Here is a 57671-nt window from a genome sequence, read left to right on the forward strand (position 1 = left end):
CGCCCGAGGCGGCGCGCGCGCTGGTGCGCACCAACAACACCGTGATCGCGGCGCTGGCCGTCGCTCGCGGCGAGGCGGATGCGATGATCTCGGGCCTCGAAGGCCGGTTCATGTCGCGGCTGCGGCACATCAAGGACATCATCGGCCTGGCGCCGGGCGTCTGCGATCTCGCGGCGATGACGCTGATCATCACCAACAAGGGCGCCTTCTTCCTGTCGGACACGCATGTGAAGTCCGATCCGACGGCGGAGGAGATCGCCGACATGACCGTGCTCGCGGCCGACCATGTCCAGCGCTTCGGCATCGATCCCAAGATCGCGTTGCTCTCACATTCCGATTTCGGCGCGGCCGATACGCCCTCCTCGCTCAAGATGCGCAAGGCGCTGAAGCTGATCCGCGAGCGGGCGCCGCATCTGGAATGCGACGGCGAGATGGAGGCCGATACCGCCCTCATCCCGCTGATCCGCGAGCGCGTCCTGCCCTCCTCGACGCTGAAGGACATGGCGAACGTCCTGATCTTCCCCAATCTCGACGCCGCCAACATCTCCTACCAGTTCGCCAAGGTGATGGCCGATGCGCTGCCGGTCGGGCCGATCCTGATCGGCACGGCCAAGCCCGCCCATATCCTGACCGGCTCGGTAACGGCGCGCGGCGTGGTCAACATGACCGCCGTTGCCGTGGTCGAGGCGCAGGAGAGCGAGGCCGCAGCCGCCGCCCGCTAGGGGATACGGGATCGGGTGGAACTGTCGGACATGGCGATGGCCAAAGTCACATCCGCGTGCCGTGCAGGCGCGCTGGGAGTCGCCATCTGGCTGGCCGCAATGATGCGGGCCAGCGCGCAGGAACCGCTTGGCGAGGAAAGCGGCTTCCTGCGGATGCGCATCGATGGCCGCGAGACCCGTCTGGAATCGCTGATCATCCGCCCTGAAGGGATCGACGGCCGACTGCCGCTCGCGCTGATCACGCATGGCAAATCGGCGACGGGCTCCCGGATGGGTGACCTGCGCGCCGTCCAATATAGGTCGATCGCGCGGGATTTAGCCCGCCGCGGCTGGATTGCCGCCATCGTTATCCGCCGCGGCTTCGGTCAGTCGGACGGCCCTTTTTCCGGAGCAGGCGCAAGCTGCGGACAGGGCGATATGACCCGGCGTTTCGAGAGCGAAGCGAAGGAGCTCGAAGCGGCGCTCAAGACATTGACGGAGCGTTCCGATGTCGATCCCGATCGGATCATCGCGCTCGGCGAATCGGCCGGCGGCGCCGCCGTCATGGCGCTGGCCCAGCGCAAACCGCCCGGTCTGAAAGCGGTGATCAACGTCGCCGGCGGGCTCAATTTCGACGAATGCGTCGAGAAGGGTCGTGACGCGCTCGTCGAAACCATTCGACGCTGGCCCTGGCAAGAAACCGTGCCCCAGCTCTGGGTCTATGCCGGCAACGATGAGCTCTTCCCGCCCCCCCTCGTCGACCGTATGCGCGCCGTCGCGCTCGACCGGGGCGGGAATGTCCGCCTGATCACGCTGCCAGAGGTCAAGCCACGCGGCCACGCCATTCTCCAGAACGGCCAGGCCCGTTTCGTCTGGCTTCGGGAGATGGACGCCTCGCTGCGCGCATGGAAGCTGCCGACCCTGCCCGAGGGCCGTCCGCAAGCGGAATTCGAGCGCCTGGGCCTGGAGAAGGGCGCTCCCGCATTCGAGAATTATTTCAGCGCGCCCGGTGACAAGGCGATGGCCTTCAGCAAGGCCAGCAAGACTTTCAACTATCGATATGGGGAGAAGGATCTGGAGCTTGCACGCCAGGCCGCGCTGGCGGCATGCGCCAAGAAGGCCGAGGATTGCGCGATCGTCTTCGAAAACAATCGGGCGGCCGGACCGCGCTGACGACGCCGGGCACGCTTTCCCGCTTGGCAGAACCGGCTTTGCCGGGTTCTACTTCCCCGAAAGTCGGGCATCGCTCGCAACGACGCCCGATTCGAGGGAGGTTGCCATGCTCGACGTCACGCGCCGCCATGCGCCCTTGGCGTTCGCCGCCATCCTCTCCGCGACCCGCGCCGCCGCCTCTCAAGGCCGTAGCGTCTTCCACCGCGGCAATGACGGCGACCCGGAAACGCTCGACCCGCACAAGACCTCGACGGTCGCCGAAGCCCATCTGCTGCGCGACCTGCGCGAAGGCCTCGTCATCCACAATATGAAGGGCGAGGTCGTACCGGGCGTCGCCGAGAGCTGGACGATGAGCCCGGACGGCAAGACGTGGCGCTTCAAGCTGCGCGGCAACGCGAAATGGTCGAATGGCGACCCGGTCAAGGCCTCGGATTTCGTCTATTCCTTCCGGCGCATCGTCAATCCCGAGACGGGCGCGAAATACGCCAACCTGCTCTTCCCGATCCGCAATGCCGAGGCGATCCACAAAGCGGCTGCCGGCTCCTCTCTCGAAGCGCTCGGTATCAGCGCTCCCGATGAAGGCACGCTGGAGATCGCGCTGGAACAGCCGACGCCCTATCTGCTGGAGCTCTTGACCCATCAGAGCACCCTGCCGGTGCACCCGGCCAGCGTGGCCAGGGCCGCGCAGGAGCCGGCAAAGCCGGAAAACTGGATCACCAACGGCCCCTATATGCTCAAGGAGCTGGCGCCGAACTCGCATATACGGCTCGACCGCAACCCGCATTTCCACGCGGCCGCCGAGGCGAAGATCGATACGGTGATCTTCTATCCGGCCTCCGACCTTGCGGCTGCCGCGCGGCGCTTCCAGGCCGGCGAACTGCACCTCACCACCGATATCCCGGCCGATCAGTTCAAGAGCCTGAAGGACAGGCTCGGCGATCAGGTCCAGATCGGCCCCTATCTCGCGACCTATTTCCTGATCATCAACAGCGCCAAGGCGCCCTTCGACGACGAGCGCGTCAGGCGGGCACTCTCGCTGCAGATCGACCGCGAGTTCATCGCCGACCGGATCTGGGGCGGTACGATGCTGCCGGCCTATGGCGTGATACCCCCGCATATCGGCAATTACGGAGAGCGCGCCGAGCTCGATTTCCGCCATGCCTCGGTGCTGGAGCGCGAGGACGAAGCGAAACGGCTGCTCGCCTCGGCCGGGTTCGGCGGCGGCGTGCCGCTCCAGATCGAGTTCCGCTTCAACACCACCGACAACAATCGCCACACCGCCGACGCGATCGCCGAGCAATGGCGCGCCATCGGCGTCGAGACCCGCTTCGTCGAGACCGATTTCCGCACCCATTTCGCCTATCTGCGCGACGGCGGCGATTTCGATGTCGCCCGCTACGGCTGGATCGGCGACTATTCCGACCCCCAGAACTTCCTGTTCCTGTTCGAGAGCGACAACGCCGGCTTCAATATCGGCAAGTACAAGAACGCCCAGTTCGACGCGCTGATGAAGCTGGCGACCGAGGAACTCGACATTGCCCGACGCGCCGCGATCCTGCGCGAGGCCGACAGCATCGTCATCCGCGAGGAGCCCTGGATTCCGGTATTGCACTATTCGACCAAGAACCTGGTCTCGCCGAAGCTTGTCGGCTTCGAGCAGAACCTGCGCGGCGCGATCCCGACGCGGTTCCTGAGCCTAAAGGCCTGAGGCCGGCCCTGCACCAGACGCCGGGCCGTTTCCCCGCCTTGAGGCTCGCAACCGGCGCCAAGCTTCGCTAGGAAGGGCCGGCGTTCCCTTCCAATCAGCGAGTCCGCATCGATGAGCCGCATCGTCTACGTCAATGGCGCCTATCTTCCCGAGGAAGAGGCCAAGATCTCCGTTTTCGACCGCGGCTTCATCTTCGGCGACGGCATCTACGAGGTCTCGGCCGTGATCGGCGGCAAGTTGGTCGATTGCGAGGCGCATCTGGCCCGGCTCGAGCGCTCCTGCGGCGAAATCCGTCTCGCCCTGCCCTGGTCGAAGGCCGAGCTGGTCGCGATCCATGAGGAGCTGATCAAGCGCAACAACCTCGACGAAGGCGGCATCTATCTGCAGGTCTCGCGCGGCGCCTCCGATCGCGATTTCCCCTTCCCCAGGGATGTCCAGCCCACGCTGGTGATGTTCACCCAGGCCCGCAACTTCGTGAACGCGCCGGGCGCCAAGACCGGCATCAAGGTCGTCTCGACGCCGGACCTGCGCTGGGCCCGCCGCGACATCAAGAGCGTCAACCTGCTCGCTCCGGTGCTCGCCAAGCAGTTCGCGCTGGAAAGCGGCGCGCAGGAAGCCTGGCTGGTCGAGGACGGCGTGGTGACGGAGGGCGCCTCCTCCACCGCCTGGATCGTCAAGGGCAAGACGCTGATCTCGCGCCCGCTCTCGCACAAGGTTCTGCCGGGCATCACCCGCAAGGCGGTGCTGGCCTATCTCGCCGAATCCGGCTTCACCTTCGAGGAACGCGAGTTCACGCTGGAAGAGGCGCTCGATGCCGAGGAAGCCTTCATCACCTCAGCGACCAGCCTCGTCATGCCGGTGACCACGATCGACGGCCACACGATCCATAACGGCGCGCCCGGCCCGACCGCCCTGCGCCTGCGCGAGATCTATATCGACTACGCCCGCAAGGGCGGCGTGCTGGGCTGATATCCAGCCGGCAGCAGCTCCACCGTCATGCTCGCCCTTGTGGCGAGCATCCACGTCTTGAACAAGCTCCTCGACCAGTGAAGACGTGGATGGTCGGGACAAGCCCGACCATGACGGATGGCGCTATGCGCCGCCCGAGAATGACGCGCCTGCAGCCAATTCCCCCATCACATAGGTCGCAGCGACGTTGCGGTCGTCGCCCAGCGTGACGAGCACAAAGAGTTCCTCCGCCAGATCGCGCACCGTTTCCAGGCGATGCGCCATCGCCCGCGCCGCGGCCGTGTCGAGCACGACGATATCCGCCTCCCGACCTGGCTCGAAACTCCCGACCAGGTGATCGAGGCCCAACGCCACGGCATTGCCGCGCGTGATCGCATGCAGCGCCGCAAAGGCGGATAACGACTGCCCTTGAAGCTGCAGCACCTTGTAGGCCTCGGCCATGGTCCTGAGCATCGAATAGGACGTGCCCCCGCCGATATCGGTGGCGACCGCGACCTTCACGCCGCGCTGCCGCGCATGGGCCCAGTCGAACAGTCCCGAGCCGAGGAAGAGATTCGAGGTCGGGCAGAAAACGGCGACCGCACCGGTCTCGGCAAAGCCTTGCCACTCGTTATGGGTCATGTGGATGCAATGGCCCATCAGGCTCTTCGGGCAGAGCAGGCCGTAGCGCCGATAGATATCGGCATAATCGGCGGCTTCCGGATAGAGTTCGCGGGCAAAGGCGATCTCGGCCCGGTTCTCGTCGATATGGGTCTGGACATGGCAGTCGGGATGCTCGGCCGCGAGCCGCCCCGCCGCCGCCAATTGATCGGGCGTCGAAGTGATCGCGAAGCGCGGGGTGATCGCATAAAGCTGCCGGCCCTTGCCGTGCCAGCGCGCGATCAATGCCTTGGAATCGCGATAGCTGCTTTCGGCGGTGTCGGTCAGCGCTTCCGGCGCATTGCGATCCATCATCACCTTGCCGGCGATCATGCGGGTGTTGCGGCGCTGCGATTCCGTGAAGAAGGCTTCGGCCGATTGCGGATGCACCGAGCAGTAGACCGCCGCCGTCGTCGTGCCGTTGGCGAGCAACTCGTCGAGGAAGAAGCGCGAGAGCTTCTCGGCATGGCCCTGCTGCACCAGCTTCTGCTCCTCGACGAAGGTGTATTTGTTCAGCCACTCCATGAGCTGCGCACCATAGGAGGCAACGACCTGGGTCTGCGGCATATGGATATGGGCATCGATGAAGCCCGGCATGATCAGATGCGGACGATGATCGACGATCTCGGCATCGGCCGGCAGCGTCCGCAGAAGATCCCGTGCCTCACCAGCCGCCTTGATCAATCCGTTCTCAATGACGAGCAGACCGTCCGCGACATAGCGATGCGCGGCCTCGCCTGCCGTTTGCGGATCGTCGACGAACCAGAGCAGGCGGCCGCGAAGGGCGCGCAGGACGGTGGATGCGGTCACGGCGGGCAGCTCCGGCACAATTCCACATCACATCTGCACCAAATCGAAGCTTCCGGCCAAGCGCGGATCATGCCTAATCTGCGGGCATGATTTGGCGTTGCGAAGGGAGAGGGCAGGATGCGTGACAGCTTGCGCTTCCTGCTCGGCGACAGGCTGATCGAGATCGACCGCTGCGATCCGACGCTCACCGTGCTCGACTGGCTGCGCCTCGACCAGCGCATGACCGGCACCAAGGAAGGCTGCGCCGAGGGCGATTGCGGCGCCTGCACCGTCGTCGTCGGGCGGCTCGATCGCGGGCGGCTGCGCTACGAGGCGATCAATGCCTGCATCCGCTTCCTGCCGACGCTGGACGGCTGCCAGCTCCTCACCGTCGAACACCTGAAACGCGCGGATGGCTCCTTACATCCGGTGCAGCAGGCGATGGTCGAGTGCCATGGCTCGCAATGCGGCTTTTGCACGCCGGGCTTCGTGATGTCGTTGCTGGCGCTGAGGCTCAACGAGGCCGAGCCGAGCGTGGGCCGGATCGAGGATGCGCTCGCCGGCAATCTCTGCCGCTGCACCGGGTACGAGCCGATCATCGCCGCCGGCCGGCGCATGGACGAGATCGCGCCGCGCGAGACCGATCGCTTCTTACAAGAGCGCGAGGCCGTTGCAGCACGGCTCACGGCCTTGAGCGATAACGAGACGCTGGCCTTGCAAGGGGACGGCGGCTGGTTCTATGCGCCAGCAACGGTCGAGGCTTTGGCCGAGCTCGTCGCTGCGCATCCGCAGGCGACGCTGGTCGCTGGTGCGACCGATGTCGGGCTCTGGGTCACCAAGGCGATGAAGCGGCTCGACCCATTGATCTACCTCGGCCGGATCGAGGCCTTGCGCGCGATCACCGACGAGGGCGATCATCTCCGCTTCGGCGCCATGGCTGGTCATATCGACGTCCGCACGGCGCTCGCCGGCCTTTCGCCGCAGCTCGACGAATTGATGCGCCGTTTCGGCGGCGAGCAGGTACGCAATGCCGGCACGATTGGCGGGAACATCGCCAATGGCTCGCCGATCGGCGACCTGCCACCGGCGCTGATCGCGCTCGACGCAACGCTGGTCTTGGCAAGGCGCTCCGCGGCCGGGATCGAGCGCCGTTCCATCCCGCTCGAAAGCTTTTTCATCGAGTACCGCAAGCAGGACCGGCGCCCTGGCGAATTCGTCGAGGCCGTGCTGGTGCCGAAGCTGGCGGATAGCGTCCTGTTCCACGCTTCCAAGGTCTCGAAGCGCTTCGACGAGGATATCTCAGCCGTCTGCGGCGCCTTCCAACTGACATTCGGCAGCGACGGGCGCATCAGCGAAGCCCGCCTCGCCTATGGCGGGATGGCCGGCATCCCGAAGCGGGCGGCGGCGGCCGAGGCGGCGCTCGTCGGTCAACGCTGGAACGAAACGGCCGTCGTTGCCGCCATCGCTGCCCTCTCACAGGATTTCACCCCGCTCGACGACATGCGCGCCTCGGCGCATTATCGCCTGACGATCGCCGGCAACCTGCTGCGCCGTTTCCTGATCGAGACGACGCAATCTGACACGCAAACCCGGGTCGCCGGCCTGCTAGCGGAGGCCTTCCATGGCTGACGCACGCCGCAAGCTCGATATCGGACTGGAGAGCGGCCCGGTCGGCAGCTCCCGCATCCATGATTCCGCGCCCAAGCATGTCGCGGGCGAGGCGCTCTATATCGATGACATCGCTGCGCCCGAAGGGTTGCTGCATGCCTATCTCGGCACGAGCAGCATCGCCCATGGCCGGTTGCTGTCGCTCGATCTCGATGCGGTGCGCACAGCACCGGGCGTCGTCACCGTGCTGACGGCGGCAGATATCCCCGGCGCCAACGACATCTCCTCGACGCATCTGCACGACGAGCCGGTCTTCGCGACGGAGGCTATCCTGTTCCACGGCCAGCCGCTCTTTGCGGTAGTGGCCGAAACCCGCGAGCAGGCACGCCATGCCGTAACACTGGCCAAGGCGGTATATGCCGAGGAGGCTCCGCTGATCGATGTCGCCGCCGCGCGGAAAGCGGGCGGCAAGCTGGTTACCGCGCCGCTCAAGCTGGAGCGCGGCGATGTGGCTGCCAGCCTCGCCGCGAGCCCGCGCCGGCTCAAAGGCACGATGGCGATCGGCGGGCAGGAGCATTTCTATCTCGAAAGCCAGATCGCGCTCGCGATCCCCGGCGAGGACGAGGACATGGCTGTGCTGGTCTCGACTCAGCATCCGAGCGAGGTCCAGCACATGGTCGCGGCCGTGCTCGGCGTCGGCTCGCATGCGGTGACCGTCGAGGTCCGGCGCATGGGCGGCGGCTTCGGCGGCAAGGAGACGCAGGCCAATCTCTTCGCCTGCGTCGCCGCCATAGCGGCCCGCAAGCTGAAGCGGCCGGTCAAGCTCAGGCCCGATCGCGACGACGACATGGCGATCACCGGCAAGCGCCACGACTTCGTCTGCGATTACGAGATCGGCTTCGACGACGAGGGCCACATCCATGCGCTCGATGCCGTCTATGCAGCGCGCTGCGGCTGGAACGCCGATCTGTCGGGGCCAGTGACCGACCGCGCCCTGTTCCACATGGACAATTGCTATTTCTATCCGGCGGTGCGCGCCCGCTCGGAGCCGCTCTTCACCAACACTTGCTCGAACACCGCCTTCCGCGGCTTCGGCGGGCCGCAAGGCATGGTCGGGGCCGAGCGCTTCATCGAGGAGGTCGCCTTCGCGACCGGGCTCGACCCGCTGGAGGTGCGCCGGCGCAATCTCTATGGCGGCGCGGGCCGCAACGTCACGCCCTATCACCAGACGGTCGAGGACAATATCGCGGCGGATGTCATCGCCGAACTGGAGCGGCGCTGCGATTATCAAGCGCGCAAGGCCGCGATCCGCGAGGCGAACAGGGCGAGCCCCATCGTCAAGCGCGGGATCGCGCTGACGCCGGTGAAGTTCGGCATCTCCTTCACCGCGACCTGGTTCAACCAGGCGGGCGCCCTGGTGCATGTCTATACGGACGGCACGGTCGCGCTGAACCATGGCGGCACCGAGATGGGCCAAGGGCTCTATATCAAGGTGGCGCAGGTGGTGGCCCATGCCTTCGGAATCGGGCTCGATCAAATCAAGATCACCGCGACCACGACCGGCAAGGTGCCGAACACATCCGCCACCGCCGCCTCGTCCGGCTCCGACCTCAACGGCATGGCGGCGCTCGACGCCTGCGAGACGATCAAGCAGCGGCTGACCGAATTCGCCGCAAAACATTGGCAGATCGAGGCGGTAGACATCGTCTTCCTGCCTGGGCGGGTCAAAGTCGGCGCCCGCGAGATCACATTCAAGGAACTGGTCGCGGCCGCCTATATGGCCCGCGTCCAGCTCTCGGCGACGGGCTTCTATGCGACGCCGAAAATCCACTGGGATCGCAAGGCCGGGCGCGGTCACCCGTTCTATTACTTCGCCTATGGCGCGGCAGCGGCCGAGGTCGCGATCGATACGCTCACCGGCGAATACAAGGTCGAGCGCGTCGATATCCTCCATGATTGCGGGCAATCGCTGAACCCGGCGATCGACAAGGGGCAGATCGAGGGCGGCTTCGTGCAGGGCATGGGCTGGCTGACGACCGAGGAACTGGTCTGGAACAAGAAGGGCCAGCTCTGGACCCACGCCCCCTCGACCTACAAGATCCCCGTCGCCTCGGATCGGCCGCGCATCTTCAATGTGGATCTGCTGGAAAACGCGCCGAACCGCGCGCCGACGATCCATCGCTCCAAGGCGGTGGGCGAGCCGCCGCTGATGCTGGCGATCTCGGTGCTGCATGCGCTGTCGGATGCGGTGGCGAGCGTCGGCGGATATCGCATCTGCCCGCGCCTCGATGCTCCCGCGACGCCGGAACGCGTGCTGGATGCGGTCGAGCGCGTCAGGGCGGAGGCCGCGTCATGACCCTCGCCACCTTCCTCACCGCCCATCAGCGCGACGGCATCGTCCTCGTCCGGATCGAGACTGCGGAAGGCTCGACGCCGCGCGAGGCTGGAGCCTGTATGGCTGTCAGCCCGAACGCCGTCGCAGGAACCATCGGCGGCGGGCAGCTCGAATTCCACTGCATCGACATCGCCCGGCACATGTTGAGCGAAGGAGCCGAGGACCAGTTGCTCGATATCCCGCTCGGCCCCCAGATGGGGCAGTGCTGCGGCGGACGCGTGCGCGTGTCGCTGCGCCATGCCGGCGCGGGCGAGATCGCCCTCTTCAGCGCCCGCGAGAAGGCGGAAGCCGCGGCGCGACCACCGGCCCTGATCTTCGGCGCTGGCCATACCGGCCGGGCGCTGGCGCAAGCACTGGCGCCCCTGCCCGTCTCCGTTTCGCTGATCGACGACCGTGACGACGTCATGAGCGGGCTGCCGGCGGCCGTCACCTGCATCCGCATGGCCGATCCCGTCGACGCGATCGCGAGCGCCCCGGCCAAGGCCGCCTTCGTCGTGCTCTCGCACAGCCACGCGCTCGACTACCGGCTGGCCGAAGCGGCGCTGGCGCGGAGCGATGCGGCTTATGTCGGCATGATCGGCTCGGCGACCAAGCGCGCGCGTTTCGAAGCGAGCTTCCTGCGCAGCGGCGGACGACGTGAGGCGCTGACGCGCCTGACCTGCCCGATCGGCGGTTCGGATGTGGACGACAAGCGCCCGGAGGTGATCGCGGCCTTGACGGCAGCCGAGCTGGTGCGTTGCTTGCTTGGCCGCCGGGAGCCGGCGAAAGGGAGACGGTCGCGACATGAAACAGCCGCGTGAGCAGGATGTACCGCCGCGGCTGGCGCTCGCCCATATCTCGAAGAGCTTTCCCGGCGTCAAAGCCAATGAAGACATCAGCCTGAGCGTCAGTCCCGGCGAAATCCACGCCCTGCTCGGTGAGAACGGCGCCGGCAAATCGACCCTGGTCAAGATCATCTACGGCGTCCAGCAGGCCGACGAAGGCACGATCTCCTGGAACGGCTCGCCCGTTTCGATCCCCTCGCCCAAGGCCGCGCGCAAGCTCGGCATCGGCATGGTCTTCCAGCATTTCTCGCTTTTCGACGCGATGACCGTGATCGAGAACATCGCGCTCGGGCTCGATGAGGCCGTCGATCGCGAGGAGCTGAAGAGCCAAGTCGCCGCGATCCTGCAATCCTATTCGCTGCCGCTCGATCCGGAGCGCGAGGTGCACACGCTCTCGGTCGGCGAGCGCCAGCGCATCGAGATCGTGCGCTGCCTGCTGCAGAAGCCGAAGCTCCTGATCATGGACGAGCCGACCTCGGTGCTGACGCCACAGGAGGTCGAGCGGCTGTTCGCCACGCTGCGCCAGATCGCGGCCGAGGGCTGCTCGATCCTCTATATCTCGCACAAGCTGCACGAGATCAAAGCGCTCTGCGACAGCGCCACCATCCTGCGCGGCGGGCGGGTCGTCGCGACCTGCGATCCCAAGATCGAGACGACCAAGCGCATGGCCGAGCTGATGATCGGCGCGGAGTTGCGCAAGATCGAGCACGGCAAGGCGACGGGGTCCGGCGCCGTCCGGCTGGAAGTCAAAGGGTTGTCGCTGCGGGGAGAGCCGCCCTTCGGCACCGATCTGGAGAGCGTTTCCTTCGAGGCGCGGGCGGGCGAAATCCTCGGCATCGCCGGTGTCGCCGGCAACGGGCAGGCGGAGCTGCTGACTGCGCTTTCGGGCGAACAGCTCGCGGACGGCGCCGAAGCGATCCGGCTCGACGGCAAGGCTGTCGGCCTGGAAGGCGCCGGCCCCCGCAGGGCGCTCGGCCTTTCCTGCGTGCCCGAGGAGCGCAACGGCCATGCCGCCGTACCGGATTTCTCGCTCGCCGATAACGGCGTGCTCACCGCGCGCCATCGCCTGCCGCTGGCGCCGCATGGCTTCATCAGCCGCGCTAGCGTCAAGCGCTTCGCCGATGGCGTGATCAAGCTCTTCGACGTCCGCACGACCGGCAACGCGGCGCTCGCCCGCTCGCTCTCGGGCGGCAACCTGCAGAAATTCATCATGGGGCGCGAGATCGGCCAGCAGCCGGCCGTGCTCGTGGTCTCGCAGCCGACCTGGGGGGTCGATGCCGGCGCCGCCGCAGCGATCCGGCAGGAATTGGTCGATCTCGCCGCCAAGGGCTCGGCCGTGGTGGTGATCTCGCAGGATCTCGATGAATTGCTCGAGCTGGCCGACCGGCTCTGCGTCATCAACGAGGGGCGCCTGTCGGCGCCGCGCCCGGTCGCGAGCCTCGGCATCGACGAGATCGGCCTGATGATGGGCGGCGTCCATGGTGCGGAGGCAGCCCATGCTTGAATGGCGCCGCCGTCGCGAACCCAGCTTGCTGATGCTGCTGGCGAGCCCGCTGATCGCGATCGCTCTCACCATGCTGATCGGCATGATCGTCTTCACCGCCATCGGCTATGACGGTTTCCACGCCGTCGAGAGCATCTTCCTGACGCCGTTCTTGGAGCCGCAGCGCTGGGGCGATATCGGCGTCAAGGGCGCGCCGCTGGTGATGATCGCGCTTGGGCTCGCCATCGGTTTCCGGGCCAATGTCTGGAATATCGGCGCCGAGGGGCAATATGTCATGGGCGCCATCGCCGGCACCGGCGTCGCGCTCCTGACCTATGACATGACGGGTTGGTGGATTCTGCCCGCCATGGTGCTGGCCGGCATTCTCGGCGGCATGGCCTGGGCCGCGATCCCCGCCTTCTTGCGCGTCAAATTGCAGGTCAGCGAGATCCTGACCAGCCTGATGCTGACCTATGTCGCGGTCCAATTCCTATATTTCCTGGTGCGCGGTCCGTGGAAGGATCCTGGGGGCTTCAATTTCCCGCAGACGCGGATGTTCACCGCCGACCAGACGCTGCCGACGGTGCTCGAAGGAACGCTCGTCCATCTCGGCATCCCCGCCGCGCTCTTGCTCGCGGTCATCGCCTGGCTGTTGATGGAGAAGACCACGGCGGGTTACGCGATCAAGGTCGTCGGGCTTGCGCCCGCCGCCGCCCGCCATGGCGGCTTCAGCGCGGCACGCACGACCTGGGCGACGATGCTGGTCAGCGGCGCGCTCGCCGGCCTCGCCGGGCTTTTCGAGGCGGCCGGCCCCTTCGGCCAGCTCACGCCGCAATTCCCAGTCGGCTATGGCTTCACGGCGATCATCGTCGCCTTCCTCGGCCGGCTGAACCCGCTCGGCATCGTCTTCGGCGGCATCGTGCTGGCGGGAACCTATGTCGGTGGCGAGATCGCGCAGTCGACGGTGAGGCTACCGCAAGCCGCGACCGGCCTGTTCCAGGCGACGCTATTGTTCATGCTGCTCGCGACCGACGTACTGGTGCGCTGGCGGATCGGCTTCAAGCGGAGGGCGGCATGACCTCCACCATGGTCGTCTCCATCCTGATGACGCTGATCGCGGCGTCGACGCCGCTGCTGCTGGCCGCGCTGGGCGAGCTTGTCGCCGAGAAGGCCGGCGTGCTCAATCTCGGCGTCGAGGGCATGATGCTCTGCGGCGCGGTTGCGGGCTTCGCCGTCGCCTTCTCGACCGGCAGCACAGGCATCGGCCTCGTCGCGGCGATGGCTGCCGGGGTCGCGGCCTCGATGATCTTCGCCGTGCTCGCGCTTTCACTGATGGCCAATCAGGTCGCAACGGGGCTGGCACTGACGATCTTCGGCATCGGCGCCTCCTCGCTGATCGGTGCCGGCTTCGTCGGGCGTACCGTGACGCGGCTCCAGCCGGTGTTTCCGGCGGCGCTTTCGGAGCATCCGATCCTGCGCGTGATCTTCGGCCACGACATCCTCGTCTATCTCTCCTTCGCGCTGGTGGCGGGCGTGAGCTGGTTCCTGCGCCGGACGCGGCCGGGGCTGATCCTGCGCGCCGTCGGCGAGAACGACGCCTCGGCCCATGCGATCGGCTATCCCGTCGTTGCCATCCGCTATGCGGCCGTCGCCTTCGGCGGGGCCTTGGCCGGTCTCGGCGGCGCCTATTTCTCGCTGGCTTTGACTCCGATGTGGGCGGACCGTTTGACCGCCGGGCGCGGCTGGATCGCGCTCGCGCTCGTCGTCTTCTCGGCCTGGAAACCCGGGCGCCTGCTGCTCGGCGCGTATCTCTTCGGCGCGGTGATGACGCTCGAATTGCAGGCCAAGGCGGCCGGCATCGGCTGGATCGCGCCCGAGATGCTGGCGATGGCCCCCTACCTTGCGACGATTGCAGTTCTGACCATGATGTCGCTAGGACGGAAGACCGGCCGGCTCGACGCGCCCGCCTGCCTCGGCAAACCCTTCTCGGCGTCCTGACGCCGCAACTCACAACGGGGAGTTCTTAGGATATGACCAGCATCATCACCCGCCGCCGGCTGACTTTCGGCGCGGCTGCCGCCTCCACCCTGCCGATCCTCGGCCGGGGTGCCTCGGCGCAGGCGCCGCTCGGCATCGGCTTCATCTATGTCGGCCCGATCGGCGACCACGGCTATAGCTGGACGCATGACCAGGGCCGGCTCGCTCTGGAGAAGGAATACGGCGCCAAGGTCAAGACCAGCTTCATCGAGAACGTCGCCGAGGGTCCGGATGCGGCGCGTGCGCTGCGCCAGCTCGCCCAGGCCGGCAACCAGCTGATCTTCGCCACCTCCTTCGGCTTCATGAACCCGACGATCCAGGTCGCCAAGCAGTTCCCGAAGATCAAGTTCGAGCATGCGACCGGCTATATGCGCGCCGAGAACGTTGCGACTTACGATGCGCGTTTCTACGAGGGCCGCGCCGTGATCGGCACCATCGCCGGCCATATGTCTAAGACCGGCCAGGCGGGCTATGTCGCCTCGTTCCCCATTCCGGAAGTCGTGATGGGCATCAACGCCTTCCATCTCGCCGCGCGCAAGGTGAACCCGAACTTCAAGACCAAGGTCGTCTGGTGCTCGACCTGGTACGACCCGGCCAAGGAGGCGGACGCCGCCAAGGCGCTGATCGACCAGGGCGCCGACATGATCACCCAGCACACCGATTCCGCCGCCCCGCTCCAGGCTGCCGAGCAACGCGGCGTCTTCGCCTTTGGCCAGGCCTCCGACATGCGCTCCTTTGCGCCCAAGGCGCATCTCTCGGCCATCGTCGACGACTGGTCGGGCTACTACATCAAGCGCGTCAAGGAGGTCATGGACGGGACCTGGAAGACCGGCGCGGTCTGGGGCGGCATCAAGGACGGCTTCGTCAAGCTCGCGCCCTATAACGATGCCGTCACCCCGGCTGCGCGCGCCGCCGCCGACGAGGTCACCAAGGCGATCGCCGCCGGCACGCTCCATCCCTTCACCGGCGAGCTCAAGGACCAGAAGGGCGAAGTGCGCGTCAAGGCGGGCGAACACGCCACCGACGAAATGCTCTCGAAGATGGATTGGTATGTCGACGGCATCCAGGCCTGATGTTCCCCTTTCGCTGCGGCGGCGCCCGAGCGCACCGCCGCAGCGATTCGCAGATCCGGGTGGATGACGTTTCGTCAAATACCCCCTACCCAGTTGTTTCTGTTCTCAACTGGCCGCGTATCGGCCCAAAACGGACGGAACGAAGCCGTTTCCTGTGCGTATCTACCGCCGCGGGCATCGTCTTTCCGCGGTAACCGTGGCAACTGCGTGAGTTGCGCGCCGCGAATGGCATCCATGTGTCGCGGTCGCTCGTGTCGGAAACGAGCATGAACGGCCGTCAATCCAGCACGCGACGCCTGAACCACCTTCTCAAGGAGGAAATTCATGACCAAGAATGAACTGATTGCCGCCATCGCCGAAGAGACCGGCAAGACCAAGGCCGATGTCTCGGCCATCCTGGCCTCGCTCGGCGCGACCGTCGCCAAGACCCTGAAGAGCGGCGACGACGTCACTCTCGGCGGCATCGGCAAGCTCTCCGCCGCCAAGCGCGAGGCCCGCGAGGCCCGCAACCCGTCGACCGGCGCGACCATCAAGGTCCCTGCCAAGACCGTCGTGAAGTTCAAGGTCACCAAGGACCTCGCCGACGCGGTGGCGTAACAGCCAACGTTCGGGTTCGAGCGGCGTTCGTGCCCGGTTGCACGGACGCTGCTTGACCCGGCGCCCCATGCCCTCACATTAGCGGCATGTTCCTTCGCCTCTTCACCGATCTGCGCGCCGCCAAGGTCCCCGTGACCTTGCGCGAATATCTGACGCTGCTCGAAGGAGTGGAGGCCGATCTCGCCGAACATCGCGTCGACGAGTTCTACTATCTCGCCCGCGCCACGCTGGTGAAGGACGAGCGCCATCTCGACAAGTTCGACCGCGTCTTCGCCCAGGTGTTCAAAGGCATGGAGACGCTGCAGGAGGCGATCCAGGAAGCCGGCATTCCCGAGGAATGGCTCCGTAAGCTCGCCGAGAAATTCCTGACCGATGAAGAGAAGGCCCAGATCGATGCGATGGGCTGGGAAAAGCTCTGGGAGACGCTGAAGCAGCGCCTCGAAGAGCAGAAGGGTCGGCACCAGGGCGGCAACAAGTGGATCGGCACCGCCGGCACCTCGCCTTTCGGCGCCTATGGCTACAATCCCGAAGGCATCCGCATCGGCCAGGACAAGAACCGCAATTTCCGGGCGGTGAAGGTCTGGGACAAGCGCGAGTTCAAGGATTTCGACGACACGCGCGAGCTCGGCGTGCGCAATATGCGGATCGCGCTGCGGCGCCTGCGCCGCTTCGCCCGCACCGGCGCGGCCGAGGAACTCGATCTCGACAACACCATTTCCGAGACCGCCCGCCACGGCTATCTCGACGTGAAGCTCCGCCCCGAGCGCCGCAATGCCGTGAAGGTGCTGCTCTTCCTCGATGTCGGCGGCTCGATGGACTGGCATATCGAGCTGGCCGAGGAGCTGTTCTCGGCGGCGCGGGCCGAGTTCAAGCATTTCGAGCATTTCTACTTCCATAACTGCCCCTATGAGCGGGTCTGGAAGGAGAACCGCCGCCGGCACGACCAGCAGATCGCGACCTGGGACGTGCTTCGGACCTATCCGTCCGACTATCGCCTCGTCTTCGTCGGCGATGCCTCGATGAGCCCCTACGAGATCGCGATGCCCGGTGGCTCGGTCGAGCATTGGAACGAGGAAGCCGGCGAGGTCTGGATGAACAGGCTGGCAACCAAATTCCCGAAATCGGTCTGGCTCAACCCGGTGCAGCAGAATCTCTGGAACTACACCCAGTCGATCCGCCAGATCGGCGGGCTGATGGGCGGGCGCATGTTCCCGCTGACGCTCGACGGGCTCGATGGCGCAATGAAGGTTCTGGCGCGGTGACGAATACGATCATGGACGAAGACGATGACGCTCCGGCCCCGAGCTGGCGCCAGCGCCCGAAGCCGGTCGGCTTCGAGACCGCCTACAAGCTCGACGGCGATACGCTGGAAGTCGACCGGACGCGCCGCGTCGACAGCATCCGGCTCAGCGCGGTCGATCAGGTGCGTTTCGTCTACGCGCCCGGCAATATCTCGTCGAAGGGCTACAAGACGCAGCTCAGACTCAGCGATGGGCGGACCGTGACCTTCGGCAACCTGTCCTGGCGCTCGCTCACCGATCTCGACCGCGACGATCCGCGCTATCACCGCTTCGTCACGGCGCTGTCGGCGGCGATCGCGCGGGCCAATCCGCGCGCCCGCTTCGTCGCCGGGCGGCCGAAGCCGATCTGGCTCGGCGTCGCCGCCGTCGGCGCGCTCTCGCTCCTGATGCTCGCGGCCTTCACGCTGCGCGCCTTTCAGCAGGGCGCGACCAATGCCGGCCTGCTCGGCGTCCTGTTGATAGCGGCCTCGTTCTGGCAGGTCTGGCCGCTGGTCAACCTCAACCGGCCGCGCGAACTTGCGACCGGCGAGGTGCCGGATAGCCTCGTCCCCGGCGGGACCGGCTATAGCATCGGACCGAAAAGTGGAATCCACTTTTCGGAAAACTCCGATGCGATAACAAAGAGATAGATCATCGTTACCGCGCCCTATCGGGCGCGCGATGATCTATGGCTCAGCGGACGACCAGCACCGAGCATTTCGCCCGGCGTACGATGGCCGAGGCGTTCGAGCCGATGACATAGGCGAGCATGCCCGGCTCATGCGAACCGATGACGATAAGGTCGATGCCGCCCGCGTCCGCCTCGGCCAGGACCTCGCCATGGACGGAGCCGATCAGCACCTTGGCCGAAACCTGTTCGGCTGGAAGATCGACCTTCGCCGCGATCTCGGCGAGCTTGGCCTCGGCATCGTCCTGCTGCTCGGAATCGAAGTCGGCGGGCACGAATTCCATATAGGTGACCGGGATCAGCGAGCGGACATAGACCAGACGCACGCGCCCGCCCGAAATCTTGGCGAAGGACACAGCTGCCGCGATCGCGGGCTTGGCGAGCTCGGCCTCGGCAAGATCTACGGGGACCATGATCGATCTGTACATCGCATCCTCCATGGCATCGGACCGAACAGCGAACGCCGCTTTCGGGCATATCCGATGATATCACACATGCTTAGATCGCTCTTGCGCCCGACAGGACGTGCGGCGATCTCCGCAGTTGTGCAACCATCATGGAGTTTGCCTGCACCCGCGCCATGATCCAGCGCAAAATGCAGGATGCGGCGCAGCGCCGCGTGCGGGATTAACCCTGACGCTGAGGCGTACGGACGACGAGCCCGTCGAGATCCTCGCGGACTCTGATCTGGCAGGAGAGGCGCGAGTTCGGACGAACGTCGAAGGCGAAGTCGAGCATGTCCTCTTCCATCGGCTCGGCATGGCCCACCGCAGCGGTCCAGGCGTCGTCGACATAGACATGGCAGGTGGCGCAGGCGCAGGCGCCGCCGCATTCCGCCTCGATCCCGGGAACCGCGTTGCGGATCGCCGCCTCCATCACGGTCGAGCCGACATCCGCCTCGACAGTGCGGCTCTCTCCATGAGCGTCGATGAAGGTGATGTTCGGCATGGGGAACTCCGGCGGCACGATCTTCGGCCCCCGCTTAGAGCATTTCAAAGCGGCACGGAACGGGATTTCGCGCCGCAGCCGCCTGCTCAGGCAGCACAATCGAAGCGGGCGATAGCCGCCCTCGCCTCGGCCGCGGCCAGGGCCAAGGCATCGAGCGCGGTCTCGCTCGCCGTCTGCTCGGGGCCGGCGAGCCCCTCCTCGATGCGGTCGGCGGCCTCGGCGACCTGCCAGGCGCCGATGGCCCGCGCCGCGCCCTTGAGGGTGTGGGCGGCATCCATCCGCGCCTGCCGGTCGGTGCCGCCATGGATCGCGCGCAGATGCACGACGCATTGCTGGGCGAAGAGCGTGAGCAATTCACGCTCCAGCTCGTGGTCGCCGGCGGTTTGGCGGGAGAGATAGGCGAAATCGATGGCCTTCTCGGTCATGTCCGGAGCTCTTCGGCAGATGTCATCAAATGGCAGCATGGGCCGGCCTCATGCCCTTCAGGAAGCGCCCTGATGGTAAACGAGGCGTTAACGACGTTTGTGAATCGCGCAGTCAAATGGGTTTCCAAGGGTCCTGGGGTCCACTACCCTTCCAATTGGTAAATGATGGGCGCAGTGTCTCCGTTCACCCGGCCAGAGGCGGCATGGGGCGGCGGAGATCACCGCACGCGCCCATGTTCAGTAGCGTGGCGAGGCGGCAACGATGAATCGACCCAAGAAGCTCCAGGACCCCACTGAAGCTGCGATGTCGGCAATCGAAGAGGCGCTTCGGCTCGACCAGCCCAAGGACGGCGCCGAGACGCCGGTCGAGACCGAGCCGCGGCTGCCCGCGACCAGCGAGAACGACCTGAAGCTCGAGCTGCCGCGCGTCGAGCCAGCCCCGGCCTCGCCCCCGCCCGCGCCTGCCGCTCCCGCCCAGCAGCAGGCCGCCGCGCCCCGCGCCGCGATCGCGCCCGATACCAGCCGCGTCGCCAATGACGACCGCCGGGATTCGAGCTCGCTGGTCCAGGCCTTCGCTGTGCGCCCGTCGCGCAAGCCCTATTGGTTCGCAGCGCTCGCCTCGCTCGCCTGGCTCGGCGGCGCCGCCTTCGTCCTGCTCGGCCGCTACGGCTCGTTCAGCAACGGCCTGCCCGAGCCCGTCGCCAGCTTCGGCATCGGCGAATGGACGCTGCTCGCGCTCTCGATCGGCGCGCCGGTCGTGTTCTTCTTCGTCCTGGCGGCGCTCTATCGCCGCACCCAGGAGATGCGCCTGATCTCGCGCGCCATGACCGAGGTCGCGCTGCGACTGGCCGAACCCGAGGTCGCCGGCGCCGATTCCGTGCTGTCGCTCAGCCAAACCATCCGACGCGAGGTCGCCGCCATGGGCGACGGCATCGAGCGCGCCGTGGCGCGCGCCGGCGAGCTGGAAACCATCGTCCGCGGCGAAATCTCGACGCTGGAACGCGCCTATGCCGATAACGAGATCCGTCTGCGCTCGCTGATCGACGAGCTCGTCACCCAGCGCGAGGCCGTGGTCGGCAATGCCGAGCGCGTCAAGCTCGCCATCAGCGGCGCCCATGACGGGCTCGCCAAGGACCTCGACAGCGCCAGCCGCACCATCGCGGAAGCGGTCTCGCAGGCCGGCGACCGCGTCACCGGCTCTCTCGGCGCCAAGGGCGACCAGATCACGCAGGCGCTCGGCCGCGCCGGCGAGAAGATGATCGAGGAGATCAGCGGCCGCAGCCACGACCTCGTGGAGCGCCTGCAGATCACCTCCGGCGAGGTGTCCGAGCGCCTGGCCGGCGCCAGCGGCAACCTGTCGGACATGCTCGACGGCCGTGCCAAGGAGATCGCGAGCTCGCTGGAGCGTACCGGCGCGGTCCTCACCGAGGGCCTAACCGCCGGCGCCCAGGACGTCACGCGCGCCATCAGCGAGACCGGCAACCAGGTCGCCGAGACGCTGACCGGCCGCGTCGAGACCGTCAACGAACTGCTCAAGAACACCGGCGAGACGCTCGCCCGCGACATCTCGGCCCGCGGCACGGAAGCGGCCGAGCGATTCGAGGTCAGCAGCCGCAACATGGTCGCGCTGATCGAGAGCCAAAGCGAGGCCCTGCAGGCACGTCTTGCCGAGTCGGGCGAAGCGCTGCGTAGCGCGCTTTCCGACGAAGGCGAGAGCGTCACCACCCGCCTCGCCGAGGTCGGACGCGGGGTCAACAGCCTGCTCGTCCGCCAGAACGAGGCTATCGCCAACCGCCTGACCGAGGTCGGCGAGAGCGTCCACGGCCTGATCGGCACGCATGGCGACACGCTGGTCAGCCGCCTCAACGAGACCGCCCGCACCGTCGACGACGTGCTGCGCGAGCGCAGCGAGGCGATCATCCTGCGCGTCAACGATGCCAGCCAATCGCTCAGCGAATCCGTCGCGCAACATGGCGACACCCTCACCGGCCGCATCACCGATGTCGCGGGCCAGGTGAACGGGCTCTTCACCGACCAGGGCAGCAAGCTCGTCGACCGTCTCAACGAAACCGGCCAGACCGTCCACACCCTGCTCGACCAGCAGGCCGAGAAGCTCGTCGGCCGCGTCTCCACCGCCGGCAACGAGCTTGCCGACCTGGTCGGCCAGCAGAGCGACGGCGTCGTCGAGCGCGTCGCCGAAGCCGGCCGCACCCTCGCCAACCTGATGGGCGAGCACAGCGACGCCACGGTCGCGCGCGTCTCCAATGCCGGCGCCGATGTCGCCAAGCTCCTGTCGGAGCGCAGCGAGGCGCTGGTCTCCAGCGTTTCGGGCGCCGTCAACACCGTCGAGACGCGCTTGCGCGACGAGAGCGAGCTGCTCGTCAGCCGCCTGACGCAGGCCGGCCAGGAGGTCGGCGTCATCGTCGGCAACGAGAGCGAGCGCCTGATCACCGGCCTCTCCGAGACCGGCATGCGCGTCAGCGCCCTGCTCGAGGAGCAGGCCGGCGCGATGACCGTGAAGGTTTCGCAGGCCGGGCTCGAGATCAAGGACCTGCTCGGCAACGAGAGCCAGGCACTGGCCAGCCGCGTCGCCGATGTCGGCCGCTCGGTGCACGGCATCCTGGCGGAGCGCTCGAACGCGCTGATCACCCGCCTCGCCGAGACCGGCGCGAACATCGACCAACAGCTCGACGAGCGCGGCACGACGCTCGCTGCCCATGTCACCGGCAGCATCGAGGCGGCGAAGAGCGCCCTCGAACAGCAGCAGACCGGCTTCCTCGCCAGCATCGGCGACACGGCCGAGAAAGTTGGCGCCCTGCTCGGCGAGCAGCGCGAGACCATGGTGCGCGACCTCGTCAGCACCGGCCGCGAGGTCCATACCCTGCTCGGCGAGCAGAGCGAGGATCTGGCGCGCCGCATGACCGAGGCGACCCGCACCCTTACCGAGACGATCAATGTCGACGGCCGCCATGTTGCCGACCGCGTCGCCGAAGCGACGCAAGGGTTGCGCGACACCTTCACCGTCCATGCCGAGGACGCCCGCACCATGCTCGCCGGCACCGGCCGCGAGATCGTGATGGCGCTGACCCAGCAGGGCGGGCGCGTCAACGAGGCGCTCTCGGCCAACGCCGAGTCCATGCTGCGTTCGGTCGAAGGCCGTGCGCAGGCGCTGAACGAGGCGCTGGCACTGCGCCACGACGCGCTGACCAAGCTCTTCGACGAGCGCGGGCATGAGATCGAGGCTGCGCTCGGCGGGCGCCTGGCGGCGTTCTCCGCGCTGTTCGATACCCAGGGCCGCGATGTCGAGAACGCGCTTGCCGCGCGCCTCGGCGCCTTCGAGGACCTGATCGTCAACCAGGGCGGCACGCTCACCGCCAAGATCTCCGGCGATGCGCAACAGCTCACCGCCGCGCTCCATGCCGGCATCGCGCAGGTCGAGAAGCTGATTTCCGAAGACAGCGTCGTGCTGGCCGACAAGGCCGGCTCCCGCGCGCTGGAAGCGGCCGAGCTGCTCGCCAGCCGCACCCGCGAGGCGGCGGAAGCAATGGAGAGCCAGATCAAGCTGTTCGAGGACCGTTCGGGCGCCAAGAGCGCCGAGATCGCCGGCACGCTCGACAGCCTGATCGCCCGTATCGACGGCAGCCTGGGCTCGCGCGCCACCGCCCTCAACGAGGCGCTGGTCGAGCGCACGGTCGATATCGCCCGCGTGCTGGCCGAAGGCGGGCGCGAGGTCACCAAGGCGCTCGCGGCCAAGGCCGACGAGATCGGCGAGGTCGTCACCTCCAAGAGCGAGTCGCTTACCCGCACGCTCAGCGACAAGGCCGACACGATCAACGCGACGCTGGGCGGCCGCGCCCTCCAGATCGCCGATACGCTTGACCAGAGCGTCGCGCGTTTCGAGGAACGCGTCGTCGGCCGGCTCGACACCGTCTCGCACACGCTCGATACCCGTGGCGACGAAATCGCCACCACGCTGCAGGGCCGTTCGGAAGCCATTGCTGCCCTGCTCGCCGAACGGGCGCAGGAACTGCGCGCCCTGTTCGACGACCAGGGCGGCGGCATGGTCTCGGCGCTCGCCGGCCAGAGCGAGGCCATCGCGGCCGCACTCACCGAGCGCGCCGAGCAGTTGCGCACCCTGTTCGACGATCGCGGGCTCGGCATCGTTGCCGCGCTCGGCCGTCGTGGCGACGCCATCTCGGGCGCGCTCGACCAGCGCGCCGAGCAATTGCGCGCGATCTTCGAGGGCCAGGGCGCCGGCATCGTCACCGCGCTGGAGCGCCAGGGCACGGCGATCGCCAATTCGCTGGACGAGCGGACGGACGCCATGCGCGCCGCCTTCGACGCCAAGGGCCACGGCCTCGTCGAATTGCTCGGCCGCCAGGGCGATACGATCACCCAGTCGCTCGACGAGCGCGTGGAGACTCTGCGCACCGTGTTCGATGCCAAGGGCCATAGTCTCGTCGCTGCTCTCGGGGAGCAGGGCGCGAGCTTCACCCAGGCGGTCGACGAGCGTGTGGACGCCCTGCGCACCGTGTTCAACGCCAAGGGCAACGGTCTCGTCGCGGCGCTCGGACAGCAGGGCGAGACCTTCACCCAGGCGGTCGACGAGCGCGTCGAGGCCCTGCGTGCCGTGTTCGACGCCAGGAGCAACGGTGCCGTCGAGGCGCTGAACGAGCGCGGCGAAGCGCTGGCCAACGAGTTCGCCTCGGTCGGCGAGACTGTGGTGCGCGCGCTCGAAAGCCGCGGCAACGCCATCGTCGCCGGTCTGCGCGACCGTGGCGCGGCCATCACCAACGCGGTCGAGGCCTCGTCCAACGCGCTGCGCGAGACGCTCGAATCCGGCTCGCGTCAGTCGATCGACGCCCTGGTCGGCACCAACGAGCAGCTCCGTGAAGAGCTCGGCGGCATGCTGGGGCGCCTCGGCGAAGCCAACAAGCTAATGCAGCAGATCGTCAACGGAGCGAACAAGAACCTCGCCGCCGTCGAGAGCAGCCTGTCGACCCGCGTCGGCGAATTGCAGAACGTGATCGGCACCGTGATGACCGAGGCCGGCTCGGCCTCGCAGCAGGTCACGGCGCAGATCGCGGAGCTGAAGAGCTTCTCGGAAGGCACGCTGCGCGAGACTGCGGCGCTGATCGGCCAGCTCGACGATCGCGGCACCTCGCTGAACGAGGTGACCCAGGCCAGCAGCGCGGCGCTCAACGCCGTCGCCGGCCGGCTGGAGCAGATCGAAAGCCGCGTCGGCAAGGCGCTCTCCGAGCGCCGCGAGGCGCTGGAGCAGCTGCATGGGCTGATCGCCAATCGGACCGACGATGTCGAAACGATCACCCGCTCCTTCGCCTCGCTGATCGACGACTCGCTCAGCACGGCCGAGGCACGCGCCCGCCAGATCGGCACAGTCCTTTCCGACTCGGCGGAATCGACCACGAACGCCATCGCCCAGCAGTTCGAGACGATCCGCTCCGCCACCGGCCAGGAGCGCGAGCGCACGGCGGAAGCCCTGCGCGCGGCCTATGCCCAGGTCTCGACCGAGATCGGCGGCGAGATCGCCAAGGTGACCGAGCGCTTCCAGAAGGCGGCGCAGGACATGCGCGGCATCACCGGCGACATCCAGCGCGAGCTGGAAGCGACCCGCGCCGAACTGAAGCGCGGCGTGCTCGAACTGCCGGTGGAAGCGCAGGAATCGACCTCGGCCATGCGTCGGGTCGTCGCCGAGCAGATCAAGGCGCTGAATGACCTCACGGAGATCGTGACACGGGCCGGCCGCCGCGGCGACGTCTCGATGCCGATCGACCATGTCGCCAGCCGCCGGCCTGTCGCGGCTGTGGCTGTCGCCGCCCCTGCCCCGGTGGCCCCGGCCCGGCCTGCCCAGGCGTTCACGCCGACTCCGCAGCCCGCCCCGGTCGCGGAGGAGCCGCTGCTGCGGCCGTCGATCGATGCCGCGGCGAGCGAGCCCGAGCAGCCTGCTGCTTCGCGCCCGAACGTCCGGATCGAGACCGCGACCGCGCCGACCCGCCCGGCACCCGTGCAGGAGACGCCGCGCCGCCAGCCGGAGCCGGCTGCGCAGCAGCAGCCAGCCAAGTCGGGCTGGCTCTCGGACCTGCTGACCCGCGCCTCCCGCGAGGACAAGCAGCCGGAGCCGAGCAAGCCGACGACGCATTCGATCGAGAAGCTCGATTCGCTCTCCGTCGATATCGCGCGGATGATCGACCATGACGCCGCCGTCGAGTTGTGGGACCGCTACAAGCGCGGCGAGCGCAACGTCTTCACCCGCCGGCTCTACACGCTGCAGGGCCAGCAGACCTTCGACGAGATGCGTCGCAAGTATCGCCGCGATCCCGAATTCAAGGACACGGTCGACCGCTATATCGACGAGTTCGAGCGCCTGCTCGGCGAAGCCGCCAAGGACGACCGGGACTCGATGGTGGCCAAGACCTACCTGACCTCGGAAACCGGCAAGGTCTATACGATGCTGGCCCATGCCAGCGGCCGCTTCGAGTAAGCGCTGCGCCGCTCGGCTGAAATGAGAAAGGCCGCCCGTGAGGGCGGCCTTTGCTTTTGATGGGCCGCCGCGTGCCTACAGCGTGCTGATTTGAGACGGAACCACGCCTTCATTCCGGGCTTGACCCGGAATCCATCGTAGAGCGCGATACCCTACAATCGATTCCGGATCTGCGTCGCTTCGCGACTTGTCCGGAATGACGGCGTGGTTCCATGCTAAATCAGCACGCTCTAAGCCGCTGCCCGGAAGCGTGCCTCGCCGCGGTTCACGAAGCAGGTCTTGTCGAACTGCGAGAGGTCGAGCGGGTTGGGCAAGCGCACATCCGCGATCTCCGGGAACGGCCTGCCCGAGCCCTCGTAGGCGCGGTCGATTTGCGAGATGAAGACGAGGATCAGGCCCCTCTCCCGCGCAAAGGCCTTCAACATCCGCACCTGCAGCGCCAGTTCCGGCGTCTCGCGACGCTGGTCGAGCAGTTGCAGGTAATCGATCACCGCCATCGTGCCGCGCGGCGCGTCCGCCAATCTCGCGACGATATAGTCGGCGCTGATAGCATCGGAGCAATCGCAATCGAACAGGCCGGCGAAGTCACCCGGCTCGATATTGATCGCGCGCAGGCGAGAGAGGACGTCCGCCGGCGTGTATTCGAGCGTGAGAAAGATGCCCCGGCGCCCGGCCCGCATGGCTTCCGCCAGAAGCGCGAGCCCCGCCAGCGTCTTGCCCTGCCCGGGCCGGCCGGCGATCAGGACGAGATCGCCCGGTTCCAGCAACGGCCAGAGTGCACGCACCGATGTCATGCCGGGCTGCTTCGCGATGAGCAGGCTCCAGCTGCGATAACCCTCCTCGCTCGCGATGCGATCGAGCGCGGCGTGGAGCGGGATGCGCTCTGTCCGGCTCAGGAGCCTGGCCTTGCGCTTCAACTGATGGATCGGGGCCGACAAAACCATGACGTGAACCTCCTATCGCAGGCAGCTGGCGCAATCCCTCCTCATGCGTGATGCCCGGACAGACGGTCGGATCGTCGGAAATGCCCTGCATGATGATGCTTCCCCGGCTGGAGGGGGGAGGCTCGGGCCGAGCCAGAATCACAACTTAGCGCAGCCGGTTCCGAAAGGGAATCGGCAGTGCTTGTCCCGAGACGTCATGGGCGCGGCGAAGACGCGCTCAGCGCGCCCAGCGCACGATCTCGACGAGGACTTGCGACAGCGCCCGGTCGAGCGCCTGGGTGGCACCCGGCCCGTCGACCGCGCCGGCCGGCACGCGCGCCGCAAACAACCGCGCCCGCTGGATCTGGCCGGTTCGGTCGCCGACGATCCGCGCGGTGATCTCGACCACCGCCGTCCCGCTCGCCGCATCGATATTGAAACTGCGGATATTGGTGTTGAGCTGGACGTCGGGGGAGATGCGTTGGCCTGGCCCCGCGACCGAGCCGACGCGGCCGGCATTCTCGAAGGTCTGGATCAGGCGCGCCTGAACCAGCGCCGGAACCCGGTCCGCCCATTGCGCGCCGCCGACGAAGGAGAGCGCGCCGCTCGAATCCTTGACGATGACGCGGTCGGAATCGAGCGCCTGGACCGCCGTCGGCTCGGCCACGACCATCGCCCCCCGCGAGCCGCCGACCTTGCCGAAGCCCCCCGGTGCCGAGAGATCGAAGGTGGTCGGCGTCGCCCCGCCGCTGCAGCCGGCGAGCAATACGGCCGAAGCCGCGACCAGGACCGGAAGGAATAGACGCGCCAGGCGGGCCGAAGGAAGGCGAAGCTCGGTCGTCATGGGGCTAACGCGATCCGTTGTATTGGGGGAGCGGCGGCTTGCCGCCGAAAATGAACTGCTGCGGGTTGCGTTCGAAATTCCGCAAGGTGCGGTTGAGTTCCGTCAGGGTCTTCCTACCGTCCGAGGCCAATGTCTCGACGTCACGCAGTCCCGGCCCGGTGAAGCGGCTGATGCCGGCGGTGATCTCGGCCGTGCGCTTGTCGAGATTGTCGGCGAGCGTCCGGATCGACTTGGCGGCGTCCGCAACTTCCTGGAAGGCGCTGCGGCCATCGGGGCCCGAGCCGGATTCGAGGAAGCCCTTCGCCGCCTTGAGCACGCCCTCGACCTGATCGGCCGCCTTGTCGAGCTTGGCCGAAATGGACGCCGCATCCTTGACCACCTTCGCGACATCGGCACTGGAGCCGCCGAGCGCTCCGGTGAACTTGTCGACATTGTCGATGATGCTCGCGACCTTGTTGCGGTCGACCGAACGGACGACGCCCGTCAATTCCTCGCTGAGCGATTGCAGCTTCTGCGACAGCGGCTGGATCGTCTCGGCGATGTTGCCGAAGCCGGCCATCAGCTTGTCGAGCCCGTCAGCGTTGTTGCCGAGCGCCTGCGAGAATTTCTCGACGTTGCGGACCGTGTTGTTGATCGGCGTGGCGTTCTGCTTGATCAGCCCGTCGAGCGAGGTGAGCATGCCATCGGCCCTCTGCGCCACGTTGCGCACGGTCTCGATGATGTCCTGCAATTCGGAGCGCTCGGCGATGATCGTCGGCATCGGCTCGCCCGGTTTCGCCTTCAGGACGGGCGCGCCGGGATCGCCGCCGATGAGCTGCAACGCCACCACGCCGGCCAGCCCCTGCGCCTCGATGCGGGCGCGCGTGTCCTCGCGCAGCGGCGTCGTATTGGCGACCTGGACCACGGCATAGATGCGGCGCGGATCGTCCGACTGGAGCTCGATGCTGGTGACTTCGCCGACGCGCAGGCCGTTGAAGAGCACGCTCGATCCGCGTCCGAGCCCGGTCACCGTGCCGGTGAAGATGATGCGGACGCTCTCCTTGCGCCCGGCTCCGCCACTGTTGAACCAGTAGACAAAGCCGAAGGCCGCCGCGAGGACCGCGAGCGTGAACAGGCCGACGAGTGCGTAATTGGCGCGCGATTCCATCGTCTACAGGCTCTGTCCCCGCTCTCCCGCCGGCAGCCTGGCCATGGCGCGCTCCCCGCCGAAATAGGCCTTCAACCATGGATGGTCGGATGCCAGCATCGTTGCCAGCGGCCCGACCGCGATCACCTTCTTGTCCGCCAAAGCGGCGATTCGGTCACAGGCATGATACAGGCTGTCGAGATCGTGGGTTACCATGAAGACGGTGAGACCCAGAGTTTGCTTCAAGGTCATGATGAGATCGTCGAATTCGGCGGCGCCGATCGGGTCCAGGCCCGATGTCGGCTCGTCCAGGAAGACGATCTCGGGATCGAGCGCCAGCGCACGCGCCAGGGCAGCCCGCTTGATCATACCGCCCGAGAGCTCGGAAGGCGCCTTGTCGGCGGCATCGCGCGGCAAGCCGACGAGATCGAGCTTCACCATCGCCAGTTCGTCGAGCAGGTCCGGCGAGAGCTGAAGATACTCGCGCATCGGCACCTGGATGTTCTGCTTCACGCTCAATGCCGAGAACAGCGCACCCTGCTGAAACATCACGCCGAAGCGCCGTTCGAGGACGCGGCGCTGCGGCGGACTCAGATCGTCGACATCCTCGCCGAAGACCTCGATGGTCCCGCGCCGCTTGCGGACGAGGCCGAGGATCGTGCGCGTCAGCACCGATTTGCCCTGGCCGGAACCACCGACGAAACCGAGGATCTCGCCGCGCATCACGTCGAGATTCAGTCCATCCATGATCACCTTGTCGCCGAAGGCGACCTTGAGATCGCGCACGCGGATGACGGCCTCGGGCTCGCTCGCTGCCTGCGTCCGATGCTGATGGGAATGGCCCTGCGAAACCATCGTCAGAACTCGATCGAGGCGAAGAACATGGCGAAGAGCCCGTCGACGACGATGACCATGAAGATCGCCTTGACCACCGAGGCCGTGACCTGACGGCCGAGCGATTCCGCCGAGCCCTTGACCGCGAGGCCCTCGATCGAGGCGATCAAACCGATGACGAAGGCCATGAAGGGCGCCTTGATCAGGCCGACGGCGAAATGCTTCCAGGTGATCACCGATTGCAGGCGCGCCAGGAACGTATCGACGCCTATGCCGCCATAGAGCCAGGCGACGAGCCCGGCCCCGACCAGACCGGCCATCGCCGAGATGAAGGTCAGGATCGGCAGCGAGATGATCAGCGCGAGGATGCGCGGCACCACCAGCACCTCGATCGGGTCGAGACCCATCACGCGCAGGGCATCGATCTCTTCGCGCATCTTCATCGAGCCGATCTCGGCGGTGAACGCCGAGCCCGATCGGCCCGCGATCATGATCGAGGTCAGCAGCACCGCGAGCTCGCGCAGGATCAGGATGCCGGTCAGATTCACGACGAAGGCGGAGGCACCGAATTGCTGCAGCTGGAAAATGCCCTGCTGGGCGACGATGCATCCCACGAGGAACGAGATCAGCATGATGATCGGCGCGCCGTTGAAGGCGATCAGCTCGATCTGGTTGACCAGCGACGGCCCGCGGAACTTGCGTGGACCGAGGACGACGCTGGCCGAGCCGACCACGACCTCGCCGAGGAACATGGCGCCGCCGACCATGTCGCGCCCGAAGCGTACGACGCTCTCGCCGATATCGACGAGAATGTCGACGACGCCGACATGCCGATGCGGCTTCGGCGGATCGTCGTCATGGACCTGGACCTCGGCCAGGAGGATGCCGTGCTCGGGCCTGCTGCTGACGAGCTCGACCGCGACGCCCTTTCTCTCCTCGCGGGCCTTCAGGCGGTTGAGAACATAGGCGCCGAGCGTATCGAGCCGCGTCACGTCCGAGAGGTCGATCCGGGCTCCGGCCTCGGCAGGCAGGCGCTCGGTGATCTCCCCGATCAGCTCTTCGATGCGGGGCGCGCGGTCGGCGCTCCACGAGCCCGAGAGCGCCACCGCGAGCGCGCCCGCGTCATCGCGGATAGTCGCCTGCGGTTCGGCGGTATCGAGGCTCGCCATGTCGCCGTGAGGTCCTTGTTCCCCTGGCCGAAACGGCCCTGCGCCTCGTGCGGCCGCGCATCGCCGGCCGCATCTGCCTCCACCCCTTGACCTGTATTGCCGCGCTACGCGTGCTTGGCAAGTTTCGGGCGATCCGCCGATGTTCGCCGCGCCGCAAGCATGGGTGGAGAGCCCGGGAACCACGGCTTCTCGGGCGATCTTGTTCCAATTCGGGGCGAAGGCAGCAATTCCTTAAGAAATCGCAAGGCAGGCTCGAAGGATAACGTCACGACCACCGGCCTGATTCGGCCGGTCCTTCGAAGGCAGATCCGTGATGGGCGACGTCCGCTCGCTGACACCGCTGAGCCAGGCCGACTACGAGGCGATCGAAGCCGCGGTGATGGAGACGGCGCGTGGCCGCTGGTTCATGGTCGAATACGCCAAGCGCAATCGCCAGGCGGACACGCTGCAATTGCTCGGCGCCATCCAGCGGATCGAGCGGGTCGTCGGCCTCGGCGTGCAGGAGACCAGCCGGGAGACCAATCTGATCGAGGCGGCCGCGCTGATCAGCGATCTGCGCACCGATCTCGAGCGCATCAGCGGCAAGGCCGAGGCGCGTTCCTCCGGCCTCGCCGCCCAGATCGAGAAGGCCGCCGGCTCCGTGCTCGCCGCGTCCGAAAGCATCCAGGAAACGGCCTGGGGCCTGCGCGAGACGGGAGCGGATGCGGAAGCCTGCGACGCGCTCGACCGGCATGCCTCCGAAATCTCGACGGCGATCGGCATCGTCGACAGCGTGGTCCAGCGTATCGACAAGATCGCCGACACGATCGCGATGCTGGATTCGAGCCTGCGGGCGTTCGGCGAAGTCTCGCGCGAGAGCAGCGTGAGCTTCGAGGCGATGGCGGCCTCCGCGGAGGCGATGATGGTGCCTCCCCCTTCCACCGCGCCACGCCTTTACGACGACCTCGACGTCGCGACCGATGGCCATGCGCCGGTACCGTTGGCGCGCAATGATCGGCCGGCAGACGAAGCACGCTTCGCCACGGCCCCGCTGCTCGACGACGATATCGCCTTCAGCGATCCGGTCGAAATTGCACCGACTGCCGCGCGCCTCGCTGGGCCACAGTCGGAAACCGCGTTGCGCGAAATCGACGCGATGCCGGCCGAGCGCAAGCTCGCCTATTTCGTCTAGACGACAGCGGCGACCGCTCAGTTCTCGCGGCGGATCGCGCTTTCGTGCCAGCGATGCAGCAGCAGGTACGAGATCAGGCTGGTCGCCAGGAAGATCGCGATGCCGGATAGCGAGATCATCACCAACGCCGCGAAGACGCGCGGAATCTTGAGCTGGTAGCCCGCTTCCAGGATGCGATAGGCCAGCCCCGAGGCGCTGCCGCCGGTGCCCGCGACGAACTCCGCCACGACCGCCCCGATGAGTGCGAGGCCGCCCGAAATCTTCAAGCCTGCCAGGAAATAAGGCAGCGCCGCCGGCAGCTTGAGATAGCGCATCGTCTGCCAGCGCGAGGCGCCGTAAAGCTCGAACAGGTTGACGAGGTTATGGTCGGCCGAGTTCAGACCGAGGATCGTGTTCGACAGGATCGGGAAGAAGGCGACGATCCAGGCGCAGATCAGCAGCGACAGGTCGATATCGTTGGCCCAGATGATGATCAGCGGAGCGATGGCGACGATCGGCGTGACCTGCAGGATGACGGCATAGGGCAGCAGCGCCATCTCCAGCCATTTTGACTGGCTGAACAGCACGGCGAGCGTCACGCCGACGACGATCGCCGCGGCGAGCGCCATGAAGGTGATCTTCAGCGTGACCCAGAGCGAGCCGGAGAGCGTGCCCCAGTCGGCGACCAGCGTCTGGCCGACCAGGATCGGCCCGGGCAGCACATAATGCGGGATGTCGTTCCAGCGGACCGCGAACTCCCAGAGCGCCAGCACGACGACGCCGATGACCAGTGGCGCCAGGATGCGGGGCCAGACACTGGCGGGTAGGCCGAGGATACGAGCCTCGGCCATCACGACGGGCAGCGCCTGCGCGTCGGTGCCGTCCGGGCGCATGGTTTCGACGGGCGCACTCATCGGCCGATCGCCTCCTTCAGCGTGGTGGAGGCCACGCGGCAGAGATGGGCGTATTCGCCGGAGGTCCGGAACAGCTCGTCGCGTGGATAGGCGGCATCGACCGAGAGATCGGCCATGACCCGGCCGGGCCGCGCCGCCATCACCACGATACGCTGCGAGAGGTAGACGGACTCGAAGACCGAATGGGTGACGAAGACCGCGGTGAAGCGCTCGCGCTCCCACAGCGCCAGGAGGTCATCGTTGAGGCGATGGCGGGTAATCTCGTCGAGCGCCGCGAAAGGTTCGTCCATCAGCAGGATCTTCGGCCGCATCACCAGCGCACGCGCGATCGAGACGCGCATCTTCATGCCGCCGGAGAGTTCGCGTGGATAGGATTTCTCGAAGCCCTTGAGGCCGACCAGCGCCAGCATCTCGGCGGCGCGCGCCTCGGCCTCGGCCCGGGCCACGCCCTTGAGCTTCAGCGGCAGCATGACGTTGGCGAGCGCATTCGCCCAGGGCATCAACGTCGGGTCCTGGAAGACGAAGCCGAGATCGCGCGCACCGTGGCCGGCGCGGCCCTGCGCCGCGCCGGTCTCGCCCGGCCAGGTGATGGAACCGGTCGTCGGCGCGCCGAGGCCGGCGATCATGCGCAGGAGCGTCGACTTTCCGCAGCCAGAGGGACCGAGCAGGCTGATGAACTGCCCTGCCCCGAGCTCCAGATCGACATCACGAACCGCAAGCGTGCCGTTGGCGAATTGCTTGGAGACGTGCCGGACAGCCACCAGCGGGGTGCTCGCGGCGAATTGCGGCTTCGTCTCGTCCATCGTCACAGTCATCTTTTCAGCAATGCTCGTCCGGCTCAGCCCTTGCCGATACCCTTGTTGACGAAATCGAGGCTGTAGGCCTTCTTCACGTCGACGCCCGCCGGAACCACGCCGGCCTCGCTCATCGTCTTGTAGAAGCTCGCCCAGCGCGCATCGGTCATCGCGCCGATGCCGAGCGTCTTGGCGTCGCCGGAGACGACGATGCCGCGCTCGTTCATCACCTTGAGCGCGTAATCGATCTTCTCCTGATCCATGTCGGGATTGTCCTTCAGGATCCGGGCGTTGGCTGCGGCGTTTCCGGGGCCGCCCTTCATGTATTCGGCCCAGCCTTCCAGCGTCGCGTCGGTGAAGCGCTGCACGACCTCCTTCTTCTCCTGGACCATCTTCCGGGAGAGCGTGATCGTGGTGTTGTAGTTCTCGAACCCGGCATCGGCGAGCAGATGCACGACCGGATCGACACCCGCCTTGCGGATGACGAAGGGCTCGGAGGAGAGGAAACCCTGCTGCGTCAGCTTCTTGTCGGCCAGGAACGGCGCCATGTTGAAGGTGTAGGGGCGAATCTGCTCGTCCTGGAAGCCGAACTTCAGCTTCAGGAAGGGCCAGAAGCCGACGCGGGCCTGCGCCGCGATCAGGATCGGCTTGCCCTTGAGATCGGCGAGCGTGTCATTGCCCTGGCCGGGATGCGAGATCAGGACCTGCGGATCCTTCTGGAAGATCGAGGCGATGCAGAGGAAGGGCAGGTTCTCGTGGGCGAAGCTGAGCGCTTCCAGCGAGTTGCCCATGATCATGTCGACACGGCCGCCGAGCAGGAGCTGGGTCGGATTCTGCTGCGGGCCGCCGGGGCGGATCTCCACGTCGAGGCCGTATTTCTTGTAGATGCCGTTGGTCGCGGCGAGATAGAAGCCGCCATGCTCGGTCTGGGCGCGCCAGTTGGTCTGGTAGCTGACCTTGTCGAGCGTCTGCGCGTTGACGCGTGCGCCCGGCACCGGGATCAGCAGGGAGGCGGTGGAGCCGCCGATCAGCCCGAGCGCGGCACGCCGGTTCACGCGATATTTCATCGTCGTCATCTCGCTCTCTCCCCTCATGCTGCAGCCGGGCAGCCACTGGCCCGTCTCCTTATCCCATGCGATAGGACGACGGGACAATGCAACGCCGCGCGGCCGGGTTTCTGCACAGAAACAAGGCGATCACGCCGGCTCCTGACAGGCCTGAACATGACCGCACGTTTCTGGGGCGATCTGAAGAGCTCCGATTTCGCCGGGCTCTCGCCCGATCGCACCGTCACGGTGCTGCCGCTGGCGGCGATCGAGCAGCACGGCCCGCATCTCCCCGTCTCGGTCGATACCACCGTGATGAACGGGATGCTGGCCGAGGCGATGCCGCTGGTGCCTGATGATCTCGACGTGCTCGTGCTGCCGACGCAGGCGGTCTGCAAGTCGAACGAGCATCTGCATTCGCCGGGCACGGTCACGATCGGCTGGGAGAGCGCGATCCGCTCGTGGATCGAGATTGGCGAGAGCGTGAAACGGGCGGGCCTGCGCAAGCTCGTGCTGATCACCTCCCATGGCGGCAATGTCGACCCGATGAAGATCGTGGCGCGGGAGCTGCGCGTCGATCACGGCATGCTCGCCGTCTGCACGGCCTGGATGTCCTTCGGCCTGCCGGACGGTCTCTATGGCGAGCTCGACATCCGCCACGGCATCCATGGCGGCGACGTCGAGACCTCGCTGATGCTGCATTTCCGGCCGGATCTCGTCGACATGGGTAAGGCCGCGCTGTTCAAGCCGCATACCGTGACGATGGCAGAAGAGGGCTATGCCCATCTGCGTCCGACCGGTCCGCATGCCTTCGCCTGGATGGCGCAGGACGTGAACCTTGCGGGCGCGGCCGGCGACGCCAGCCTCGCGACGGCGGCGAAGGGCAAGGCGACGGCGGCGCTCCAGGCGCAGGGCTTCGCCGCCCTGATGGCCGATGTCGCGCGGATGCCGCTCGATACGCTTTACAAGGCGGGCTGAGCCTTCACTCCGGATCGAGCAGGCGCGGCCCCGGCCCCTCCTCGGCCAAACGGTCGAGCGGGTTGTGCAGCGGGCAATCGCGCACCGACAGGCAGCCGCAGCCGATGCAGCCGTTCAATTGGTCGCGCAAGCGCGTCAGCCGGTCGATGCGGCGCTCCAGCTCCTGCTTCCAGGCCGACGACAGCCGCGCCCAGTCGGCGACGGTCGGCGTGCGCTCCTGCGGCAGCGCCCTGAAAGCCTCGCGGATGGTCTTCAGCGGAATGCCGGCGCGCTGCGCCACCTTGATGATTGCGACCCGGCGGAGCACCTCGCGGGCATAGCGGCGCTGGTTGCCCTGCGTGCGATGGCTGCGGATCAGCCCTTCCGCCTCGTAGAAATGCAGGGCGGAAACGGCGAGACCGCTGCGGCGGGCGACATCGCCGACGCTGAGCTCGATCGGAAAATGCGCCTGCCGGGACATCGAAATACGCCTCTTGACCTTAACCTTACTTGAGGTTTTATAAGCCGCGCTCCCGTGATGCAAACCGGAGCGTTTCCATGCACCAGAAGGTCGATACGCGGATCAGGCTCGCCCTGATCTATGGCAGCAGCCGCGAAGGCCGCTTCTGCGACAAGGTCGCCGGCTGGGCGATCTCGCAGATCGTCGGCGACGGCCCCTTCGACCTCGCGGCCGTCGATCCCGGCGAGATCGACCTGCCGCCACGCCATGTCAGCGGCAAGCACCCAGCGCTTGAAGAGCTCAGGAGCATCATCGGCTGGGCCGACGGCTTCGTCGTGGTGATGCCGGAATATAACCGCGGCTATCCGGCAATCCTGAAATTCCTGATCGACGTGGTCGGGCCGGAATGGCGCGGCAAGCCGGTCGGCTTCGTCTCCTATGGCGGCATCTCAGGCGGCTTGCGTGCCGTCGAGCAACTCCGCCTCGTCTTCGGGGAACTGCATGCCGCGCCGATCCGCGACGGCGTCGCCTTCGCCGATGTCTGGAGCCGCTTCGATGCGGAGGGGGCCCTGCTCAATGCCGACCGGGCGGAACAGGCGATGGCGACGATGCTGGCGCAGCTCCACTGGTGGGCAAGCGCGCTGCGCAAGGCACGTGAGGCGGTGCCCTACGGCCAGTTCGCGGCGGCGTGATACGTCACGCGAACGTGGAAAGAGCTTCACAAATCCGAACTGGTCTCCTCGTGGCGGGATGCGGAACAATGCCCGTCCCAGATGAGGAGCCGACGGATATGAAGCTCAAACTTCTCCGCAACGCGACGCTGAAGCTCACCTATGGCGGCAGGACCTTCCTGATCGACCCGGATTTCGGCCCGCGCTACAGCCGCCGCTCCTTCACCGGGCGCTCGGAGAACCCGATGGTCGAATTGCCCGAGCCGATCGAGGACATTATCGCGGGCGTCGACACGGTGATCGTGTCGCATCTCCATGCCGATCATTTCGACGAGGTCGCCAAGGAGCGCCTGCCGAAGGATCTGCCCGTCATCTGCCGGCCCGGCGACGAGGCCGCGATCGCGCAGGCAGGATTTTCCTCGATCACGGCGATCGACTGCTATGTGCGGCTGGGGCCGATCATCCTGAAGCGGCATCCGGCCCAGCACGGCACTGGCGCCGTCGTCGAGAAGATGGGGCCGGTGATGGGTCTGAGCTTCGAAGCGCCGGGCGAGCCGACGCTCTACTGGTGTGGCGACAGCGTGCTCTACCCGCCCCTGCGCGATGCCGCGACGGCGACGGGGCCGGATGTGATCGTCACGCATTCCTGCGGGGCGAAGTGGGACGACACGCTGATCGTGATGGACGACACACAGACGCTCGATCTCGCCGAGGCCTTCCCGCGCGCCACCGTGATCGCGACGCATATGGAGGCGCTGGATCACGCCACCGTCAGCCGTGCGGCTTTGCGCAAGGCAGCGAAGGAGCGTGGCGTCGACACGCGGCGCCTGCGCATCCCCACTGACGGCGAGACGATCGAACTCGGCGTGCCGGCTTTGGTGTGAGCCAGCCTGACCAGCCATGCTCGGGCTTAACCCGAGCATGGCTGGTGCAGCAGTCTATTCGCCGGCCTTGAGCTGCTTGGCGTAGATGTCCTTGTACTGCTCGCGCAGCAGGTTCTTCTGCACCTTGCCCATGGTGTTGCGCGGCAGCTCCGCCACGACGAAGACCTGCTTGGGCTGCTTGAACTTGGCGAGACGCTGCTCCAGCGCCGTGGCGATGCCCTTTGCGGTGATCTCCGCACCAGGCTTGCAGACCACGACCGCGGTGACGCCTTCGCCGAAATCGGGATGCGGCACGCCGATGACGGCGCTCTCGATCACGCCCGGCATCTCGTCGATCTCGGTCTCGACTTCCTTCGGATAGACGTTGTAGCCGCCGGTGATGATCAGGTCCTTGCCGCGCCCGACGATATGGACGTAGCCGGCTGGGTCAATCTTGCCGAGATCGCCGGTGATGAAGAAGCCGTCCGGCCGGAACTCAGCGGCCGTCTTCTCGGGATTGCGCCAGTAGCCCTTGAAGACGTTGGGGCCCTTGACCTCGATCATGCCGATCTCGTCGCGGCCGATCTCCTTGCCGGTCTCGGGATCGGTGACGCGGGCCGAGACGCCCGGCAGCGGGAAACCGACCGTGCCCGCCACCCGGTCGCCCTCATAGGGATTCGAGGTGTTCATGTTGGTCTCGGTCATGCCGTAGCGCTCGAGGATGGCGTGACCGGTCTTCTCGCGCCATTCGCGATGCGTCTCGGCCAGCAGCGGCGCCGAGCCGGAAACGAACAGGCGCATATGCTTGGTCGCCTCCTTGGTCAGGCGGGCATCCTGCAAAAGCCGGACATAGAAGGTCGGCACGCCCATCATGCTCGTGGCCTGCGGCAGGTATTTGAAGACCTGCTCCGGATCGAATTTCGGCAGCAGGATCATCGAGGCGCCGGACAGCAGGATCACATTGGTCGCGACGAAGAGGCCGTGGGTGTGGAAGATCGGCAAAGCGTGCAGCAGCACGTCGCCCTTCGTGAAGCGCCAGTAGTCGACCAGCGCCAGCGCATTCGACGACAGGTTGTCGTGGCTCAGCATCGCGCCCTTGGAGCGGCCGGTCGTGCCGGAGGTGTAGAGGATGGCGGCGAGATCGTCCGGCCCGCGCGCGACGTCGGTGAAGTCGCCCGAGGCGACGTTGGCCTTGTCGAGCAGGCTGCCATTGCCGATGCCGAGCGTCTCCAGCTTGGCGCCAGCTTTCTCGGCATAGGGACGCAGAGCCTCAGCCTTCGAAGGATCGCAGACGAAGACTGCGGGTTCGGCGTCGCCCAGGAAATACTCGATCTCGGCCGGGGTATAGGCAGTGTTGAGCGGCAGGAAGATCGCGCCCGCCCGGACCGTGCCGAGATAGAGCATCAGCGCCTCGAAGCTCTTCTCGACCTGGACGGCGACCCGGTCGCCCGGCTTGACCCCGAGCCCGGTGAGCGCAGCGGCAAAGCGCGCGGAGACCGCGACCATATCGCCATAGGAGAAACGCCTGCCGTCATCGAGCAGCGCGAAGGGCGCGTCCGGCGCCGGCATGCGCGAGCGGATGAGGTCAAAGAGATGATTGCCCATGATTTCGGGTCCTTTCAGGCGTTTCCGTCTTAATTAGCCGCCGGGCGCAGCAGCTTGCGCACGCCGGAGGAGGCCACCACCGTGTTGCGGGTGGCGAAGGCTTCGTGGTTGGTCTCGATATCGTCGAGTTCGTAGCGGTAATTGACCATTACGCCATGCGACTCGCGCAGGCCCCGCGCCGAGAGATTGCCGCCGACATTGATCCGCTCCAGCCGGGCGCCGTTGCCGAGATGGAAGCGCGCGACCGGATCGATGACGCGGCCGGACGCCGTGCGCGCCCGCAGCATGTATTCCGCCATCATCTGGCCGAGCAGCTTGTCGCGCCGCGCCTTCGTGATCTCGTCGAGCGAGATCGTCTCGCCGGCCGGGCGTGCAAGCTCGGAGCGCTCCTCGTTGGTGAGGACGAGATCGCCGGGCTCGGTCGCGATGCCGGCGAGCCAGCGCGCGAAACCGGGCACCGGCGAGAGCGTCACGAAGGTGTCGAGCCCCGGCAATTCGCGTTTCAGATCTTCCGCGACCTGCTTGATCAGGAAATTGCCGAAGGAAATGCCGCGCAGGCCCTCCTGGCAGTTCGAGATCGAATAGAACACGGCCGTCGTAGCTTGCTGCGCCGGCAGGATCGCCCGCTCCGGCTCCAGCACTTCGCCGATGCTGCGCGGGATGTCGCCGGTCAGCGCAACCTCGACGAAGATCAGGGGGTCGTCGACGAGCTGGGGATGGAAGAAGGCGAAGCAGCGCCGGTCAGCCGGCTCCAGCCGGCGCCTGAGATCGTCCCAGCCCTGGATCTCATGCACCGCCTCATAGCGGATGATCTTCTCCAGCACGTTCGCCGGCGTGCGCCAGTCGATGCGGCGCAGAACGAGGAAGCCGCGGTTGAACCAGGAGCCGAAGAGATGGCGGAAATCGTCATCGATGCCCTTCAGTTCCGGCTCCGCCGACATTGCCTCGAACAGCGCCTCGCGCATCCGCACCAGCACATGCGTGCCCTCAGGCGCGAGATTGAGGCGTCGCAGCAATTCCTGCCGGCGCGGCTCGGACGCCTGATGCAGCGCTGCCACCGTCGCGGGATAGGGCTTGGCGCGATAGGCTTCGATCGCCGCGTCGAGCCGCTCGTGATCGGGGCCGAAACGCTCGCGCAGCACATTGAAGAAGGCGAGCCGGCCGGGCTTGTCGAGGCCTTGCCAGGCTTCCAGCACGGCCTGCGCCAGCGCCATGCCAGAAGCTTCGCCGCGGCCGGAGAGCAGATCCTCGCAGAGCTTGTCGATCGGGCGCGAGCGGTTGCCGAGGAAACGCTCGAAGCCGATCAGCGCGCGGCCGCGATCCGCCACATTGGTGAGAAGTTCGCCGAGAAACGCCATGTCCGATGCGGGCCTCTTGGTTGCGATGCAATCTTAGAGCGCACCGCATCGCGACGGAAGCGCGGCGATATCATGACTTGCCGTCATCGCGAGCGCGCCGGACACGCTCCGCCCCATCAGCGCAGCAGGCTCCAGGCCTTCAGGAAGAAGTCCGGCGCGCCGAAATTGCCCGATTTCAGCGCGACGACCATCTCGGGGCCGTCGACGACGCGCGTCCAGGGCACACCGGGGTCGATCTCGGGACCGATCTCCAGGGTGCGAATGCCGAGGCCGAGCACGGTCGCGCCCGAGGTCTCGCCGCCTGCGACGAGAAGCCGCGTCACGCCGCCTTCAGACAGGCGCCGTGCCAGTTCGGCGAAAGCATGCTCGACAATGCTGCCCGCTTTCTCGCGACCGAGCTTGTCCTGCACCACCGCGACCTCTGCCGGGTCGTCGCTCGAATAGACGAGGAACGGCTTGTCGGCCGGCTGCGCCAGTGCCCAGGCGGCGAGGCCGGCGGCATCCTGCCGGCCGTCGGCCAACGCGAAGGGATCGACCTTGAGCGCGGGATAGCCTGCCGCAAGCGCCGCCTTGATCTGGCCGCGCGTCGCCGTCGAGCAACTCCCGGAGATGATCCCGGCACGCCCAGCCGGCGCCTTCAGATCCTGCGGACCGGGATGCTCTGGCAGCAGGCCGGCGCGGCGGAAATTCTGCGGCAGGCCCATGGCGATGCCGGAGCCGCCGGTCAGCAGGACATGTTCGGACACGGCATGGCCGAGCGTCATCAGGTCCTCGTTGGTCAGCGCGTCGGTCACGGCATAGCGGACCCCGTCGGCCTCGAGCTTCGCGAGACGCGCCCTCACGGCAGAGGAGCCGCCGAGCACGGTGGCGTAGTCGACGAGGCCGGTTTCGGTCTTCGCCTGCGCTGACATCAACCGCATCAGGTTCGAATCCCGCATCGGCGTCAGCGGGTGATCCTTCATCGAACTCTCATGCAGCGGCACCGCGCCGACGAAGAGATAGCCCTGATAGATCGAGCGGCCATTGGCCGGGAAAGCCGGGCAGACGATGGCGAGCTTGGCATCCAGCCGCTCGGCCAGCGCATTCGCGACCGGCCCGATATTGCCCTCAGCCGTCGAATCGAAGGTCGAGCAGTATTTGAACAGGATCTGGCGCGCGCCGGCCTTCAACAGGGCTTCGCAGGCGGCGAGCGAATCCGCGACGGCCTCGGCGACCGGATTGGTCCGCGATTTCAGCGCGACGACGACGGCATCGGCCTCGGGCAAGGCCGAGCCGACGGGAGGCACGCCGATCACCTGCACGGTGCGCATGCCCGCCCGGTTCAGCATCAGCGCGACATCGGTCGCGCCCGTCATGTCGTCGGCGATCACGCCCAGCAGCATGCCCAAATCTCCCTAGAACCCTCTCGGGCTTCGAACTTCTTTAGTCACACTAATCGCAGCCGCATAACGAGGCGAGCGTCATGGCCGCATCGTGCATGTCCGCCGCGGGCATGGAACCCCGGTTTCAAGCCATGCCGCCTCTGCCCACGCGGCAGGCAGGGCTGCCTCAGAATTGGTGCGGCGCGTCATCGACGGCAGGCGCGATCTGAGTCAGGTTAGTGCCACAAGGAACGAATTGAGCAGGACGACCCACGCGCCAAGCGGCGGGAACGTTCGCCGACAACGTCCGGAACGAGGGGACAATCATGAATCTGCTGAAGGTTGCGATTTCGGCTGCCGCGCTCGCGCTTGCGATAGTGCCGGCACTGGCCCAGACCCCATCGACCCTGCGGATCGGGGTGCAGGAAGACCCCGACATGCTCGACCCGCACAAGGCGCGCACCTTCGTCGGCCGCATCGTCTTCATGGGCCTGTGCGACCGGCTGCTCGACATCACGCCCGAGCTGAAGCTGGTGCCGCGGCTGGCGACGGAGTGGGGTTTCTCCGCAGACGGGCTGACGCTGACGATGAAGCTGCGCACAGACGCCAAGTTCCATGACGGCGAGAGCTTCAACGCCGAGGCGGCCAAGGCCAATCTCGAACGCGCGATGACCCTGCCGGATTCGCTGCGCAAATCGGAGCTCGCCTCGGTCGACAAAGTCGAGGCGCCCGATGCAACGACGCTGGTGCTGAAGCTGAAGCGGCCCGACGCCACGCTGCTCGCCCAGCTCACCGATCGCGCCGGCATGATGCTCTCGCCCAAGAGCCTCTCCAGCGACGTCACGGCGAAGCCGATCTGCTCCGGCCCCTACAAATTCGTCGAGCGCGTCCAGAACGACCGGATCGTGCTGGAAAAATTCAAGGAGCACTGGGAGGCCGACAAGTACAGCTTCGACCGCATCGTCTACCGGTCGATCCCCGATACCACGGTGCGCCTCGCCAATCTGCGCTCCGGCGAGCTCGACATGCTGGAGCGGCTGGCGCCGACCGACGTGAAATCGGCCGAAGCCGACAAGTCGCTCAAGGTCATGAGCGTCGCCAATCTCGGCTATCAGGGCATCACCGTGAACACCAATAACGGTGAGGCTGCCAAGCAGCCGATGGGGCTGGACAAGCGCATCCGTCAGGCTCTCTCGCTCTCGATCGACCGCAAGGTTCTGAACGACGCGGTTTTCGACGGGCTCTACGAGCCGATGATGCAACCCTTCAACCCCGGCAACCCCTATCTGAGCGCCGATTTCCCGGTGCCGGCGCGCGATGTCGCCAAGGCCAAGGCGTTGATGAAGGCGGCCGGGACGGAAAAACTCTCGGTCGAGCTCTTCGTCACCAACAACCCGGTCCAGGCGCAGGTCGGCCAGGTGATCCAGGCGATGGCGCAGGAAGCCGGCATCGACATCCAGATCCGCTCGACCGAATTCGCCAGCCAGTTGCGTGACCAGCAGCAAGGCAAGTTCCAGCTCAGCCTGATCGGCTGGTCCGGCCGCATCGACCCGGACGGCAATATCCACGCCTTCGTCACCACCAAGGGCAACCAGAACGACGGCAAGTATTCCAATCCGCAAGTCGACAAGGAGCTCGACGAAGCGCGCACTATCTACGACGCGGCCGAGCGCAAGAAGCACTACGATGCCGCACAGAAGATCCTGCTGGACGAGCTGCCGATCATCTATCTCTACAACGACAAGCGCTATTTCGCGCTGCGCTCCAACATGCAGGGCTTCGTGATCAATCCGGACGGGATGATCCGGCTCGCGGGGCTGAAGCGCTCGTGACGCCGCTCCTATCGTGAGGAGTGGCCCGTGGCCACGCTGATCCTCCGCCGCCTCCTGATCGCGATACCGACGCTGTTCCTGGTATCGCTCTTCGTCTTCGCTCTGCAGCGCGCGCTGCCGGGCGACCCCTTCCTCGTCATCGCCGGCGAGGAGCGCGACCCCGAGGTGATCGCGCGGCTGCGCGAGATCTACCGCATGGACGATCCGATCTTCGTCCAGTTCTTCGCCTGGCTCGGCCAAGTCGTGCAGGGCGATTTCGGGCGCTCGCTGCGGACCGGCGAGCCGGTGCTCGGGCTGATCCTGCAGAAGCTGCCGGTGACGATCCAGCTCGCCACCGCCTCGATCCTCGTCGCGATCTCGATCGGTATTCCGATCGGCATCCTGGCAGCACGCCGCAAGGGCACGATCGTCGACTACTCCGCCAGCGCCGTCGCGCTATGGGGGCTTTCGATCCCGAATTTCTGGTTCGGGATCATGCTGATCCTGCTGGTCTCGGTGCACCTGAAATGGCTGCCGGCTTCGGGCTATGAATCGATCTTCGTCCACCCCTGGGAGGCGATCCAGCGGCTGATCATGCCGGCTTTCGTGCTCGGCAACGGGCTCGCCGCCTCCCTGATGCGTCATACCCGTTCGGCGATGCTGGAGGTATTGCGCTCCGACTATGTCCGCACCGCCCGCGCCAAGGGCCTCGACGAGGACACAGTTATGCATCGCCATGCGCTGCGCAACGCGCTGGTGCCGATCATCACGCTGACGACTCTGCTCTTCGGCGAGTTGCTGGCCGGCGCGGTGCTGACCGAGCAGGTCTTCACCATCCCCGGCTTCGGCAAGCTGATCGTCGATGCCGTGTTCAATCGCGACTATGGCGTGGTTCAGGGCGTGGTGCTGTGCACGGCCATCGGCTTCATCCTGATGAACCTGATCGCCGACATCCTGTACATCGTCGTCAATCCACGCCTGAGGACCGGCTGATGGCATCGCTCGATTCCATCGGCTCTGCGGGCGCGTCGGCCGGCATCACCGCGCGTCCGGGCGTGTTGGCGCGCCTCCTGCGCAACAAGTCGGCGCTGATCGGCGGCAGCATCGTGCTGCTTTTCGTGCTGATGGCGCTACTCGCGCCTGTGTTGCCATTGGCGGACCCGTTCAAGTCCAACTTCCTCGCCATCCGCAAGCCGCCCTCCGAACTCTACTGGTTCGGGACGGACGAGCTCGGCCGCGACCAGGTCACGCGGCTGTTCTTCGGCGCGCGGGCCTCGCTGCTCGCCGGCATCGTCTCGGTCATGATCGCGGTGGCGATCGGCCTGCCCTTCGGCCTGCTCGCCGGCTGGTATGGCGGCTGGGTCGACATCGTGATCTCGCGCGTCACCGAAGCCCTGCTGGCCTGCCCCTTCCTGATCCTCGCCATCGCCTTTGCCGCCGTGCTCGGGCCATCGCTGACCAATGCGATGATAGCGATCGGCCTCTCGGCCGTGCCGATTTTCATCCGGCTGATCCGCGGCCAGGTGATGAATGTGAAGGCGGAGGATTTCGTGGAGGGCGCGCGGGCCGTCGGCGCGCGCGATCTCAGGCTGATGTTCCGCCATGTTCTGCCCAACACCCTGTCCCCTATCGTGGTGCAGTCGACATTGTTCATGGCGCAGGCGATCATCCTGGAAGCCGCCCTCTCCTTCCTCGGCCTCGGCCAGCAGCCGCCGGCGCCGTCCTGGGGTCAGATGCTCAACGTCGCCAAGAACTTCATGGAGCAGGCGCCGTGGATGTCGGTAGCGCCGGGCGCCTGCATCTTCCTCGCCGTGCTCGGCTTCAACCTGCTCGGCGACGGCCTGCGCGACGCGCTCGACCCCAAAGAAAACTAGGCTTCAGGGATACGCCCATGTTCACCACCCGCCCCGAAATCCTCGGCACTTTCGGCGTCGTCACCTCGACGCACTGGCTCGCGACCGCGTCGGGCATGGCGATGCTGGAAAAGGGCGGTAACGCCTTCGACGCCTGCGCCGCCGCCGCCTTCGTGCTGCAAGTGGTGGAGCCACATCTCGTCGGACCGGCCGGCGACATGCCCGCCGTGTTCTATTCGGCCGAGACCGGGAAGGTCGAAACGCTTTGCGCGCAGGGACCGGCCCCGCAGGCCGCGACGATCGCCGCCTACAAGGCGCTCGGCCTCGACCTGATTCCGGGTTCGGGCCTGCTCGCGACCGTCATTCCCGGCGCCTTCGGCGGCTGGATGACGCTGCTGCGCGACCATGGCCGGCTCAAGCTGCGCGACGTTCTGGAGCCGGCGATCGGCTATTTCGAGAACGGCCACCCGATGCTGCCGCGCGTCTCGGATTCGATCCGGGAATTGACCGACCTCTTCTCCAACGAGTGGTCGACCTCGGGCGCGGTCTACCTGCCCGGCGGCAACGTGCCGGAAGCGCGCAAGCTCTTCGCCAACAAGGCCGCGGCCGAGACCTACAAGCGCATCATCGCCGAGGCGGAGGCCAAGGGCAGCGATCGGCAGGAGCAGATCCAGGGCGCCTATGACGCCTGGTACAAGGGCTTCGTCGCCGAGGCGATGGACCGCTTCTGCCGCACGCAGGAGGTGATGGATTCCTCCGGCCGCCGCAACAAGGGCCTGCTGACAGCGCAGGACATGGCGAATTACCAGCCGACCTACGAGACGCCGACTTCGGTGACCTATCACGACTGGGAGGTCTTCAAGATCGGCCCCTGGGGCCAGGGCCCGGCCTTCCTGCAGACGCTGAAGATCCTCGAAGGCGTCGATCTCGCCGGGATGGGGCCGGCGAGCCCGGAATTCGTCCACCATGTCGTCGAGGCGATGAAGCTCGCCTTCGCCGATCGCGAGGCCTATTACGGCGATCCGGATTTCGTGAAGGTGCCACTCGCGACACTGCTCTCCGAGGATTATGCCGCCGGCCGGCGCGGGCTGATCGGCGAGCGCGCCTCGCTGGAGCTGCGGCCGGGCATCGTCTCGGGATACGAGGCGCAGGTCGCGCATGCGATGAGGGCGCTCGGCGCCATCGCCCAGCCGACGCAGGGCGGCGCCAGCGTCGGCGAGCCGACCATGGCCTCGATGGTCGCGGCCGGCCGCAAGGGCGACACGGTCCATATCGACGTCATCGATAAATGGGGCAACATGATCGCGGCGACGCCTTCGGGCGGCTGGCTGCAATCCTCGCCGGTCATCCCGGAACTCGGCTTCCCGCTCAACTCGCGCGCCCAGATGTTCTGGCTGGAAGAGGGTCTGCCGGCCTCGCTCGCACCGGGCAAGCGGCCGCGCACGACGCTGACGCCCTCGCTCGCCTTCGAGAACGGCAAGCCCCGCCTCGCCTTCGGCACGCCGGGCGGCGACCAGCAGGAGCAGTGGCAGCTCGGCCTGTTCCTCCGCCGCGTCCATCACGGCCTCAACCTGCAGGAGGCGATCGACCTGCCGCTGTTCCACACGCAGCATTTCCCCTCCTCCTTCTATCCGCGCTCGTCGCGGCCGGGCCATATGATGATCGAGGAGAGCATCGGCGCTGCCGCCATCGCCGAGCTGGAGCGCCGCGGCCATGACGTCGAGAAGGCGCCGGCCTGGACGGTCGGGCGCCTGACCGCGGCGGAACGCGGCGATGATGGCCTCTTGCGCGCCGCCGCGACGCCGCGTCTGATGCAGGCCTATGCCGCCGGCCGCTGAGGAATGATCGCATGACCTGGTCCATCGTCGCCCGCGACGCCGCGACCGGCGCCTATGGCGTCGCCGTCTCGACCTGCGCCTTCGCCGTCGGCGCCCGCGTGCCCTATGGCGGAGGGCGGGTCGGCGCGATCGCGACGCAGGCCTTCGTCAATCCGCTCTACGGGATCGACGGCCTGAGATTGCTTCAGGAAGGCCGCTCGGCGGTCGAGATCGTCGCGACGCTGACCGCAGCCGACGAGGGCCGTGCCCATCGCCAGCTCCATGTCATCGACCGCGACGGCAAGATAGCCGCCTATACCGGCGCTGCTTGCATCGACTGGTGCGGCGCCGTCGACGGGCCGCAGGTCTCGGTCGCCGGCAACATGCTGGCCGGGCCGGAAGTCGTACAGGAGACGCTGAAGGCCTATATCGCCGCCTCGGCACTCGATTTCGACGAGCGGCTGCTGGTCGCGCTCGAAGCCGGCGAGAAGGCCGGCGGCGACAAGCGCGGCAAGCAATCGGCAGCGATCCGCATCTGGAGCGGCGAGCCGGTCCCGAGCATCGACATCCGCGTCGATGACCATACGGATCCGTTGAAGGAGCTGCGGCGGCTCTGGCGCGTGGCGCATCAGCGGTCGGTGCCGTTCCAGCAGGCCTCGCCCTCGCGCGGGCGCCCGGCCGGCGTCACCGATCGGGCCGAGCTCGATCGCCTCTGCGCGGAATACGCGGCCGGCTGGAACGCCCGGCACCCAGAGACCTGACCGGCCAAACGCATTCTCGCAGCGCCCTTCGCATGATAGGCTGACGCTTCGTCATCCTGTCATGCCGACGAATGGAGAATGCGATGGCCGATCCGGACCACGAGGCTCTCCAGAGGCGCATCGCCACGCTGGAGGCGCAGATCGCAGCCTTGCTGCAGGCGATTTCGGCGGACCGGAGCGGCAATGTCGTCATCAACGCGCCGGGCTCGCTCACCGTCAATTGCGGGTTTGGCATCTCGCTGACCGCCGGCGGCCCGATGACGCTGACCGCCGGGGCCAATCTCGCGGTGACGGCAGGTTCCAACGCCAATCTCGTCATCGGCAACCGCCTGCGCGTCAGCACCAGTCATGAAGCCACGTTCGAAACCCGCAGCTTCAATGTCAGCGCAGCCGTGGGTTGCGCGATCGACAGTGGGCAGAACTTCGCCGTCACCGCCGGCAAGGACATGGCGATGAGCATCGGGAAGGACATGACGCTACGCGTCGGCAAGGCGCTCGCCATCGAAAGCGCCGACGGATCCACCCTGAAGAGCGGCGACGCCAAGCTGAACATGAAGAAGGACGGCAGCGTCGAGCTGCAAGGGCACGACATCACGATCAGGGCCTCCGGACGCCTCGAGGCCAAGGCGTCCGGCAATGTCACGATCAAAGGATCAAAGATCCTTCAGAACTGAAGCCCGCCCGTCATGCTCGCCCTTGTGGCGAGCGCCCACGTCTTGAACACCGCTCTGCATCAACGAAGACGTGGATGGTCGGGACAAGCCCGACCATGACGGCCGAAGCCGTTTTGATGACTCAGGTCAGCTTGCCGCGCGCCGCGACCGGCAATTCCCCGATCAGCTTGTCGCCGCGCACGGTGACCAGCCGGTCGACCATGTTGACGACGACGCAGACATGGTTCGGCACCACGCGCACGACCTCGCCGACGAGCGGACGCTTGTTCGAGGCGGAGAGGTCGAGGAATCCGTGCTCCTCCGCGAATTGAGCGATCCGCGCCGCCGGGTATTCGAGGATATAGCCGTGGCCGTCGAGGTTGCCCTTGTCGCTAGTCAGCGTCTTCGAGCCTGAATCGAGGATGCCGCGCTCCGGGCCGGCCCGGCTCACCACGGTCGCATAGACGGTCAGCGCGCAATCCTCGAGCGAGGCGACGCCGGCCGCGATCTGCATGCGGTCATTGAAGATCGATGTGCCCGAGCGGTGCTCGGTCGAGCCCTTGAGCTTGCCGATATGCGGGAGATTGGGCGAGCCGCCGGTGGAGACGATATCGGCCTTGAGACCGGCATCGCGCAAGCCGGCATTGGCAGTGTCCAGGAAGTCCTGCGTGCGCTCCCAGCCGTCCTCCGGCGGATACATCAGGAAGCCGGCGAAGCGCAGGCCGGGCGACGCCGCGACCATCTTCGCAAGCTCCACCGCCTCGCCGGGCGTCTCGACGCCGGCGCGCTTGCGGCCGGTATCGCATTCGATGACGACCTCCAGGTCGCGCCCCGCGATCTCGCCAGCCCGCGGCAGGCCGGAGATGGTGACGGGGTTGTCGGCGGCGACGATCATCCGGACACGGCGCTGGAGCGCGCCGAGACGGCCGAGCTTCTCCTCGCCGAGGATATTGTAGCTGATCATGATGTCGTCGATGCCGCCATCGGCCATGACCTCGGCCTCGCCGAGCTTCTGGCAGGTAATGCCGCGCGCGCCGGCCTCGATCTGGAGCCGCGCCAGTTCGGGCGACTTGTGCGTCTTGATATGCGGGCGGTTGGCGAGGCCGGCCGCATCGCAGGTGGCCTGGAGGCGGGCGATATTGGCATCGACCTTGTCGAGATCGATCACCACGGCGGGCGTGCCGTAGACGCGCGCGATCTCGGCGGCGAGCGGGGTGGCTGCCGGCTGGTCGACGGCTCTGGAAGTGGTCGCGGTCACGCTCATGGATGCACCTTGACGATGACTTCGATCTCGACGGTCATGCGGTTGGGCAGCGAGCCCATGCCGACGGCCGAGCGGGCATGGCGGCCGCGATCACCGAGCACGGCGACGAACAGGTCAGAGCAGCCGTTGATGACCTTGGGATGATCAGAGAAATCGGGGGCGGCATTGACCATGCCGAGCAGCTTGACGATCTCGACCCTGTCGAGCGAGCCCGCCGCCTTCTTCATTGCCGCGAGCAGGCCGAGCCCGGTCTGCTTGGCATGCTCATAGGCCTGCTCGATCGTGACATCGGTGCCAACCTTGCCGGTCGGATAGGTGCCGTCGGCGCGCTTCGGACCCTGGCCCGAGAGATAGACCATGTCGCCGACCTGCTTGAAGCTGACATAGGTCGCGACCGGGCTCGGCACGTCCGGCAGAGTCAGCCCCAATTCCTTCAGCTTGTCTTCGGCACTCATGGTGTTCTCCTCGAACGCTCTTGCCGCAGGGCTGCCTCAGCCCTGCAAATCACGGCGCATGTAGCGGGCCGCATCGTCGTAGCTTGCGAGCTTGCGATCAAGCGCAGGGTCATGCACCTCGCGAAAGCCTTGCCGCCGCCAGAAGCCGGTCGAGGCGTTGACCGCGACCAGCGCCAGGCTCGTATGGCGGGATGCGGCGGCTTGCCCGGCGATCGCGCTCACGATCGCGCCGGCAGCGCCATTGCCACGCCCGGCCGGCAGCAGCGCAAGGTCGTGAAGATACCAGTTCGCGACATTCTGCGGGATAGCGCCGAGCAGCGAGTTCAGGGCAGGAATGGCGCCCGCCGGCCAGGGATGGCTGACGAGATAGCCTTGCAGCGCCCCGTCTTCGCCAGCCAGCACATGGCAACCTTCCGGCGCCAGCCGCAAACGCTCGGCGAAGACCGCCTCGTCCTCGGGATAATCCGGATGCACGACGACCGCGATCGCCATCACGGCCGCCAGGTCAGCCGGCGCCATGCGGCGCCAGCCCATTTCATCAGACATGGACGCTTACGCCGCGACCTTCGGGAACTTGCTGGTCCGCTTCGGGTGCCACCACTTGCCCTTGAGTACAACGCCCTCGGACGCGATCTTCCTGTCGCCGATCAGGTGCTCGCCGACGACGTCGACATAGTCGAACTTGCCTTCCTTGACGGTCAGGATCGTCGCATCGCCGAGCGAGCCGACCTTGAGCGAGCCGTATTCCGGCCGCTTCAGCGCCATGGCGGCATTCACGGTCGAGGCGGCGATGACGTTGTTCAGGCTCATGCCCATGCAGAGGAACTTCGACATGGTGGTGACCTGATCGTAGGCCGGGCCGTCGATGCAGAGCTTGTGCACGTCGGACGAGATCACGTCCGGCTCGAAGCCGTTGGCGAGCATGGCGCGCGTGGTCTTGAAGGAGAACGAGCCCTTGCCGTGGCCGATGTCGAAGATGACGCCGCGCTTGCGGGCGGCCAGCACCTCCGGCTTCACCGTGCCCTGCGCCGTCGCAGGCGCATTCGGGAAGGGGCGGAAGGCGTGGGTCAGCACGTCGCCGGGGCGCAGCATGCCGATGACCTCTTCATAGGACGGCGGCGGATGGTCGATATGGCACATCAGCGGCATGCCGACCTCTTCGGCGACCTGCAGCGCGATGTTCAGCGGCTTGGTGCCCTGGTCGCCCGAGGCGTGCAGGCCGACGCGGACCTTGATGCCGACGATGTAGTCGCGGTTCTTGTCGGCGACCTCGGCGCAATCGATCGGGTTCATCAGGCGCAGATCGCCGCTCTCACCGACCATGACGCGATGGTCGAAGCCGTAGATGCCGGCATGCGAGACATGGAGATAGGCCAGGATGCGCGCCTGACTCGGCTCGATGACGTGCTTGCGGAAGCCCGGCCAGTTGCCGGGACCGGCCGAGCCGGTATCGACCGAGGTGGTGACGCCGGAGACGCGGCAGAACTCGTCGGCGTCGATGCCGAGCGAGGTGCCGCCCCAGTAGACATGAGTATGCAGGTCGATCAGGCCGGGTGAGACGATGTAGCCGGAGACGTCGCGGATCTCCTTGGCGCCCTTCAGGTCCTTGCCGAAGCCGGAGACCTTGCCGTCCGTGAAGGCGACATCGAGGATGCCGTCATGCTTCTGCGAGGGGTCGATGACACGGCCGCCCTTCAGGATGAGATCATGGGTCACTTTGTTGTTTCCTTCGGAGGCTGATCAAACCGGGGAGACGGCGCCCTTGCGCTCGACGATCAGGCCATAGGCCTGAGGCTCGCGATGCCTGGCGAAATTGAATGTGGAGGCCTTGTAGCTCTTGCCGAGGTCCATGTCGCAACGGGCGAGGACGAGTTCGTCATCCTCGGTCACGGCCTGGGCCACGACCTCGCCGGTCGGAGCGATGATGCAGGAGCCGCCGATCTGGTCGACGCCGGCCTCCAGCCCCGCCTTGGCGACGCCGACGACCCAGGTGGCGTTCTGGTAGGCACCAGCCTGCATCACGAGCTGGTTATGGAAATTGCCGAGCCGATCATGGTCCGGGGCCGGCGGATTGTGCTTGGGCGTGTTGTAGCCGAGCACGATCAGCTCGACATCCTGCAGGCCCATCGAGCGATAGCTCTCCGGCCAACGGCGGTCGTTGCAGATCATCATGCCGATGTTGGCGTCCATCGTCCGCCAGACCGGCCAGCCGAGCTCGCCGGTCTCGAAATAGCGCTTCTCCAGGTTTTGGAAGGGCGCGGCCGGACGGTGCTCGGGATGGCCTGGCAGATGGATCTTGCGATACTTGCCGACGATCGAGCCCGATTTGTCGACGAGGATCGCGGTGTTGAAACGGCGCTTGCGGCCCTGCTCGAAGGCGAGTTCGCAATAACCGAGATGGAAGCCCACGCCGAGGCGCTTGCTCTCCTCGAAGAGCGGCGCGGTCTCGTTCGAGGGCATGGCGCTCTCGAACCAGCTATCGATCTCGGCCTCGTCGTCGATCCACCAATGCGGAAAGAAGGCGGTGAGTGCCGCTTCCGGATAGACGACGAGATCGGCGCCGTGGCTCTTCGCCTGCCGCATCAGTTCGATCATGCGGGCGACCGCCGAGGCCCGGCTCTCATCACGCTGGATGGGGCCGAGCTGGGCGGCGGCGACGGTGAGGATACGGGTCACGTCATAGGCTCCGGATGAGGATCACCCTGAGGGAAGGCTTCGATGTGCTGAGCCGGCGCGTCAAGCGCCGGCAATGCGGGGCGTGGGTTGCCCTGGCTGCGGGGCAGGCTCTCAGAGCGTCTTGGCGAGCCTTGGGTCGAGGGAGTCGCGCAGGCCGTCGCCGAGCAGGTTCACCGCCAGCACGGTGATCGAGAGGAACACCGCCGGGAACAGGATGATGTGCGGACGAACCTGCCAGAGCGCTCTGCCCTCGGCCATGATGTTGCCCCAGGAGGGAACGGAGGGCGGCACGCCCGCGCCGATGAAGGACAGGATCGCTTCGACGATCATCGCGCTGGCGCAGATATAGGTCGCCTGCACGCTCATCGGCGCGAAGGTGTTGGGCAGGATGTGGCGCCAGATGATGCGCGGGGCGCGCGCGCCGTTGGCAACGGCTGCCTCGACATAGGGCTGCTCGCGCAGGGACAGGACGACGCCGCGCACGAGACGCGCTACGCGCGGGATCTCGGCGATGGTGATGGCGATGATGACGTTCTGGATCGAGCCGCGCGTCAGCGCCATCAGGGCGATGGCGAGCAGGATCGGCGGGATCGACATCATGCCGTCGATGATGCGCATGATGACGCCGTCGGCCCAGCGGATGAAGCCGGCGAAGAGGCCGATCGCCAATCCGATGACCGAGGACAGCACCGCAACGCTGAACCCGACGAGCAGCGAGACGCGGGCGCCGTAGATCACCCGCGAATAGACGTCGCGGCCGAGCATGTCTGTGCCGAACCAGTAGAGCTCGGAGGGTACGCGGGTACGCCTGGCCGGCGAGATCGCGGTCGGATCGGTGGTCCAGAGCAGCGGTGCGAAGATGCCGATCAGCGCCATCAGGATGAGAAGCCCACCGCCAACGGCGACGGAAGGGTGCCGGCGCAGATAGCGGCGGAAGCGGGCGGCGCGGCCGAGCTCCGCCTTCACCGGCTCAGCGGCGGGGGGCGCGGTGGTCACAGGGGTCGATTGAGCGGTCAATAGCGGATCCTCGGGTCGACGAGGGTGTAGGTCAGGTCGATCAGCAGGTTCACGAGCACGTAGACCAGGCTGAACATGAGCACGACGCCCTGGATGACGGGGTAGTCGCGGCGCAGGATCGCATCGACGGTGAGCCGGCCGAGACCAGGGATGGCGAAGACGCTCTCGGTGACGACCGCGCCGCCGATCAGCAGCGCGATGCCGATGCCAATGATGGTGACGATCGGCACCGCCGCGTTCTTGAGCGAGTGCAGGAACAGCACATCCTTCTGCGCCACGCCCTTGGCCTGGGCGGTGCGGACATAGTCCTGCTGCAGCACCTCGAGCATGGTCGCGCGGGTGATGCGGGCGATCAGCGCGATATAGACGAGGCCGAGCGTGACCGAGGGCAGGATCAGGTTCTTGAACCAGGGCCAGACGCCCTGCGCGATCGGCGTGTAGCCCTGCACCGGCAGCCAATCGAGCTTCAGCGCGAAGAAATAGGCCAGCAGATAGCCGACGACGAAGACCGGCACCGAGAAGCCGAGCACGGCGAAGCCCATCGCCGCCTTGTCGACCCAGCTTCCGGCCTTCCAGGCGGCGACCACGCCCATCGGCACGGCGACCACGACGGCGAAGATCAGCGTCAGCACCATCAGCGAGAGCGTCGGCTCGATGCGCTGCGCGATCAGCTGCGTCACCGGCAGGTTGGTGAAGATCGAGGTGCCGAGATCGCCCTGGATCACCCGGAACGACCATTCGGCGAAGCGCACGAGATAGGGCCGGTCCAGCCCCAGGCTGGCGCGGATGCGCTCGACATCAGCGGGCGACGCCTGGTCACCGGCGATGATGGCCGCCGGATCGCCCGGCGCGATGTAGAGCAGCGAAAAGACGAACAAAGCCACGAAAGCCATCACAGGGATGGTCGTGACGATGCGCCTGACGACAAATGCAAGCATGGGGCCGTTCGACCTCGTTCAGAGCAGTACCAGGAGCCGCGGCCCGGACTTCTTCCGGGTCGCGACGAAGCGAGGCAGCGGAGCCTGAGCGGCCCCGGGAGTGCGGAGCGCCTTGCCACTCCGCACGGGGGCTGTCAGCCCTTCTTGACGTCCCAGAAGAACGGCAGCGGCCCGCTGACCACGCCGGTCACGTTCTTCCGCCAGGCCTGGTAGCCGAGATAGAAGCCGGTCGGCGCGAAGACAACGTTCTCGACGGCCGCCTTGTTGAGCCGGCCCATCGCCGCCTTCTCCTCGGCAAGGTCCTTGGCATTGAACCAGTTGGTCACCTCGGTCTCGACCGCAGGAACGTCGGGCCAGCCGAACCAGGCCTTGTCGCCATTCGCGCGGATCGCGGTATAAGCCGCCGGATTGATGCAGTCGGCGCCGGCATGCCAGGTGTGGAACATGCTCCAGCCGCCCTGGCCGGGAGGCGTCTTCTGGGCGCGGCGGGAGCCGACCGTGCCCCAGTCGGTGGCGACGAAATCGACGTTCATGCCGATGCTCTTGAGCAGCGAGGCGGTGACGTCGCCCATCGACTTGGTCGCGGCCATATCCTGCGCGACGACGCAGACCACCGGCTCGCCCTTGTAACCGGCCTCGGCGAGGAGCTTCTTGGCCTCCGCGACATTGCGCTTCTTGAGGATGTCGCCACCCTCCTCGGTGTAGAGCGGCGTGCCCGGCGTGAAGAAGCCCGGCAGCGGCTTCCAGAGCTTGTCGTCGTCGCCGACGACGGCGCGCATGTAGTCTTCCTGGTTCAGGGCCGTCAGCACGGCCTGGCGCACCTTCACGTTGTTGAAGGGCGGGAACAGGTGGTTCATGCGGAAGGCGCCGACATTGCCCAGGGGATCGCCGATATCGACGTTAATATCCTTGTGGCCCTTCAGCACCGGCACGAGATCGGCGAGCGGGGTCTCCCACCAGTCGACCTCGCCGTTCTGGAGCGCGGCGGCGGCGGTCGCGGCGTCCGGCATGATCACCCATTCGACGCGATCGACGAGGATGTTCTTGCCGCCGGCGAGCCAGTCGGCCTTCTCGGAGCGCGGCTTGTAATCCGCGAATTTCTCGAACACCGCCTTGGCGCCGGGCACCCAGTCGTTGCGCAGGAACTTCATCGGGCCGGAGCCGATATATTCGGTGATCTGCGTGAAGGGGTCGGTCCTGGCGATGCGCTCGGGCATCACGAAGGAACAGGGCGCGTTGTTCTTGGCCAGCGCCAGCAGCATCTTCGGGAAGGGCTGCTTCAGCGACCATTTCCAGGTCAGTTCGTCGACGGGCGCAAGCTCGACCTGGATGGCCCGCAGCATCAGGCCCATCGGATCGCGCGCCGACCAGCGCACGAGGCTGGCGACCACGTCCTTCGAGGTGACCGGCGTGCCGTCATGGAACTTGAGGCCGGAGCGCAGCTTGAAGGTCCAGTTCAGGCCGTCAGAGGAGACCTCCTCGGTCTCGACCATCTGGCGCTGCGGCTGGAACTTCGAATCGATGCCGTAAAGCGTGTCCCAGACCAGCGCCGCGGCATTGCGGACGACATATTGCGTCCCCCAGATCGGGTCGAAATTGGCGAGATTGGCCTGCGGTACGAAACGTAGCGTCTTGCTTGGACTTTGCGCGAGGGCCGGCATCGCCAGCCCCCCGGTCGCGGCGGCCATGCCGGCGCCCGTCGCGGATTTCAGAAACGTCCTGCGATCCATCCTGCTCTCCCCTGAAGCGGCGCCTCTGAGCGGGCTGCCTTGCCGCGAGTTTGGGCAGAAAAACTCCGCCTGACAACACGCCGCAGCACCCGATCGAAGCCCCCTCGCCGCCTGCACGGTTCGTGCCAGACGGAACTTCAGGGCGGGGAATGCATGGTTTCCGTCCCGGACGGGCCATTTCGGCCCGGTTCCGGGGGCAATCAAAAAATCCGCGGCTAAATCGGTTTGACCGGTTCATCCACACGCGCGAAGGGCCGTGCCTGTTCGAAGGCCGCTGCCGCCCGCAAGACGAGCGCATCCTTGCCGAAGGCGCCGACGATCTGGAGCCCGGCGGGCAGGCCCGCCTTCGTCAGACCGCAAGGGACCGAAACCGCCGGCTGCTCGGTGATGTTGAAGGGATAGGTGAAGGGCGTCCAGCGCGTCCAATCCTCGCCATAGGCACCATGCTCGGGCGTATCGCGCCCGACCGCGAAAGCCGGCAGCGGCAAGGTCGGCGTCAGCAGCAGATCATACTTCTGATGGAACTGCGCCATCCGGTAGGCCAGCGCATTGCGCTGGTTCAGGAGCGCATCGACATAGGCCGAGGCCGGGACGCGCTCGCCTTGTTCCGCCACCGCGACGAGACCGGGATCCATCTGCTTGCGCCCGGCGGCATCGATGCTCTTCAAGGCCAGCGCGGCGCCGGAGGACCAGAGCGTCATCAGGATATCAATGGGGTCGTCGAAGCCGGGATCGACCTCCTCCACCGTGGCGCCGAGTTCGGCGAAGGCCTGCGCGGCGGC

Annotated in this window: 50 protein-coding genes (1 of these 50 running past the window's edge); 25 read left to right on the top strand and 25 right to left on the bottom strand. The window is 66.6% G+C overall.

Annotation, left to right across the window (positions count from 1 at the left end; translation table 11 throughout):
• The 4 genes from Q0Q36_RS15530 to Q0Q36_RS15545 form a co-directional block, all read left to right on the top strand.
• The coding region (locus Q0Q36_RS15530) for a phosphate acyltransferase (protein WP_293799140.1) at positions 1–722 on the top strand (722 nt) is incomplete at its 5' end.
• 15 nt (positions 723–737) lie between these two features.
• Positions 738–1874, top strand: coding sequence for an alpha/beta fold hydrolase (locus Q0Q36_RS15535; protein WP_293799141.1), 1137 nt, complete (start codon positions 738–740; stop codon positions 1872–1874).
• 106 nt (positions 1875–1980) lie between these two features.
• Positions 1981–3582 (top strand): peptide ABC transporter substrate-binding protein, encoded by a 1602-nt coding sequence (locus Q0Q36_RS15540; RefSeq protein WP_293799142.1) that lies wholly within the window; start codon positions 1981–1983, stop codon positions 3580–3582.
• Positions 3583–3693: 111 nt separating this feature from the next.
• On the top strand, positions 3694–4551 hold the full coding sequence (locus tag Q0Q36_RS15545; protein WP_293799143.1) for a D-amino-acid transaminase: 858 nt from the start codon (positions 3694–3696) through the stop codon (positions 4549–4551).
• 123 nt (positions 4552–4674) lie between these two features.
• Here the strand turns inward: Q0Q36_RS15545 and guaD are convergent, their stop codons facing one another.
• On the bottom strand, positions 4675–6000 hold the full coding sequence (gene guaD, locus Q0Q36_RS15550; protein WP_293799145.1) for a guanine deaminase: 1326 nt from the start codon (positions 5998–6000) through the stop codon (positions 4675–4677).
• A gap of 117 nt (positions 6001–6117) precedes the next feature.
• Between guaD and xdhA the strand changes: the two genes are divergently transcribed.
• From xdhA to Q0Q36_RS15600, 10 genes are all read left to right on the top strand, one after another.
• A complete protein-coding gene (gene xdhA / locus Q0Q36_RS15555; RefSeq protein ID WP_293799147.1) occupies positions 6118–7608 on the top strand; it encodes a xanthine dehydrogenase small subunit in 1491 nt (496 codons plus the stop codon).
• Entirely contained in the window at positions 7601–9943 is a 2343-nt protein-coding gene (gene xdhB / locus Q0Q36_RS15560; protein WP_293799149.1) for a xanthine dehydrogenase molybdopterin binding subunit, read from the top strand. The genes xdhA and xdhB overlap by 8 nt, the downstream gene beginning before the upstream one ends.
• Positions 9940–10782, top strand: a complete 843-nt coding sequence (xdhC, locus tag Q0Q36_RS15565) for a xanthine dehydrogenase accessory protein XdhC (protein ID WP_293799150.1) — start codon at positions 9940–9942, stop codon at positions 10780–10782. The genes xdhB and xdhC overlap by 4 nt, the downstream gene beginning before the upstream one ends.
• On the top strand, positions 10766–12310 hold the full coding sequence (locus Q0Q36_RS15570) for an ABC transporter ATP-binding protein (protein WP_293799151.1): 1545 nt from the start codon (positions 10766–10768) through the stop codon (positions 12308–12310). The genes xdhC and Q0Q36_RS15570 overlap by 17 nt, the downstream gene beginning before the upstream one ends.
• Positions 12303–13367 (top strand): ABC transporter permease, encoded by a 1065-nt coding sequence (locus Q0Q36_RS15575; RefSeq protein ID WP_293799152.1) that lies wholly within the window; start codon positions 12303–12305, stop codon positions 13365–13367. Before Q0Q36_RS15570 ends, Q0Q36_RS15575 begins: the two co-directional genes overlap by 8 nt.
• Complete coding sequence (locus tag Q0Q36_RS15580; RefSeq protein WP_293799154.1) at positions 13364–14287, top strand: ABC transporter permease; 924 nt, start codon at positions 13364–13366, stop codon at positions 14285–14287. Before Q0Q36_RS15575 ends, Q0Q36_RS15580 begins: the two co-directional genes overlap by 4 nt.
• Positions 14288–14319: 32 nt before the next feature.
• Entirely contained in the window at positions 14320–15399 is a 1080-nt protein-coding gene (locus tag Q0Q36_RS15585) for a BMP family ABC transporter substrate-binding protein (protein ID WP_293799155.1), read from the top strand.
• Between the two features lie 324 nt (positions 15400–15723).
• Positions 15724–15996 (top strand): HU family DNA-binding protein, encoded by a 273-nt coding sequence (locus Q0Q36_RS15590; protein ID WP_265058467.1) that lies wholly within the window; start codon positions 15724–15726, stop codon positions 15994–15996.
• Between the two features lie 86 nt (positions 15997–16082).
• Positions 16083–17258 carry a VWA domain-containing protein gene (locus tag Q0Q36_RS15595; protein ID WP_293799156.1) on the top strand — a complete coding sequence of 392 codons (1176 nt, stop codon included), beginning with the start codon at positions 16083–16085 and terminating at the stop codon, positions 17256–17258.
• Between the two features lie 11 nt (positions 17259–17269).
• Positions 17270–17926 carry a hypothetical protein gene (locus Q0Q36_RS15600; RefSeq protein ID WP_293799157.1) on the top strand — a complete coding sequence of 219 codons (657 nt, stop codon included), beginning with the start codon at positions 17270–17272 and terminating at the stop codon, positions 17924–17926.
• Positions 17927–17969: 43 nt separating this feature from the next.
• Here Q0Q36_RS15600 and Q0Q36_RS15605 read toward each other — a convergent pair whose 3' ends face one another.
• The 3 genes from Q0Q36_RS15605 to Q0Q36_RS15615 form a co-directional block, all read right to left on the bottom strand.
• Positions 17970–18392 carry a universal stress protein gene (locus Q0Q36_RS15605; protein ID WP_293799158.1) on the bottom strand — a complete coding sequence of 141 codons (423 nt, stop codon included), beginning with the start codon at positions 18390–18392 and terminating at the stop codon, positions 17970–17972.
• A gap of 199 nt (positions 18393–18591) precedes the next feature.
• Positions 18592–18912 carry a 2Fe-2S iron-sulfur cluster-binding protein gene (locus Q0Q36_RS15610; RefSeq protein ID WP_265058463.1) on the bottom strand — a complete coding sequence of 107 codons (321 nt, stop codon included), beginning with the start codon at positions 18910–18912 and terminating at the stop codon, positions 18592–18594.
• 86 nt (positions 18913–18998) lie between these two features.
• Positions 18999–19337 (bottom strand): Hpt domain-containing protein, encoded by a 339-nt coding sequence (locus Q0Q36_RS15615; RefSeq protein WP_293799159.1) that lies wholly within the window; start codon positions 19335–19337, stop codon positions 18999–19001.
• Positions 19338–19599: 262 nt separating this feature from the next.
• Between Q0Q36_RS15615 and Q0Q36_RS15620 the strand changes: the two genes are divergently transcribed.
• On the top strand, positions 19600–25839 hold the full coding sequence (locus Q0Q36_RS15620) for a hypothetical protein (RefSeq protein WP_293799160.1): 6240 nt from the start codon (positions 19600–19602) through the stop codon (positions 25837–25839).
• Positions 25840–26069: 230 nt separating this feature from the next.
• On the opposite strand, the gene Q0Q36_RS15625 is transcribed toward Q0Q36_RS15620, so the two are convergent.
• The 5 genes from Q0Q36_RS15625 to Q0Q36_RS15645 form a co-directional block, all read right to left on the bottom strand.
• A complete protein-coding gene (locus Q0Q36_RS15625) occupies positions 26070–26783 on the bottom strand; it encodes a DNA helicase (RefSeq protein WP_293799161.1) in 714 nt (237 codons plus the stop codon).
• A 217-nt stretch (positions 26784–27000) separates the two neighbouring features.
• Positions 27001–27606: an ABC-type transport auxiliary lipoprotein family protein gene (locus Q0Q36_RS15630; protein WP_293799162.1), complete on the bottom strand. Its 606-nt coding sequence runs from the start codon at positions 27604–27606 to the stop codon at positions 27001–27003.
• 4 nt (positions 27607–27610) lie between these two features.
• Complete coding sequence (locus tag Q0Q36_RS15635) at positions 27611–28753, bottom strand: MlaD family protein (protein WP_293799163.1); 1143 nt, start codon at positions 28751–28753, stop codon at positions 27611–27613.
• Between the two features lie 3 nt (positions 28754–28756).
• Positions 28757–29587, bottom strand: a complete 831-nt coding sequence (locus tag Q0Q36_RS15640; RefSeq protein ID WP_293799164.1) for an ABC transporter ATP-binding protein — start codon at positions 29585–29587, stop codon at positions 28757–28759.
• A gap of 2 nt (positions 29588–29589) precedes the next feature.
• Complete coding sequence (locus tag Q0Q36_RS15645; protein WP_293799165.1) at positions 29590–30735, bottom strand: ABC transporter permease; 1146 nt, start codon at positions 30733–30735, stop codon at positions 29590–29592.
• A 310-nt stretch (positions 30736–31045) separates the two neighbouring features.
• Here Q0Q36_RS15645 and Q0Q36_RS15650 point away from each other — a divergent pair, with 310 nt between their 5' ends.
• The gene (locus Q0Q36_RS15650) at positions 31046–31906 is read left to right on the top strand and encodes a hypothetical protein (protein ID WP_293799166.1); all 861 of its coding nucleotides are present in this window, start codon (positions 31046–31048) and stop codon (positions 31904–31906) included.
• Positions 31907–31923: 17 nt separating this feature from the next.
• Here Q0Q36_RS15650 and Q0Q36_RS15655 read toward each other — a convergent pair whose 3' ends face one another.
• From Q0Q36_RS15655 to Q0Q36_RS15665, 3 genes are read right to left on the bottom strand one after another with little or no spacing between them, the layout of a single operon-like run.
• Positions 31924–32736 (bottom strand): ABC transporter permease, encoded by an 813-nt coding sequence (locus tag Q0Q36_RS15655; RefSeq protein ID WP_293799201.1) that lies wholly within the window; start codon positions 32734–32736, stop codon positions 31924–31926.
• Between the two features lie 59 nt (positions 32737–32795).
• Positions 32796–33614 (bottom strand): ABC transporter ATP-binding protein, encoded by an 819-nt coding sequence (locus Q0Q36_RS15660; RefSeq protein WP_293799167.1) that lies wholly within the window; start codon positions 33612–33614, stop codon positions 32796–32798.
• Between the two features lie 23 nt (positions 33615–33637).
• The gene (locus Q0Q36_RS15665; protein ID WP_293799168.1) at positions 33638–34669 is read right to left on the bottom strand and encodes an ABC transporter substrate-binding protein; all 1032 of its coding nucleotides are present in this window, start codon (positions 34667–34669) and stop codon (positions 33638–33640) included.
• A gap of 147 nt (positions 34670–34816) precedes the next feature.
• Between Q0Q36_RS15665 and Q0Q36_RS15670 the strand changes: the two genes are divergently transcribed.
• Positions 34817–35617 carry a creatininase family protein gene (locus Q0Q36_RS15670; protein WP_293799169.1) on the top strand — a complete coding sequence of 267 codons (801 nt, stop codon included), beginning with the start codon at positions 34817–34819 and terminating at the stop codon, positions 35615–35617.
• A 4-nt stretch (positions 35618–35621) separates the two neighbouring features.
• Here Q0Q36_RS15670 and soxR read toward each other — a convergent pair whose 3' ends face one another.
• Entirely contained in the window at positions 35622–36077 is a 456-nt protein-coding gene (gene soxR, locus Q0Q36_RS15675) for a redox-sensitive transcriptional activator SoxR (RefSeq protein ID WP_293799170.1), read from the bottom strand.
• 77 nt (positions 36078–36154) lie between these two features.
• Between soxR and Q0Q36_RS15680 the strand changes: the two genes are divergently transcribed.
• Both Q0Q36_RS15680 and Q0Q36_RS15685 read left to right on the top strand, forming a co-directional pair.
• On the top strand, positions 36155–36748 hold the full coding sequence (locus tag Q0Q36_RS15680; RefSeq protein ID WP_293799171.1) for an NADPH-dependent FMN reductase: 594 nt from the start codon (positions 36155–36157) through the stop codon (positions 36746–36748).
• 98 nt (positions 36749–36846) lie between these two features.
• Positions 36847–37611: an MBL fold metallo-hydrolase gene (locus Q0Q36_RS15685; protein ID WP_293799172.1), complete on the top strand. Its 765-nt coding sequence runs from the start codon at positions 36847–36849 to the stop codon at positions 37609–37611.
• Between the two features lie 54 nt (positions 37612–37665).
• Here Q0Q36_RS15685 and Q0Q36_RS15690 read toward each other — a convergent pair whose 3' ends face one another.
• The 3 genes from Q0Q36_RS15690 to otnK all read right to left on the bottom strand — a co-directional run bounded on the left by Q0Q36_RS15690 (position 37666) and on the right by otnK (position 41935).
• On the bottom strand, positions 37666–39195 hold the full coding sequence (locus Q0Q36_RS15690) for a malonyl-CoA synthase (RefSeq protein WP_293799173.1): 1530 nt from the start codon (positions 39193–39195) through the stop codon (positions 37666–37668).
• Between the two features lie 29 nt (positions 39196–39224).
• On the bottom strand, positions 39225–40553 hold the full coding sequence (locus tag Q0Q36_RS15695) for a malonyl-CoA decarboxylase (protein ID WP_293799174.1): 1329 nt from the start codon (positions 40551–40553) through the stop codon (positions 39225–39227).
• Between the two features lie 116 nt (positions 40554–40669).
• Positions 40670–41935 (bottom strand): 3-oxo-tetronate kinase, encoded by a 1266-nt coding sequence (otnK, locus tag Q0Q36_RS15700; RefSeq protein ID WP_293799175.1) that lies wholly within the window; start codon positions 41933–41935, stop codon positions 40670–40672.
• Positions 41936–42240: 305 nt separating this feature from the next.
• Between otnK and Q0Q36_RS15705 the strand changes: the two genes are divergently transcribed.
• The 6 genes from Q0Q36_RS15705 to Q0Q36_RS15730 all read left to right on the top strand — a co-directional run bounded on the left by Q0Q36_RS15705 (position 42241) and on the right by Q0Q36_RS15730 (position 48830).
• Entirely contained in the window at positions 42241–43746 is a 1506-nt protein-coding gene (locus Q0Q36_RS15705) for an ABC transporter substrate-binding protein (RefSeq protein ID WP_293799176.1), read from the top strand.
• Between the two features lie 27 nt (positions 43747–43773).
• Entirely contained in the window at positions 43774–44718 is a 945-nt protein-coding gene (locus Q0Q36_RS15710) for an ABC transporter permease (RefSeq protein WP_293799177.1), read from the top strand.
• Positions 44718–45599, top strand: a complete 882-nt coding sequence (locus Q0Q36_RS15715) for an ABC transporter permease (protein WP_293799178.1) — start codon at positions 44718–44720, stop codon at positions 45597–45599. The genes Q0Q36_RS15710 and Q0Q36_RS15715 overlap by 1 nt, the downstream gene beginning before the upstream one ends.
• Positions 45600–45616: 17 nt before the next feature.
• Positions 45617–47416 carry a gamma-glutamyltransferase family protein gene (locus tag Q0Q36_RS15720; RefSeq protein ID WP_293799179.1) on the top strand — a complete coding sequence of 600 codons (1800 nt, stop codon included), beginning with the start codon at positions 45617–45619 and terminating at the stop codon, positions 47414–47416.
• A gap of 11 nt (positions 47417–47427) precedes the next feature.
• Positions 47428–48156, top strand: a complete 729-nt coding sequence (locus Q0Q36_RS15725) for a DUF1028 domain-containing protein (RefSeq protein WP_293799180.1) — start codon at positions 47428–47430, stop codon at positions 48154–48156.
• Between the two features lie 83 nt (positions 48157–48239).
• Complete coding sequence (locus Q0Q36_RS15730; protein ID WP_293799181.1) at positions 48240–48830, top strand: hypothetical protein; 591 nt, start codon at positions 48240–48242, stop codon at positions 48828–48830.
• A 121-nt stretch (positions 48831–48951) separates the two neighbouring features.
• Here Q0Q36_RS15730 and Q0Q36_RS15735 read toward each other — a convergent pair whose 3' ends face one another.
• The 9 genes from Q0Q36_RS15735 to Q0Q36_RS15775 all read right to left on the bottom strand — a co-directional run.
• The gene (locus tag Q0Q36_RS15735; protein ID WP_293799182.1) at positions 48952–50073 is read right to left on the bottom strand and encodes an alanine racemase; all 1122 of its coding nucleotides are present in this window, start codon (positions 50071–50073) and stop codon (positions 48952–48954) included.
• Positions 50070–50528 (bottom strand): RidA family protein, encoded by a 459-nt coding sequence (locus Q0Q36_RS15740; RefSeq protein ID WP_293799183.1) that lies wholly within the window; start codon positions 50526–50528, stop codon positions 50070–50072. Before Q0Q36_RS15740 ends, Q0Q36_RS15735 begins: the two co-directional genes overlap by 4 nt.
• A gap of 36 nt (positions 50529–50564) precedes the next feature.
• A complete protein-coding gene (locus Q0Q36_RS15745; protein ID WP_293799184.1) occupies positions 50565–51074 on the bottom strand; it encodes a GNAT family N-acetyltransferase in 510 nt (169 codons plus the stop codon).
• A gap of 6 nt (positions 51075–51080) precedes the next feature.
• Entirely contained in the window at positions 51081–52244 is a 1164-nt protein-coding gene (locus tag Q0Q36_RS15750; RefSeq protein WP_293799185.1) for an amidohydrolase/deacetylase family metallohydrolase, read from the bottom strand.
• Positions 52245–52268: 24 nt separating this feature from the next.
• Positions 52269–53204, bottom strand: coding sequence for an N-carbamoyl-D-amino-acid hydrolase (locus tag Q0Q36_RS15755; RefSeq protein ID WP_293799186.1), 936 nt, complete (start codon positions 53202–53204; stop codon positions 52269–52271).
• 111 nt (positions 53205–53315) lie between these two features.
• Positions 53316–54170 (bottom strand): ABC transporter permease, encoded by an 855-nt coding sequence (locus Q0Q36_RS15760; RefSeq protein WP_293799203.1) that lies wholly within the window; start codon positions 54168–54170, stop codon positions 53316–53318.
• Between the two features lie 47 nt (positions 54171–54217).
• Positions 54218–55159, bottom strand: a complete 942-nt coding sequence (locus Q0Q36_RS15765) for an ABC transporter permease (protein ID WP_265058434.1) — start codon at positions 55157–55159, stop codon at positions 54218–54220.
• 134 nt (positions 55160–55293) lie between these two features.
• On the bottom strand, positions 55294–56889 hold the full coding sequence (locus Q0Q36_RS15770; protein WP_293799187.1) for an ABC transporter substrate-binding protein: 1596 nt from the start codon (positions 56887–56889) through the stop codon (positions 55294–55296).
• Positions 56890–57104: 215 nt separating this feature from the next.
• A protein-coding gene (locus Q0Q36_RS15775; protein ID WP_293799188.1) for an amidase crosses the window boundary here: on the bottom strand, positions 57105–57671 show its end. The gene runs 846 nt beyond the window's last position; only the last 567 of its 1413 coding nucleotides appear in the window; its start codon lies off the right edge, out of view; its stop codon occupies positions 57105–57107.

Source organism: uncultured Allobosea sp. (genome assembly GCF_945957345.1).
Taxonomy (GTDB): Bacteria; Pseudomonadota; Alphaproteobacteria; order Rhizobiales; family Beijerinckiaceae; genus Allobosea.

Excerpts from the sequence above, each read along its gene's own strand:
- Q0Q36_RS15585 (WP_293799155.1), top strand. The coding sequence starts at position 14,320 with ATGACCAGCATCATCACCCGCCGCCGGCTGACTTTCGGCGCGGCTGCC.
- Q0Q36_RS15635 (WP_293799163.1), bottom strand. The coding sequence starts at position 28,753 with ATGGAATCGCGCGCCAATTACGCACTCGTCGGCCTGTTCACGCTCGCG.
- Q0Q36_RS15680 (WP_293799171.1), top strand. The coding sequence starts at position 36,155 with ATGCACCAGAAGGTCGATACGCGGATCAGGCTCGCCCTGATCTATGGC.
- Q0Q36_RS15725 (WP_293799180.1), top strand. The coding sequence starts at position 47,428 with ATGACCTGGTCCATCGTCGCCCGCGACGCCGCGACCGGCGCCTATGGC.
- Q0Q36_RS15580 (WP_293799154.1), top strand. The coding sequence starts at position 13,364 with ATGACCTCCACCATGGTCGTCTCCATCCTGATGACGCTGATCGCGGCG.
- Q0Q36_RS15600 (WP_293799157.1), top strand. The coding sequence starts at position 17,270 with ATGGACGAAGACGATGACGCTCCGGCCCCGAGCTGGCGCCAGCGCCCG.
- Q0Q36_RS15770 (WP_293799187.1), bottom strand. The coding sequence starts at position 56,889 with ATGGATCGCAGGACGTTTCTGAAATCCGCGACGGGCGCCGGCATGGCC.
- Q0Q36_RS15655 (WP_293799201.1), bottom strand. The coding sequence starts at position 32,736 with ATGGCCGAGGCTCGTATCCTCGGCCTACCCGCCAGTGTCTGGCCCCGC.
- Q0Q36_RS15540 (WP_293799142.1), top strand. The coding sequence starts at position 1,981 with ATGCTCGACGTCACGCGCCGCCATGCGCCCTTGGCGTTCGCCGCCATC.
- Q0Q36_RS15740 (WP_293799183.1), bottom strand. The coding sequence starts at position 50,528 with ATGAGTGCCGAAGACAAGCTGAAGGAATTGGGGCTGACTCTGCCGGAC.
- Q0Q36_RS15640 (WP_293799164.1), bottom strand. The coding sequence starts at position 29,587 with ATGGTTTCGCAGGGCCATTCCCATCAGCATCGGACGCAGGCAGCGAGC.
- Q0Q36_RS15705 (WP_293799176.1), top strand. The coding sequence starts at position 42,241 with ATGAATCTGCTGAAGGTTGCGATTTCGGCTGCCGCGCTCGCGCTTGCG.
- Q0Q36_RS15665 (WP_293799168.1), bottom strand. The coding sequence starts at position 34,669 with ATGACGACGATGAAATATCGCGTGAACCGGCGTGCCGCGCTCGGGCTG.
- xdhC (WP_293799150.1), top strand. The coding sequence starts at position 9,940 with ATGACCCTCGCCACCTTCCTCACCGCCCATCAGCGCGACGGCATCGTC.
- xdhA (WP_293799147.1), top strand. The coding sequence starts at position 6,118 with ATGCGTGACAGCTTGCGCTTCCTGCTCGGCGACAGGCTGATCGAGATC.
- soxR (WP_293799170.1), bottom strand. The coding sequence starts at position 36,077 with ATGTCCCGGCAGGCGCATTTTCCGATCGAGCTCAGCGTCGGCGATGTC.
- Q0Q36_RS15745 (WP_293799184.1), bottom strand. The coding sequence starts at position 51,074 with ATGTCTGATGAAATGGGCTGGCGCCGCATGGCGCCGGCTGACCTGGCG.
- Q0Q36_RS15660 (WP_293799167.1), bottom strand. The coding sequence starts at position 33,614 with ATGACTGTGACGATGGACGAGACGAAGCCGCAATTCGCCGCGAGCACC.
- Q0Q36_RS15615 (WP_293799159.1), bottom strand. The coding sequence starts at position 19,337 with ATGACCGAGAAGGCCATCGATTTCGCCTATCTCTCCCGCCAAACCGCC.
- Q0Q36_RS15620 (WP_293799160.1), top strand. The coding sequence starts at position 19,600 with ATGAATCGACCCAAGAAGCTCCAGGACCCCACTGAAGCTGCGATGTCG.
- Q0Q36_RS15735 (WP_293799182.1), bottom strand. The coding sequence starts at position 50,073 with ATGAGCGTGACCGCGACCACTTCCAGAGCCGTCGACCAGCCGGCAGCC.
- Q0Q36_RS15545 (WP_293799143.1), top strand. The coding sequence starts at position 3,694 with ATGAGCCGCATCGTCTACGTCAATGGCGCCTATCTTCCCGAGGAAGAG.
- Q0Q36_RS15690 (WP_293799173.1), bottom strand. The coding sequence starts at position 39,195 with ATGGGCAATCATCTCTTTGACCTCATCCGCTCGCGCATGCCGGCGCCG.
- Q0Q36_RS15645 (WP_293799165.1), bottom strand. The coding sequence starts at position 30,735 with ATGGCGAGCCTCGATACCGCCGAACCGCAGGCGACTATCCGCGATGAC.
- Q0Q36_RS15715 (WP_293799178.1), top strand. The coding sequence starts at position 44,718 with ATGGCATCGCTCGATTCCATCGGCTCTGCGGGCGCGTCGGCCGGCATC.
- Q0Q36_RS15630 (WP_293799162.1), bottom strand. The coding sequence starts at position 27,606 with ATGACGACCGAGCTTCGCCTTCCTTCGGCCCGCCTGGCGCGTCTATTC.
- Q0Q36_RS15595 (WP_293799156.1), top strand. The coding sequence starts at position 16,083 with ATGTTCCTTCGCCTCTTCACCGATCTGCGCGCCGCCAAGGTCCCCGTG.
- xdhB (WP_293799149.1), top strand. The coding sequence starts at position 7,601 with ATGGCTGACGCACGCCGCAAGCTCGATATCGGACTGGAGAGCGGCCCG.
- Q0Q36_RS15670 (WP_293799169.1), top strand. The coding sequence starts at position 34,817 with ATGACCGCACGTTTCTGGGGCGATCTGAAGAGCTCCGATTTCGCCGGG.
- Q0Q36_RS15730 (WP_293799181.1), top strand. The coding sequence starts at position 48,240 with ATGGCCGATCCGGACCACGAGGCTCTCCAGAGGCGCATCGCCACGCTG.
- Q0Q36_RS15685 (WP_293799172.1), top strand. The coding sequence starts at position 36,847 with ATGAAGCTCAAACTTCTCCGCAACGCGACGCTGAAGCTCACCTATGGC.
- otnK (WP_293799175.1), bottom strand. The coding sequence starts at position 41,935 with ATGCTGCTGGGCGTGATCGCCGACGACATGACGGGCGCGACCGATGTC.
- Q0Q36_RS15720 (WP_293799179.1), top strand. The coding sequence starts at position 45,617 with ATGTTCACCACCCGCCCCGAAATCCTCGGCACTTTCGGCGTCGTCACC.
- Q0Q36_RS15765 (WP_265058434.1), bottom strand. The coding sequence starts at position 55,159 with ATGCTTGCATTTGTCGTCAGGCGCATCGTCACGACCATCCCTGTGATG.
- Q0Q36_RS15570 (WP_293799151.1), top strand. The coding sequence starts at position 10,766 with ATGAAACAGCCGCGTGAGCAGGATGTACCGCCGCGGCTGGCGCTCGCC.
- Q0Q36_RS15590 (WP_265058467.1), top strand. The coding sequence starts at position 15,724 with ATGACCAAGAATGAACTGATTGCCGCCATCGCCGAAGAGACCGGCAAG.
- Q0Q36_RS15695 (WP_293799174.1), bottom strand. The coding sequence starts at position 40,553 with ATGGCGTTTCTCGGCGAACTTCTCACCAATGTGGCGGATCGCGGCCGC.
- Q0Q36_RS15625 (WP_293799161.1), bottom strand. The coding sequence starts at position 26,783 with ATGGTTTTGTCGGCCCCGATCCATCAGTTGAAGCGCAAGGCCAGGCTC.
- Q0Q36_RS15610 (WP_265058463.1), bottom strand. The coding sequence starts at position 18,912 with ATGCCGAACATCACCTTCATCGACGCTCATGGAGAGAGCCGCACTGTC.
- Q0Q36_RS15605 (WP_293799158.1), bottom strand. The coding sequence starts at position 18,392 with ATGTACAGATCGATCATGGTCCCCGTAGATCTTGCCGAGGCCGAGCTC.
- Q0Q36_RS15575 (WP_293799152.1), top strand. The coding sequence starts at position 12,303 with ATGCTTGAATGGCGCCGCCGTCGCGAACCCAGCTTGCTGATGCTGCTG.